Here is a 57,671-nt window from a genome sequence, read left to right as displayed (position 1 = left end):
CTTACCTCAATTTTTAGCTGAAGCACAGGGGATTTTTCCGAATACATTCCTAACAGCTGATCAAGCCGTTTATACATGGCAACACAATAAATTATTCTGATATAATTATTAAATAGAAAACATCTATTAGGGGAGATTCCTTTAATAGATGTTTTTAGTTTATAGTCCTAAAGATGTGTAGATAATTTTGTTTAAATATTACTGTTTAATCATGAGAATTATGCTTTTTTGCATGCTTCTACTAGTACAAAATAGTTAGTTTTATCCTCCATGCTTATCTATTTCGAAATTTTTACAAATTAATGACAATTTGAACTTCTTCAAAACTTATTATTTTATATTTAATAAATTGTTAATGAAATATATGGAAGTGATATTGTATGATGAAGTGGAAATAATCGTAATTTTTAGGGGGATCTCATCATGAGAAAGTCAATGAAATGGAAAATGCTTCTGGAGATTATGGGCATTGTGGTGTTCATTATAGCGGCATTTTCTATTTATGTTTATCAAGCTACATATAAAAGTGAAAAAAGCAATGGAGAAGCAATCGCCAACTCCATTGTCATGGGATTGGAAGGAGCGATTCAATCTAGAGAAAAAGCAGAAGAAATTATGGAAAAAGAAATGATTGCTGAATCTGTAATGGCTTCTTACATCATTGACAAAGGTGCTACATATGAGGATTTAAAGGCCATTGCTGAGCGTGGTGGCATCGATGAGATTTGGAGTACAGATGATAAAGGGAATACAACAGTGACATCAGTAGCTCCAACTGTTGATTTTAACTTTGGCGCTGATCCAAACGGACAAGCTGCCGAATATATGCAACTCTTAGATGGAAGAGCGAAAGAAATTGTCCAAAAAGCACAAATTCGCGATGTCGATGATCAATTTTTCAAATTTGTCGGGGTAGGTAGCTGGAATCCAGCAACTCCACAAATTGTACAGGTGGCTCGCCATGGACAGCAGCTACTAGATTTAGAAGCAAGTATCGGCAGTGAATCCTATATCGATCATCTGGACAACTATTTATCCTCAACCGTATTATTCGCCGCTATTGTAGATGAAAAAGGTCAAACCATTGCCGCTACAGCAAAACAAAATTTAGCGGATATTGGTTTTGAGCCAGCCCAATTTTCAGCACAAAAGTCAACTGAATTTTCAGGGCGCTACGATGGCACTCGTGTCACGCAATATGTAAAGCCATTATCAAACGGTACATACTTAGCTATTATTGTATCCAATGCTATTCTCTCGCAAATTTTGGTAGGCACAATTGTAGCTTCATTGATTGTTGTCTGTGTGATTTTCTTCACTACGGGCCTGTCTATTTCGAAGCAAGTTTCGCGTATTTTAAGTGTGCGCAATTCCTTAGAGGAAATTAGTAAAGGTGAAGCAGATTTAACCAAGCGTATTCCAATCCATGCAAAAGATGAGATTGGCCAATTAGTGACATCATTTAATGGGATGATGGATAATTTCCAACAAATTATGTGTGAAATCAAGCAAGGGGCCAATCAAATAAAAGAAGCTACCTATACCATTCAAGAAAATGCTCATGAAACACTTGAATCAGCCGCAATTATCCAAGGCGAATCTAGTCAGGTAGCGCAGGCCTCCTTTGCACAACAGAATAATACGGCAGACAGTGCGCATTCAATGGAGGAATTGGCACGCAGCATTCAATATATTTCGGAATCCATAGCAGAAATTTCTAGTATTTCGCGTAATACCGAGGAAAACGCAGATAATGGATTACAAATTATGCAGTCCTTACAAAAGCAACTGGTGACTATTCATGAGAAAACGAATTTTGCGGTGATTGGAACACAGGAGCTTGAAAAACTATCTACAATGATTGGGGAATTTACCAATGTGATTACAGGAATTTCTGATCAAACGAATTTACTGGCATTAAATGCATCTATTGAAGCGGCGCGTGCTGGTGAAGCGGGTAAAGGCTTTGCCGTTGTAGCTGAAGAAGTTCGTAAATTAGCTGAAGATTCTAAGAGTGCGGCGGATAGAATCACCCAGGTGGTAATGAATGTCCAAAAGGAAACAGCCAATATTGTAGCAACCATCCAAGCGACAGCAGATGTTTTACATGCAGGACGTGCAATCGTACAAGAAGCACAGCAATCGTTTGAAGGAATTCATAATGATGTACAGGTCTTAGCAACACAAGTGGATTTAGTATCAAGCTCCACTGAGGAAATTGCTGCTAGTACAGAGGAAGTAACAGCTACCATGGAAGATGTTTCGCTCTTGGCTAAGCAGACATCGCAAAGTGTTGATGCCGTTGCTCAAAAGGCTAAACATCAAGCGGAAAATATGGAGAACATGACCGCATTTATCGACCAATTGAATACAACAGCGGAAAACCTCCAACTATCAGCAGGCAAATATAAAGTATAAAAGGAAAAATATAGTACGATAAATCACTAAATTCCCTTATAATTGAAAAAAGGGGTGTGGTTTAAATGAATCAACAAAAGATGCCGCCAGCATTATTGCGATTAATCGTCATTTTTCCAAATGTGCTGAGCTATTTACTATTATTTGGTCTAATTATTTTTGTCATGACAAATTATGAAACATTAAAAGCAACAAATAATTTAACTGTGTGGATTATTTTTATTGTCGTGTTAGCACCCGCTGCTGCCTACACGACTTTCAGCATCGTAAAGAAAATCCGTGCAGGACATATGTAAGGATATTAACGACTTCCTATTCAACATAGTAGGAGGTCGTTTTACTTAAAAGAGAATAAAAAACATATAGAGAGAAAAACTATCGTAAACAGTGATGAAATGAAGAGGTGTGTATATCATATGGATCCAACAAATTGTGATTTTTCACCAATGAAAGAAACTTTAAAAGATGAGCTTCTCGAAGTGATCATGTCCTTACAACAGAGTGTGCAGGAAATGGATACAGATGCAAATTGTCTCCTCGGTAATTTTGAGAAAATTAAAGAGAAGTTTATGACAATTGAAATGAAAGCTGCAACGTTCTATTTAAATTGTTATCTTTCCCCGTTTACTGAAAAGTATCCAGAGCTATCACACAGTGTGCAAAATATGTCTTTGAGAAGGCATGGTGGTTTAATTGTTATTCAAAGACAGGATTCTTTAGAGAATCTAATTCAGCCTGGTATTCATATTGGTGCGGATTTAACCCATTCTTTATTAGAATCGATTTTCTTCCCTGGTAATCCACTTCATGATGGAGCGGTACTTGTCTATCAAAATCAAATTGAGTCAGCTGCCAATGTACTGCCATTGTCAGAGCGGTATACAGGGAAAAGAAATTAGGAACCAGACATCGTGCAGCGCTGGGATTGAGTGAGCTAAGTGATGCACTTGTAATGGTTGTATCAGAAGAAACGGGTAGAATTTCTTTTGCTCTTAAGGGCAATTTATATCCTGTTACAACACCTGGCATCATATAGGGAGTCCCCTATGTTAGAAAAATATCTCGAATTCAAGATATTTTTCTTGCGGAAGTATCACTTGCATGGTAAAGTGATAACTGAAGGGAGGGTGAAGTCATGAGAAATCATACACTAGGCACCTTAACATGGATTCGGATGATGCGCTTTACAGCGCAAAGTAATCAGTTATCGAATGAATTTTTAAAACGTTTCGACTTAACGACAGCACAATTTGATGTGTTAATCCAGATCAAAACATATGCCCCGATTACACAGTCTCAATTAGCAGAAAAAGTAACTGTAACACAAGGTGGCATGTCCCGCATGCTTGCCCGACTGGAAAAAGAGGGACTAATCGAGCGTAAACAAAATTGGAAGACGAAAACCATCTCATTGACATCAAAAGGGGAGCAAATGATTGATGCAGCAACACCTAGTCAACTTCACTTCCAGTCTTCATTTTTTGAAGAAGTATTAACAGCTGAGGAAATTAAATCTTTATATATTGCGATGACAAAGCTTGAAAAACATAGCCGAGAAAAAAAATTGCCGCCTGTGTAATTTTTTGTAAAATCACTTGCCTAGTCAAGTGAAAATAATAAGGAGGAACAATTAATGAACAAATTAAGCGGACACCATCATGTATCTATGTTAACGAAAAATGGTAAACAGAATAATCACTTCTACACTACCATTTTGGGGTTACGACGTGTGAAAAAAACGGTGAATCAAGACTCCCCTTCCATGTATCACTTATTTTATGGAGACTTAACAGGGGCAGCAGGTACAGAATTAACATTTTTTGAAATGCCTGTTGCAGGGCGTACAGTGCGAGGGACGAATGCTATTACTCGTATTGGCTTACTTGTACCTAGCTCCGAAAGCCTACTATATTGGAAAGAACGCTTTCAGCAGCTAGAAGTAGAACATAGCGATATCACTACTTATGCAGGCAAAGAGGCTTTGTTTTTTGAAGATCATGAAGGCTTACGGATGGTATTGTTAAACCATCAAGGACAAGGAACGCCTGCTCAATGGCAACCATGGGATGGAAATGATATACCGGAGGAACATCGTATTTTAGGCATGGGAACGATTGAAATCACTGTGCGATCTTTACAAAGAACGGTCAATTTATTACAAGATTTATTTCACTATACAGTTATGGCAGAAAAGGACAAAGAAACGGTCCTACAATCAATAGAAGGGGAAGTGCATGGCGAGATTGTTGTCAAAGAAGTAGAAGGACCAAGCGAAAAACCTGGTAAAGGCAGTATTCACCATCTTGCGTTACGTGTTGCAACCGTTGATGAATTACAGCAATGGGATACCAAGATTAAGGAGCTAGGATTGGAGAGTACTGGTGTGGTTGATCGTTATTATTTTCAAAGTCTTTATTTTAGAGATCGTAACGGTATTTTATTTGAAATGGCGACAGATGGGCCAGGGTTTACGGTAGATTCAGCAGTCGAAGAACTTGGCAAAGAATTAGACCTCCCACCATTTTTAGAAGAGAGACGTTCAGAAATTGAAGCTATTTTAGAACCGCTAGAATAAGGAGAGATAACACATGATGGAAAAATATCGTATTGATCAAGCACAAGGACTCGAATTCGGACTGTACTCTTTAGGTGATCATATCCCTAATCCACTAACGGGCGAGCGTATTTCTGCCCAACAACGCCTAAAAGAGCTTGTTGAAGCAAGTCAATTAGCAGAGCAAGCAGGAATTGATGTATTCGGCATAGGTGAAAGTCATCAGTCTTATTTTACAACACAGGCACATACGGTCGTGTTAGGTGCTATTGCACAAGCCACTTCGACTATTAAATTGTCTAGCTCCGCAACCGTATTAAGTGTTTCAGACCCTGTACGAGTATATGAGGATTTTGCCACAATTGATTTATTATCAGATGGTCGAGCAGAAATTGTAGCGGGACGTGGTTCACGTGTCGGTGCCTATCACTTACTAGGTGTAGATTTACAAGATTATGAAGAAATCTTTGAGGAAAAATTAGAGCTTCTTATGAAAATCAATGATGAGGAGCTAGTGACGTGGGAAGGGCAATTCAGAGCACCTCTCCATCATGCACAAATTTTACCGCAGCCAAAAAACGGCTCGTTGCCAATATGGCGTGCGGTGGGTGGACCACCTGCCAGCGCCATTAAAGCAGGATATATGGGCATTCCGATGATGCTTACAACATTAGGTGGACCTGCTATCAACTTTAAACCATCTGTGGATGCCTATCGCGAAGCGGCAGAGCGCAAAGGCTTTGATCCAAATGAATTACCTATTGCCACAACAAGCTTGTTTTATGTAGCAGACACAACAAAAGAGGCATTGCAGGGCATGTATCCACATTTAAACGGTGGTTTCCAAGCTATTCGTGGTGGGGGCTATCCAAAGCAACAATTTGCACAAGCGCCTGATACACGTGATGCTTTAATGGTGGGCAGTAAAGAGCAAATTATTGAAAAACTACTTTATCAATACGAACTATATGGCATGCAACGCTTTATGGCACAAATCGATTTTGGTGGCGTACCTTTCGAAAAATTGATGAAAAATATTGAAATCATCGGTAATGATATAATTCCAGCGATAAAAAAACACACAGCAAAATAAGGAGTGGCTCATTATGAAAATTGTCGCACTTGCGGGTTCTATTGTCGGCTCAAAAACAAGAACAGCTAAGCAAAAAATGGTCGAGATGTTACAAGAAAAATACCCACAGCATGAAGTAATATTACTAGATCTTGCTGACTATCAGCTAGTTTTTAGTGATGGACGTAATTACTTTGACTATGAAGGCGATACAAAATATGTGACGGAAACCATTATGGCTGCAGATGCGATCGTTATTGGGACGCCAACATTCCAAGCATCTATACCAGCTACATTAAAAAACATCTTTGACCTTTTACCTGTCAATGCCTTCCGCGATAAAGTCGTCAGTGTTATTGTTACAGCAGGTACATCCAAGCATTATTTAATGGTGGAACAGCAACTAAAGCCGATCCTTGCTTATATGAAAGCGCACATCGTACCGACCTATGTATTTATAGAAGAAAAGGATTTTTTACGTAAAGAAATTGTCAATGATGATGTCCTTTTTCGTTTAGAACGGTTAGCAGAGGATACCGTGATGGTTACAGAGGCTTTTGCAGAAATTCGAGCCAAAAAAGATGCTGAATATGATTTTTAAAGATTAATAGAAGAAACGCTGTGAAGTAGTCTGACACAGCGTTTCTTTTTGTGTCAAGGCTAGCTATTTGACCATTCAAACCATCGAGCATGCCCATCTGGACGCGCCATTGTACGAATGGATTTTATAGTGCCTTGATCTATAAAATCTTGATGAAGTTTTGTATCAAATAAATTGTTATAGCAATGATAGAGAGGTCGCTCTAGGCTAATTTCTTTTAATTGCTCTATTAATGTATGACGTAATTCAATTGGTATTTGATTTGCGACATGTGTATGATAAATAACTAACATCGCCTCTTGCTCTATTGTTCGACGGAGCTCTTTAATCAGTTGAATCGCATCCCCTTTTACCAACTGAATATCTAATTGATTGATGATGGGAAGAGCCTGATTGAATAACATTCTACGTTCATGATGTTCAGGCCAAATTAACGCTTGAAGCCATTGACTTTCTTTTTTATTTCCAAGGTCAATCGGGTTTAGATCGATCCCTATTCTTTGACAAACAACAGGAGGTTCAGAAAGTGAGGTAGGCAAAGTTTCACCACGATTTTCCGAGAATAACATACTATCGTTTTTCGTATTAGTAATAACTAATTGCTGATTGTAGCAATAATTGTAGTGATCCATGCCAAGCTGAAGCCCAGCACTTGCGCCAATTTCAATAAAAGCTAATGGTTGTTGATGTTTGGCATAGATTTCAGTCATCATTGGGTAAAGATACGCACAGCGTCGAATTTCATTTGTTTGTACCAGCTTTTCTTGAAACAATGTCGTTAATTCATTTGTATGTGACAGTACAAATGCTTTAAAAATAGGGAACACCTCCTGTATTGGATGTGGAAAAGGTGTGAAAGATGCATAATAATTTGTCAAAGGATCATTGGATGTAGTTAATAAATAATGAACTGCTGCCAACAATAAATTGGGCGCAGGCTGACCCTGTGGGATCAAGGAGGCAATGTCTAACAAATCTTCGTCATTGGCAATTTTATTTGCTAAATGTTCATACAGCGGGCTTGAGCCTTGACATTCCTGTTGAGCAAACATCTGAAATTGACGACTTAATCTAATGTGCTGCATATGATTTCTCTCCTTTTAAATACATAATCTAGTTCATCATCAGTCTATTCTTATTGTATAATTTAGTAAATTAAATATATTTAATGAATTTAATTAAGAATATTAATCAATGAGGTGAGATTTTGGAATATAAATGGTTACAATCTTTTATCGTCGCTGCCCAAACCAGTAATTTTCGTACAGCAGCGGAACAACTTCATTTATCTCAACCAAGTATTACGGTTCATATTCAGCAGTTAGAGGAATTTCTGCATGTACAATTATTTAAGCGCGAAAAAAATCGTGTGCAATTAACAGACACTGGAAGGCTCTTTCAAATAGAGGCACAGCAAATGGTTAGACAGTGGGAACAAAGCATTGAACGTATTCGATTAGCAAGTAAAGGTATTCAAGAAAAGGTCATTATTGCTATGACCCCGTTAATGGTTGAAACGATTCTGCCTCATGTTATCTATCAATTTATCAATGACAACCCTTCACTTGAGATATCGATTTTAGTAGAGGATTCAGCTAAAATAGAGGATTTAGTCAATCAGGATCAAGCTCATATTGGTATTTCATTATTACCAACACGTTATCGACATTGGCATCAAGAGCTGCTGATTGATAGTCCATTAGAGTTAGTAATTCCCTTAGATGCCTATGATGATGAAACAGGCACTTATATTGATTATGAGGAGTTATTTCAAGCGTATACTTTATTTACGAACCACCATCCAACGATTTGGGGAGAGCTAGTACGTAAATTAAGAGAAAAATATGTTTTAACGAAGCAAGTATCCATTTCTCAGTCCTATGTGGTGAAAAGGCTAATAAAGGATGGTTTAGGGATGTCGTTTTTACCTCGTATGATTGTAAGGAAAGAGCGCATGGAGGGGAGATTTAATATAGTTCCTTTTGAAGAGTTCCCATTACCAAGTGTACCAGTTTACTTCTTTTATAAGGAATCTACACAAGTCCCAGATGGGTTATTAGATTTATTGCAAACAAGAAATTATTTATAATTCAGATGATGGTCAAAAATGAAGGGGGAATCTAATATCAACTTTTTAAAAGTATACTTAGAACAAATGCAGATGATTTATTACAAAACCATACTGGTAATTGTACAATGTTAAATGAATGAAAAACATTGGTGTTTACTTGGATATTGAACAAATCATTATTGAACTTAATACACTATAGTAAAACAAGCGCTAATATTGTTCCTTCAAAACCTTAACGGAGGAGGAGTAGGGAAAATGGTTATTGAAAATACGGTTTTAAAGTTGCTTAAGTATAGTGCGCCAAAACCGAAATTAGAAATTACATGGGAAAATGGAAAGACTAGTATATGTGAAATTGATACATTTTACGATTCCGATAATGGATTGGAACTAGACGATGTAAATTATAAAGAGTATCATGTGGCACTAGTTATAGATGTGTCTAATAATTATTCGTATGTTGAAATTGGCACAGGAGAAAATAAACCTAAACTTATAAAGTTAGTGGATACAAGAGAAATAATTTTTAAAAGTGATTAATTTTCTTGCAACCAGAAGAGAATAAATATAATTACAAAGCCCAGATACTCAAATTGAAGTGCTCGAAGTAATAAAAATAGTATTAAGCGGCTTCAGACCTGAATTTTAGTGGACTCAAGTCGTTTAATCATTTCTGATAACGGTGATGATTATAAAAATGACATCAATTGCTTGTTTAAAGCTTCATAGTAATAATACTTATGTAAATAATACTTTTCAACTTCAACGTACCCCAAAATCCTTCAATCAGTCCGTTTTCAATACATCGACCAACACAAGACATTCTTTGTGTTATATTGGCTTTGTTTACGATTCGTTTAAATTCCTTCGAGGTATATTGAAAACCTCGATCACTATGTATTTTTGACAACTCGCCTGGCTGTAATGATTCATTTGCATTTTTTATTGTGTTGAAAACGAGGGAATTATTATTCGAATGACCCAATACATAACTTACAATTAAACCATCTTATAAATCGATAATTGTGCTTAAATAAGCTTTCTTTCATCCGCTCAGTTGCATTAAACGATAGATACGTTTCTTGTTAACTATCCCTGGATTACTTTCTTTTCGCAGACGTTTGATTGCCAACGTTGTACGTCGATGGCCGTAAATATCCTCTACTTGTGGTAAAGAAGATGAATATCCTTTAAAATGGCTTCATTTTCAACTTCTCTTGTAGAATGCTTGCGACTCAACCTCTTCTAGAAATTCTAATAAACCTCCAAAACCATCTAGAGTATGTTTAACACTAAAGCTCTTACGATAGAGCTGACTTTTATCCAAAAGGCTTGAACCTTTAGAAACATCTAGACCAACGACTGGATTCTTATCGAAATCTCCTCCTCTAAGAAAATACTAAATTAGTCGGTAACCCCTAAATCTGCCGCGGGCCAGACGTTTTACCCCGACTACCGTAATAATAAAACCTATAAGAAAATAGCCAGCCAGAAAAATCTAGCTAACCTTATATTACGATAGGGCCATTTAATTGAGGAAGGATATGGTAAAATGATATTAGCCCAACATACAAGGTGAAATGATATCGACAAGTAGGGGATGTTATTCATAATACCTTAAATATAAGGAGATCTAGATGGATAAGAGAATAAAAGAATTAATTGATTATACAAAAGAAAAATACTGCTTACACGCTTATTATTTACACACATTTGATATCAACCGAAGTACAACAATTTTCAAAGATACCGTTTATAGTCTAAGCATGGAATGGTTTCCAAATCATATTAAAAATTGGGATGATGGAACCTATAATCCAGAAGGTACAGCTTGTATTGAGATAGACATCCATTCAAGAAAGACTAAACATGTGATTTTTAGTGAGGGTATATCAATTGTTGATGGTATGACATTTGATTTGAATAACAGGCATGAAATCATCATGTGGATTGAAAAGGAAACTGGGTTGAATTACGGAAGACAGTTTGAGTTATGGAAGGAAGAAGAAAGAGAGCTTCATTTCAAGGAATTTATAGATGGGGTTGCAGTTTCTCCGTCTGGTCATATTACATTAAAACTGGATAAAGAAGGTAGGCTCACCTTATTTTCCGTATATGGACAGTTTCAATCAGATAAATTTGTAAAACAAGAAAAATATTTACTTTCCCTTGAACAAGTAGAAAAGTTAGCTAAGGAACAATTGAAGTTAGTTGAGTTTCCAGTCATTGAACAAAAAAAGCTCGTTCCTGCATTTGCAATCGAGGAGATTTATATTAAGAATAATTGTTTTTCTACCTTACCTTTTGAAATCTTTGTAGATGATAAATTTTCTTTGCAAATGGATAAAGTGATAGAATGGGATGATAATATTCAAAAAACTTTCCAAGGTAAAATACTATCACTCATTGAAAATGTCACACCTGATCAAGCGTTTCAGTGGGAACCACATCCAGATTTGCGACCAATCACAGAGGAAGAAATTAAAAAGTGTGTCAGTAACATTAAAAAATTTTTAAGTCAAGAATACACGAATGATTCGGGGAAATGGGCATTAAAGTCGCTATATCGAGATAAGGGATACATCCATGCAATATTAAAAGCAAAGGAACAGAAAGAGCGTGTATTTAAAAGAAAAGTGAAGCTGTTCATCGACTCAGAGACTTATCAAGTATTAAATTACATGGATAATAAGCCGTTTTTAAAAATGTATATGGAACTAGATGAAGCAGAGGAAATAAAGATTTCAAAAGAGGATGCATTTGAGAAATTAAAAGACTTCATTGAATTGACACCATATTATGTATATGATTTTGAGCAGGGTTACTATATATTATGCGGAAAGTTAGATTGTCAATATGCAGTAAAGGCGAATAATGGAGAAGTTGTTAAACTAAATGAAATGTAATGTAAATAATATTGCTTCATTTAAAATATTGAGACTGCACACTATTCTTTTCTAATTCAACAATCGGGTGCATATCTTTTCTTTGAACTGAACCCCGAATAGTGGACACTTAAAAAAGTGGACCGATTCGAGGTTCAGTTCATTGTGAGTACCTGGTCATTTTTTGTTTCTACAAAATTCACTTACCAAACACAAATTTCATCCAATTCCTCTATTGAATATGGACGCTTGGTTTTATTTTTAATTATGTATAATGAGTTGGTTTTTTCTTGTTATCTAAATAACGCTCTCTAGAATGTTGTGTGAAGTCATTAAACAATTTTGAAAGTGAAGTAGAGTCAAGACTAGATTGTATAACCTCAAATAATTGTGGGTCATATGAAATAATTTTATCTTTATATGAACCTAAAATAATGATTTTCAGTAATCCGATATCACCCAGACGTTTATAATGCTCACTTGTAATAATGATTTCTTGTTCTGGGTGCAATTTTAACCATCTTCTTACGCGGAATTTATTCATATTTACCTCTCCTATACTTTAAAAGTTAAACATTATTTGATAGAAATTTGGTGTTTCTCATTAAGTAGTGTTGTACCGTTTACTTTAACAACAATATTTAGACATAGTAATCCGCCAATTTTTACTTTTACTTTAGATATGGTTCCATTAGCTTCTGTAATTTCACCTTTCAATTTTACAAAGGGGTAGACTTGTTTGAACATATTGTCCCTACTTTTTTTATCTATTACCTCATTATTAATATAAAGAACTTCTTCTGTCATTGCATTTACAATTCGAATGATATGCCCTTTATACTCTAACTGCCATACTTTAAATACTTCTTTTTCTAAATCCTCGGTTGTGTTTTTCCATTCTTCTTTTAGTTCTTCACGAAAATTTTTAAACAAGTTATTTCCTTCAAAAAAATTAATGATTAATTAATAGGGTAGCGTCCATCTATTTAATATTATGAATTAATGTAATTTTATAGGAAATAATTATAATTGTATATACAAAAAATAGACAGCTGTGTTAGTTTTCTGTTTATCTATCTAAATCCATGTACAACAAAATAGCTTCAAGGAACAAAAATACTTAAATTGTCACCAAATAAGACATATGCGCGTTACCTTAATCGATAATGAGTTTTTTTAATATAATATAACTATTGCTTTGTCAACAAATGTTTAAGTACAAATTGTTAATTTAAGATTTTTGAATCATTAGTAATGAGTTTTTTTCTTTTGGTTTAAAAGTACAAATAATACTGTCAGAGAAACTATCATTAATTGTTACATCACAACTGGAAATGGGATCGAGTAGTTTTTGTAAGCTTACGATAAATTGTTGATCAGTAGTGTTAGAATACATATCTTTTTGTATGAAATTAATTATTTCTGCTTTAGTATCTTCGTCAGTTGCAATACGACCAACTGTTTCGTGATTATTTTGGATTAATATTCTTTCAATTTCTTCTTGAGTATGATCCCTTTCTGCTGCTTCTTTAGTCATTTCATCACTCCTTAAGAATGTGTATACCTAATAACACCTAATATTGTATTGGTAAATAATTGAAGTGTAGGGAGGTATCCGATTTTGAGGTACGCTAGTCAAGGGCTAAAAACCAAGTTAGAGGAATTACTTATTTGCCATATGAACAAATGACCAGATGTTCATTAATTTGAGCCTGAGAATTTTTAATATATATAATGAGTTGGCTTTTTTTATTACTTAAATACTGTTCTCTCATTTTTTGAGTGTAATCCTCTACTACTTTTGAGTCACTGCGTATGAAGCAATATTGATAGAATGAATGTCAATCGTTTTCCAAATGAAAATAAGAGGTGGAGTAGGTTCTATTGCTATCTAACTAGCTAAATGGGCTGGGTTAACGGTTATAGGTAAAGCTTCGAGAATAGAGTCATGTATTTTGGCAACGGGAGCTAGGTGCAGACTATATTATAATTCATTATGAGAAATTTGCTTCAAAGCTTAATAGAATAGGTTTTGAAGCAGTCGATTATATTATGTGTTTGAAATCGACAAAAGAAAATTGGACTAATATGGCAGAGGCTATCGCTCTACAAGGAACAATTTGTTCTAGTGTGTAAACTAATGAACCACTTGATTTGACAATATTAAATAATAAAGCTAACAATAGAGCCACATCAAATCTCTTTGAAAGTTTTTAATGCAGATGGTTAAGGGTAAATAGAGGATAGAACTGGTTCTTCTGTAGCTAACGAAGCCGTATACTTCCACAAGGAGAAATGTATATAGGAACTTCTATTGGTTCCCAACGTTTTAAAATGAAAGAGAACGTGTAGGAAACTTGAGATATAAGTGTGTGAAAAAAGTATGGAGACGGGTGTTAGTTAAAGAAACTGATATTGTTAAGGGCGATATAGAATCCCTACTAAAGTAATTATAGTGTAGTTTTCTTCAATGTAAATGATGGGAGAGATGGGAATGGAAAATGAATGGGACAAAGCTATAGATTCTCTTTCAAAAATAAACGTTTTTTCAAATCCAAATAACGAGCCGGTAACCATAAGTGGTGAAGCTGATGATTTGAAGTGTATAGGTGTTGGGACAGATGCGGCTGTTTTTCAAGCTCTTTCTGCTCCAGCGTATGCATTTAAAGTATTTGCCAAAGACAAAGTACACAAAGTAAAAATTGAAGCAAATGTTTATGAAATATTAGGAGATTCACCTTTCTTTTCAACATGCTTTGCTTCATATGACGAATACCTTGTTTTAAGTTACGAAGAAGGAAAAACGCTCTTTGATTGCATTCTCCAAGGTATTCACATTCCAAAACAGGTTATAAATGAAGTGGAGGATGCAAGAGAATATGTTCGGAAGAAGGGCCTTAACCCTCGTGATATTCATTTAAAAAATATTTTGCTCCAAAATGGAAGGGCGAAAATAATTGATGTCTCTGAGTACACACTTCAGGGTAATGATTATCGATGGGAGCATTTAAAAAAAGGATACGAGCAATATTATCATGTAATAGATGGGAACTCTGTGCCGTTTTGGTTAGTAGAAACAATTCGAAAATGGTATAACCAGCGTGGAAAGAATACTTCATATGAAGAGTTTACAAAAAATATTTTAAAATTTTTGTTAAAAAATAATTGAACTTACAGGAGCTACCTTTTACGAGATGATTTCATATTGGTCAGTAACGCTACTCACATCGAGTAGCGTATTTTTAATAGTAAGAGGGTGAGAGTATATCAATTTACTGCAGCTATGTTTTGTCTCTTCAAAGAGCAACTGCCCTCTTTTTTAAAGAAATCTATCTTGTAAAATACAAACCCATGGTATAAAAAGCTGCTGCAGGAGCAACATAGCAATGTCATTACTTCATTTAAGATTGTAAAATTGATTTTTTATAGAAGGTTCTTTTCTTTTGATGTTACCCAGTACCCTTCTAGTAAAGCTTCTTTAACTTCTTTGATAGTATTTCCTTATGAGGATTATTACGAAAATGTTGTTCTAGTTTATTCATTAAAGTGTCCTTCTTTAGCTTAGTGAAAAATTGAAGAGGCATCTGTTATATACAAAACATAGAATCCAGTACTCAAATAACTTTGAGACTGGTTTTTTTAAAATATTTGACCAGACAAGAAGCTCTTTTTCTCTAGAATTCTAAATTCAGTTTAGATAGTAAAAATAGCTGCAAGCTTAGATGTTTTTGCGGCTTTTTGCTTTTTTTGAGGAAACTTCAATCTGATAATATATATATTCTTGCAAAAAGATGCATCATTCGTCTTTTATGCTCAATCCTACCAAATTATACATATTTACAAACAACTTAGGTTGATTATGGAATATTAATGTATTGTAAATTTTATAAATTGATGTAAAGATATTTCAGAATGGATTGAAAAACTGCAAAAAGATGATTAATATTGCAAATATAAGCAAGGATTTGCAAAGGAATAAATAAGTTAAGTGCAAAAAGCAGTAGATTAAGAGGGAAGAAGAGTGATTTAATGGGAATTTTTTTTAATCCAGTAAAAATTAATATTGGGGAATTAAAGGTTTTAAAGCGAGTAATTGAAGAAATGCCCCAAAAGGTAACAAAAGTGCTTTTACTTACTCGTGGGGGTAATTTTAATAAATCGCCAGAAAGCGCTGAAATGAGGAAATGTTTACAGCAGTATGAAATGCAGCAAGTAGATATTGAAATTTCAAATCCTACTGTAGATGATTTATTCGCATTGTTCAATGAGACAAAAGATTTTGATTTTGATTGTATCGTAGGTATCGGAGGGGGAGTGTACTAGATTTATCTAAATCATTAGTAGCGATTAAAGGAATGCAAATTGAAAACTCTAAGCAGCTGTTGACAATTATTGAACAAAAAAACTACAAGAATAACGAGCAGACAATACCTTGGATTGGAATTCCTACTACTTCCGGTACTGGCTCGGAGCTAACATGCTGGGCAACAATTTGGTATGACAAGCAAGGAATCAAACTATCTATTGATAACCCATCATTATATGCCTATGCAGCAATTATTGACCATACACTAACAACTTCATTACCAATTAGTATTACTGTTTCGACAACATTGGATGCATTATGTCATGCAACAGAGGCCTATTGGTCAAATAAGTCGAATGAAATTTCTAGAGTTTATGCAAAAGAGGCCATTCAGCGAATTATGCAATATTTAGAACCGCTAATTGAAGTACCAAGTAATATAGAATATCGACGTGAGATTGCTTTAGCAAGTATGTATGCAGGCTTGGCCTTTAGTAATACGCGTACAACAGCTTGCCATTCCATTTCTTACCCACTAACAATGGAGCTCGGGATTTCACATGGTGTGGCAGCAAGCCTAACATTAGCAAAAGTGTTAGCTATTAATTTTGAGAGTATCCCTGAAAAACAACAACTTCTTGAAGCATTTGGTCATCGTTCGTTTAAAGAAATACAACAATGGATAGAAAGCGTACAGGAAAGAGCGGGTTTTGCTACAAGACTTGTGCAATACAAAGGAACACATGAAAGTATTAATCGTATTGCAGAAAATGCGTTTACAAAAGGTCGTATGGATAACAATCCAGTCCCCTTAACAGAAGCAGATGTAAAAAATATTTTAATCTCAATCTATGAATAGGAAGGTATAGAACAATGAAGAAAACAATTTTAATGTCATCAGTTTTAGCACTATCAATCGCTTTAGCAGCATGCTCTGGACAAACAACAGAAAGTAAAGTAGACGACAAAATCGACATTGTTTGGTACCCAAATGAATCAGGCTCTGATTTAAAGGCATCACGTGATGAGATAGGAGAATTAATCGAGGAAGCCACAGGTAAGGAAGTGAAGCATCACTTAACGACAGACTATGCTATCGCGATTGAAACAATTGCAAATGGCAATGCAGATATGGGTTTTATGGGTTCAAACAGCTATATTGAAGCGAAGAAAAAAAATGATGCAGTTATTCCGTTAGCAGTACAATCTGGCGCATCTGGAACATTAGATGATGCAATTTATTATAGTTGGTTAGCTGTAGATGTAAATGAACAGGATGCATTCAAAAAGGATGATGAATTTTCATTAGATACAATTGAAGGGAAATCAATTTCATTTGTATCAAATAGCTCAACCTCTGGCTTTAAAGTACCATCCTCAACAATCATTAAGCATTTCTCAGAAACGGATAAATACGCAGACTTATCTGAGGAAAGCATCATGACAGGTGCTGAATTATTTGAGCAAGTATTATTTGGTAACTCTCACCAAGGATCGGCGGTGAACTTGTTAAATGGTGATGTAGATGTAGCCGCATTCTGTGATACATGTGTAGAAGAGTATGTAGAGCTCAAAGACGGAGAAGCAAATAGACAAGGTGCTATTTATACAGTAAAAGAAAATGCAGCAGAGCCATTTAACAAAGTAGCAGGTAAGGATTTTACATTAATGAACGTAACGCCTGTATTAAATGAACCATTCGTTGCAAATTTAGAAACTATGGGTCAAGAAGATTTTGATACAATTCAAGCTCTATTTACTTCGGATGAGTTTGCAAATAACGAAATGATTTTTGGTTTAGAGGGTAGTGAGACTGCAACATTATTCACAAAGGAAGAGAATGAGCGTTTCCTTAAAGTTGAGGATGCATGGTTTAACCCGATTCGAGAATTAACAAAATAATTAGCGACATTAAAAAGCGAGGATATTCGAGATGATACCATTATTGCAGGTTAATAAAGTAGAGAAGTTTTATAACGAAGAAACAAAAGTATTAAAGGATATTAGCTTTGAAGTTTATCCAGGAGAGTTTATTTCCATTATTGGTCCTTCTGGTGCAGGAAAATCCACGTTACTACGCTGTATTAATCGAATGGTGAATTTTAATCAAGGAACAATCCTATTTGATGAACAAAATATCGGTCAACTAAATAAGAAGGAGCTACGAAAAGTACGTACGAAAATCGGCATGATTTTTCAGCATTATAATTTAGTTCCACGTCTTTCGGTTTTAGAAAATGTACTGCATGGTCGTTTTGGTTATAAAACGACTTTGCAGGGAATTTTTAATCGCTATACGCAAAAGGAAAAGAAGCGTGCCTTTTTCCTCTTAGAAAAGCTTGGTATTGAGGAACATGCATATAAACGTTGTGACCAATTAAGTGGGGGACAGCAACAGCGAGTTGGGATTTGTCGAGCGCTTATTCAGGAGCCTTCACTAATATTATGTGATGAACCAATTGCCTCGTTGGATCCGAACTCCTCAAAAATTATTATGGATTATTTGAAGATGATTTCCTCTGAGCTAGGAATTGCGGTAGTCGTTAATCTACATCAGGTGGAGGTTGCGCAGCATTATTCGGATCGTATCGTTGGCTTAAACAAAGGCAATATTGTCTTCAATAATCGCAGTGCTGCACTGACGAATGTGGAAATCCAAAATATTTATAGTTCGAACATGCAAGATTTAATCATGATATAAGGAGATCTAACATGATTGACAACAAACTGAAACGTAGTAACTGGCATATATGGTTTTTTCTAATCGCCATTGTACTATTTACCTATGGCTCTGCTGCCATCACTCAATTTAATGTTGTAGAAGGTATGATTACCTTGCCAGATGCTCTATTGTGGATGTTATCAAATTTATTTGTAACAGGTGAGTCATTAGAAAAATTACCGATTATACTTGCAGCATTATTTGAAACGATTTTTACGTCTATTGCTGCTACTGTATTTGGCGCAATCATAGCACTATTTTTAGGGTTATTTGGCTCTTCTAAAACGATGATCAATAAACCGTTAATGCTAGTTTCTCGCTTTGTAGCATCGCTTTCACGAAATATTCCAGTTGTTGTCTGGGCGCTTGTATTATTGTTATCGTTTGGACAGAATTCGGTGACAGGTTTTATAGCTTTATTTGTAGGCTCAACAGGTTTCCTAACACGCGCATTTATCGAATCGATCGATGAAGCAGGTGATAAGTCTATTGAAGGCTTACAAGCAACTGGAGCAACATATTTTCAAATCGTCTTTAAGGGCGTATTGCCACAGTGTTTACCGCAGGTTATTAGCTGGATCTTATTCATGGTTGAAACAAATATTCGTAATGCAACATTGATAGGCATTTTAACTGGTACTGGCATCGGCTATGTGTTTGATATTTATTATAAAATGCTGAACTATAATGTAATTTCACTCATTACACTCTGTATCGTAGTAGCCGTTATTGTTATTGATGTGTGTTCAAATCATGTGCGAAAGGTGATTTTATAAATGGTACAGGCTATGGAAAATAATCCGCCTCGCAAAAGGCATATTCCATTAAAGAAATATTCACGAGCAGATATTTATATCCGTGTGATGCTCCTAATTTTCACACTATCAACAATTTTTGCGTTCTTTATATTTAACTATAAAGGGTTTGAGCTAAAAACAGCGATTGTTGATACGTTAAGCAATATTAAAATAATGATTTTAGAACCAGGGCTATCGCATTTTAGCTGGGGAGAAGCATTTTACCAAATTGGCATCACAGTTGGTCTTGCTTTTTTATCAACAATTATTGGGGCAGTGATTGCATTAGGGTTAGCTTTAATGGCAGCTACAAATTTATCAAATGAATGGTTGTCCAAGATTGTACGAATGGGGATGGCATTTATTCGTGCGGTACCCACAGTTTTATGGGTATTGATCTTTGCAATTTCTGCTGGTTTAGGGAGTGAAGCCGCGGTATTAGGGATGCTACTGCATTCGGTAGCATATTTAGTAAAGGCATTTTCTGAGGCTTTTGAGGAAATGGATTCAGGCATTATTGAGGCGTTACGAGCTAGTGGGGCAAATTGGTGGCATATCATTATTCATGCAGTCCTTCCTACGACATTTACCTATTTACTATCATGGGTATTTTTACGCTTTGAGATTAATTTTGGTGTAGCTGTTGCAATGGGTGCAGCGGCAGGTGCAGGTGGCATTGGCTTTGAATTATTTATGGCATCAAGCTTCTATTTTGACTTGCGTGAAGCAGGGATGATTACATACTTTATTTTAATCATCGCGATTCTATTAGAAATTACATCAACACAATTAAAAAACGTTTCTTCCCAGCGAAGGCTTAGTAGGGAAGAATATTTGGAGGACATACTATGAAAGCGATTGAAGGAATTATTTTGGATTGGGCAGGGACAACAGTAGACTTTGGCTGTATGGCCCCAGTCAATGTTTTTGTAGAAATTTTTCACGATGCAGGTGTTGAAGTCACGATTGAAGAAGCAAGAAAACCGATGGGTATGCTTAAAATCGATCATATCCGTACGATGCTTCAAATGCCAAGAATTGAACAGCTCTGGCAGGAGGTACACGGAAGCCCCTTTACTGAACAGGATGTAGAGGCACTTTATGTAAAATTTGAAAAAGTTTAATGAAAACATTGGCTACCTTTACGGATCCGATTGACCACGTAGTAGAAGCGGTTACACAATTGCGGAGTAAAGGGCTAAAAATTGGTTCGACAACAGGTTATACACAAATGATGATGGATGTCGTTGTGCCGAATGCTAAGGCAAAAGGCTATAGTCCAGATTTTTATATTACACCTGATGCAACTAACTCATTAGGAAGACCATATCCATACATGATTTATCGTAATATGGAGCAGCTTCAATTACAGTCTGTACAACAGGTTGTTAAGATTGGTGATACAGTTTCAGATATTAACGAAGCATTAAATGCAGGGGTTTGGGCTGTCGGTGTAGTGATTGGAAGCTCTGAAATGGGTTTAAGCAAAGAAGAGTATGAAGCATTGACTTCTGAGGAAAAGGAACAAATCATTGAAAGAACCGTCCAAAAATTTAAAGATCTTGGCGCGCATTATACAATTCGTACAATGAATGAGTTACCTGGGTTAATTGATAAAATAAATGAGCGCATAAATAGGTAACGAAATTCACCAAGATAGCAATGCTTAAATATATTTTTCTTCATTCAGCGACATAAAAATAAAGCACTCCAAATGTTAGAGTATGTCTAACATTCGGAGTGCTGTTAACATTTGTATAGGGAGCTTTTCAATAACACATTAAATGTTTTTTGTTTATGTGTATGGATCTGAAGTGTCATGCTTTACTATTTTCTGGTTACGCTAGAGCCTTAATTTGGAGAAATAATTCTTATATCATGACTACTATAGTCCTCTATTGTTTTAGCTGAAATTGAACTATCAGATACGATGAGATCAATTTCATTTAAAGGACAGATGTTTATATAAGATGAAGTCTCAAATTTTGTAGAATCCGCCACTACAATTTTATGATTTGATCGAGAAAGGATAGCTTTAATCACGTCTACTTCGTGGATTCTAAAATCTGTTAAGCCGTTTTTTAGTGATAAGCCATTCACTGTTATAAATGCAGTATCAATATTAAAATTTGAGAGAACTTCCTCGCATTGCTTTCCATATAAAGTATACTCATCAGGATTGTAAAAACCACCAGAAAGAATGACCTTAAAATTTTTATTCGCCCCTAAAATACTTAGAATCCGAATATCATTTGTAATGATGGTTAAACGGTGGAACTTTTCTACTAAAACCTTGGCGATTTCAATGGTAGTTGTTCCACCATTTAATGCTATTGCCTGTCCCTCTTCTATTAGTTCAGCTGCTACAGACGCTACCTCTTGTTTCTTTTCTAAATTTTCTACTTCCCTTTCAACAAATAATTTATTAAGTACATTTTTATTATTTTGCTTCAAAATGGCTCCTCCATGTACTCGTTTAATGGTGCCTTTTTTTTCAAGAGTTTCTAAATCTCGTCGAATGGTGTCTATGGATACATTTAATAATGACGCAAGTTCAGTAGCTTTCACAGCTTTCTGTTGTTTTAAATATATTTCTATTTTTTGATGTCTATGTTCTTGTAACAATTGTATAACCTCCATTTATTCTTGCAATTAATAATTGCTCTAATCTAAATATTATCAATCATTTAATTAAAAAATGCAAAATACAGCAAATGTGAAAGTGTGTACAAAGTAATTATTCCATGTTTTCTATGTGAATAAAGTTAATGTTATGTAAAGAAAGTGCTAGTTAGATTGTAAAACAGCAGAAAACAGATTATTCTTGCATTATACAGCAGAAATAACAATAAAGGAGGTGGGAATTAAGGTGTAATTAAAATTAAGTTATATATTTTTTTCAAACCAATTATGGAATTAATTTTTGGACTACACAAACTCTTTTAAAAGGAAGGAAGTTTTTCGTGAAAAAGTCAAAAGCGGTATTATCGTCTACTTTAGCATTATTAATGTTAGGTCAAAGCTCAGTATTAGCAGAATCTCAAATGGCTGAAAGGGAAACACTTACTCAGCTACTTGTTGAAACAAGTAAATTAGAAGGGCTATTCTTTGACTCTGAAAAGAAAAACTCAGTGCAGCTAAATAAAGAATTGGAAAATGTTCCATCAACTTATGAAATGATTGTGAAATTTGAACCAAATCTAAATCAGCGTCAAATATTGTTTGGGAATTTTAAATCAGGAAACAAAACTGCATATAATATTGAAATAACAGCTGATAATCAACTTAGATATTATGAAATAAATCAATTTGGCACTATTGATAAAAAAACAGTAGAAGCAGATATTACAACAGGTGAATGGACACATTTTGCTATAATAAGAGATGTTGCGAATAAAAAAATAGTCTTTATTCAAGACGGAAAAGAAATAGCTTCATTTGATAACGTAGATTTAGTGGAAGATCTTGCTTTTGAAAATTATCATAGTATCGGTAAAGATACTAGGGATCAGTTTCACCCGAATGCTGAAATAACAGAAGTTCGTTTATGGGACGATGTTCGTACGTTGGATGAGATTAAAGATAACGTTGATGTAGACATTAAAGGTAATGAAGAAGGGTTAATGCATACTTGGATGTTAGATGATTCCGTATATGATAGTCCTAATGTCTATGATAAAGCGGGAAAAATTGATGGAGTGGCATTTGGTTTCCAAAAAGAGTCTGTGATAGAAATACCAGAAGAGAGTGCTTATAAAGGAACAGGTATTGATTTTTCAAAGGGTGACTTGGAGATTGCAGCAGACGAACCTATTACTGAAGCTCCTCGTACAGTTGAAGCATGGGTGAAAATTCCAGCAGATACACCAAAAGAAAAACGTGTAGGGAATATCATCGGAAATTATTATCACGAATACTATAAAGACAAATCCAGATTCAATTTTGAAATTACTAGCAACGGTAATCCAAGAATTTATTGGCAAGCTCATACCGCTCATACACTTGATTATTCAACAAATGTGAATGTCAATTTAGGTGATTGGGTACATGTTGCCATGGTATTGGATGACAAGCAAGGTATTGGATCGACATATATAAACGGGGAAAAAATTAACGAACAATCTATTAATACACCTATTCCGAGTATCCCTCCTAGAGAAGAACTTAAAATCGGCTCGGATTATAGAGGTTACACAGCTGATGGTAAGCCTGAATATAATTTTAATGGTGAAATAGCGGATGTTCGGTTATGGTCTACTGCTAGAACTTCAGAAGAAATTAAAGCAAATTATAATAAAGCATTGGAAGGAAACGAAGAAGGATTAATCGGTAATTGGAAATTGGATGATGGAAAAGATGGAGTGTATCCAGATCATTCAAAGAAGAAGAACCATGCTCATGAGTATGATAATGAGAATAGCAACTGGATTGATCCTGACTTTGCAAAAGGGGACTACTCAATTGCTGTAATTCCTGACACGCAGTATTTTGTTGAACATTTCCCAAATGAATTTAAGGAATATATGACTTGGTTTAAAGACACTAAAGATGATTTAAACATAGAACTTGTAATGCAAGTAGGAGATTTAGTTAATAATCCAGGAAGTATAAAGGAATGGCAAACAGTTCAAGAAGGTATGTCCTATTTAGATGGTATAGTGCCGTATGTTTTTGTGCCTGGAAATCATGATTATAACGATCAAATTAAACGTACTACAACTAATTTTAATCAATACTTCTCTTATGAAAAATTTTCAAAAAGTTCTACATTTGGTGGTGCTTTTGAAATAGGACAGATGGAAAATACGTATTCTTTCTTCGATATACATGGACTAGAATATATGGTGATTAATTTAGAATATGGCCCACGAGATGAAGTGCTAGAATGGGCTAACCAAATAGCAAAAAATAATGAAGATAAAAAAATTATTGTCAACACCCACTCTTACTTATATCACAATGGAGAACATCAATCGCTAGACCATATGGATAACCCAGGAAGATACATTTCTGATGCCAATAATGGAGATCAAGTATGGGACAAGTTTGTAAGGAAGCATAAAAATATTATTCTAGTAACAGCTGGACATATTGGTAGCGAGGATTTAGTTGTGAGAGAAGATATTGGTGATCAAGGTAATTCCATTAAACAAATATTAGTTGATGCACAGTTTATGAAGCCTTATGATTTAGGGATGGTAATGCTCATGACCTTCAAAGAGGGAAGCAACGATGTAGACGTGAACTGGTATTCAGTTAAGAAGGATAAGCTATTCCGTGCTGACAACCAATTTACTATAAATTTAAACGTTTATGATGATGAAAAGTCAAACCAATTTATTGGTGATGTAAATGGTGACAATGTCATAGATGTTCAAGATGCTTTTTTCTTGAAAAATCATATCAATAAGCCTGGTAAGGGCCCAGAAAAAGCAGATATTAATCAAGATGGAGCCATCGATGCTAAAGATATGAAAATTATAGTAGACAATTACTTAAGGGTAAATGAAAAAGTAGAAAATGCACCAAGGCCAAAAGAGAAACATGGAGGCCAAACGCTTGAAGATATTCTTGAGGATTTGGATATGAAGGATTTAATAAAATAAAATATATTTATTAAGCCGGGACATTACTGGTCAAAACGTTACAAAGCGTGAGAAATCAATTTTAGAAACGTTGATTTCTCGCGCTTATCTGATGTGATATTTTTTAATTTCGCTTTGATAATATACTTATGTCCCAGCGTTTTGATAAGAGTTTTCAGTCGCAGATTGGTGTACGGTTAATGATTTAGTACGATAGTTGACTCCAAAATGTTCCATATTGCGTAAGCTAGTTTATTTTAGAAGTCTAACTTAAATTGTTTAGTTAGAATTACTTCATGTTATGCCTTATCCATAGAATCATTCATCTCAACGTTTTTGATCTTTAATCTTCTGAACCTAGCTACAAGTAGCAAAATTAATGGTAGTAAAGTAGCGAAAACACCTATAGCTAATGGCCAAGTTTGCTGGTTGTATATATCCGAATGAATGATGTTCGCATGAACAACTTGTGAAAGACCTATGGAAACCATTCCAAGTGGTAGAATGAGAGGTCTATGATCTTTTAGTTTAAGCATTTGGCCTATTCCTATTAAAGAAGCATAAAAATATATAAAAGATCTTACAAATATTGTAACCATCCACATGAAAGCCATAATAATTTCTATGCGTTGCAAAAAATCCCCAATAGAAATTTTTTGAGCTAACGTATAACTCGGAAATGTTCTTAAGGATGTATTGGTTACGCCCAATACTAAAATTGTTAATGCTATAAAAGCAGTTATAATAAATCCACCCACTAATGTGCCAATATAAAAGCCCTTCTTGCCAGTTTGAAGGTTATTAATAGCAGAAGGAAAAATCATTAAAAGGACAATTAATGGAAAAGAAAATAAACCCATGAAATGCAACACACTATATATTAGCGGAGGAACTGATACTTCAAAAATAGGTTGTATATTTCTAATGTCAATTTGCGGTGAAACAAAGAACAAAAAAGTAATAAAGATGAACAAAAAAATTGGAAAAAGTATCTCTAAAGTGCGGGCAAACACTTCTATACCTTGATACACAGCGAATAGAATAATAAAGTTGAAAAGTATGGTAAATACTACTGGCGGTGTTTCAGGCATCACCTCTGTTTGTAGAAAATTACCAATGAAGTATAATAATTCTCCTGATGAAAGTAGTGTTAACAGGACAAAACAGAGAGAAATAAATTTACCGACAATGTTTCCTAAGAACTTTTCAGTTACTTCTACAATAGAAAGGTTCTCCATTTTATTTGATAAAATGATATAAAGCTTTATTAAAAATAAACTTAATAAGGTACCTATAGTGGCTACAATCCAAGCGTCTTGTTTTACTTCTGAAGCTATGCTTGCTGGTATTATTAATATTCCTGTACCTACCGTATAGAGAGTAACAATTATAGTGAATTGGCGGGAGCTTATCAATTGTTTTTTCATAATAGATGCCTCTTATTAATTATTTTTTATTTAACAAATTCTCCATTAAAAAGTCACTGATTGGTTGAAAAATATAAATGATGGGGTCCAGTGGGCTAATCATTGAAACATTTAAACTGATAGCAATGTTTAAGACTGCTCCTATGACTAACAAAAACAAGAATATCCATGTTAATTTTGCATCGCCTTTTTTCAATTTAGGCAGTTCAATTAAAACAATAACAATTGAAATGATTAATATGCCTAAGGTGATAAACATAGTCAAGTTTACTCCTTTAATTTTGAGTTTTGCATAGTCCCTAATCCTTGCGTATTGACGTTTACTTTAACAGTAACTTCTAAATCAGGATAAATTGCGTGCCAATCGTTTTTTATCTTTTTCCATTCTTTAGGGTCTGCACGATGAATCGCTTCTCCAAAACCAAGTACATCAGCTTGATAATTTTCTTGAAGGGTATTCAGCACTTTCTCAACATTTTTCTGAATGTGTTCTTCAGTTTGATTATTAATCCAATCTATCGTTTTTAATGTTGTTAAATCAATATCACAATTGACCTCGGCAACATTTTGAACAACATTCATGTTAATCTGAATAGTAGGCTTACCATCAATAATTACTCCTTTTGTTTTTGTTTTAGATTGAGTAATCTCAGTTGATAATTCTCCTTTCGAAGGACAACTAATAATTTCAATCGTTGATTTGATTTGATTGTTTAAGTAATTTAAACTTTTACTATCATACTCATCAAGATAACCTAGTAATTTATCTTCTTTAAAAATAGCTAGCCCTGTAAACTTCAGCTTTACTGGCGTTTCAATTCTTTCTACATTAGTTTGGTCAATTCCTAAGCTTTTTTCTCCTAGTACTTCAATTGCTGATAGAACAAAAAATTGGTCGTTTACGCCTAATTTTGTTACTAAATCTTCAATATCCACTTCTAAAGTAGAGCCCCATGCATCTTGCATTACTTTTAAAGAATTTAACATTTTATTTGCAGGTATTTTTTCTATAGGAGTTAAGACGTTTAAAACATCTTTCGCAGTTGCTTGCTGTGATACTATAACTGTAAAGTCATTTCGTATCTCTTGATCTCTTCCTAAAAAATCTACGGTATCTCGTAAACCGTTTTTAGCTAATTCTTCACCCATAACAACCAGTTGTAAATGCGCAAAATATAATTTTCTTGGAGATAATGCCAATATCTTTCTTATAGCTTCAAACACTGTTTTTCCTTTAGCATGATAGGTAACAACTGGTGCATGGCCACTTGTAGATTGCTTTGACGAAACTTGACTAGGATCAATGACTTGTGCCGAAATAACGTATTCGTCATCAACAAGATCTATACCTAATGCTGCTACAAGCGCTAATTCATTTAACTCACGTTTACTCCAACACCCGCTTAGAATCAAAATTAGAAAGATTAATGAAAAAATAATAAAGTTCATTTTCATAAGGTAACCCCATTTAACAGTTAGTTATGACCGATTTTTACGCCCTCTTACATTATTAATCTGGTTGATCAATCGTGGACGTGTAAGTAAGGACCCACGTGGAAAAATAATTAAGGCATCTTTTTGATCTTGTGGTATTAAAGGTGCAAATGGGCTCATATAAGGAACACCAAATGAACGCAAACTACATAAATGGATAATCAAAAGCATAAGCCCTACAAAAACGCCAAACAGTCCAAACATCGCTGCTAACACCATTAACGGGAAACGTAAAATTCGGATAGAATTGGATAGACCATAAGCTGGAAAAAGAAAACTACAAATGGCTGTTAAGGCTACAATAATGACCATTGCTGCAGAAACAATTCCTGCCTCAACGGCTGCTTGACCAATGATAAGTGTTCCGACTATAGAGATTGCGGATCCAATCATTCTAGGCATCCTTAAACCTGCTTCCCTTAAAATTTCAAATGCAATTTCCATAATTAAAGCTTCTATAAATGCTGGGAAAGGAACGCCTTCTCGTTGTGCATATATACTGATAAGTAGCGGTGTGGGTATCATTTCGTGATGAAAAGTTGTTAGAGAAATATAGAGAGAAGGAGCAACTAATGCAAGACTAATACCTAAAAAACGAATAAGTCGAATAAACGAACTAACAATTGCATTCTGATAATAATCTTCTGCGGATTGCAAAAAAGAAATGAATAATGCAGGTACGATTAATACAAAAGGCGTACCATCAACTATAATCGCAATCTTGCCTTCTAATAACTCTCCGGCTATAACATCTGGGCGTTCGGAATTATAAACGGTAGGAAATAAATTAAACTTTGAGTCTTGAATTAATTGTTCAATATAACCACTCTCTAAAATACCATCAATATCTATTTGATCTAATCTATGAAGTACTTCGTTAACAATCTTCTCATTCGCTATACCGTTTATATACATAACAGCTATTTCTGTTTGAGTAACTTCACCAATCACTCTTGACTTTATCCAAAGATTTGGACTTTTGATTTTGCGTCGAATTAAAGCTGTATTGGTTCTTAATGTCTCTGTAAATGACTCTCTTGGCCCCCTAATAACAGCTTCCGTGGCTGGCTCTGTTATTGCTCTATCTTTGGAATTTCTAGTACTAGTAGAAATACCTAATGCAAGTCCATTTATTAATAGAATGGTTTCTCCACTCAAAATAGCGTTAAACAGAGAAGGGAAATCTGCGACATCTTTTATACTTCCAACAGCTAAGCAATATGTTTTTAATCGTAGCGCAATATCTTGTAATGTAGTTTCAGACGTCACCTCAAAATCAGAAATAATAGACTCTAATAAAAAGTCCGTAATTGAGGTGTTATCAGCTAGACCATCCGTATAAATAATAGCTATTGAGACCTCGATCGGTTTACCAATCAAAAATTCTCGAGTAATAATATCATTGCTGTTGCCTAGTGAATTTTTAATAGTTTTGATATTTTTCAGGAGAGATGTAGAAAGAGAATTAACTATTTTACTTTTTATGAGATTATCTATTTCTGAATTGCTCACTACAAGGTCCTCCTTTAGTTTTCTAATTAATAGAATATGCAAAAGATAGAGAGATTATACTTTGTCTATTTAAGAGAAGAAGAACTTAATAGAATTGTTCATTTGTTTTGATAGAAATAAAAAACAGACAACAATTTTTGTTGACTGTTTTAAAAACTTTAGTTGTTTAAAATAGTAGGTTTATCAAATGAAACAATATCAATAATATGGTCTAAACAAACAATCTGATAATGGAATAGCTCCTTGTAGGAATAGATATCGAGAGCTATAGTTCCTTTACTTATGAAATCTAAATAAGTTGATTTTGTAAAAAGACGTACTGAGTTACCCAAGAAATCATCTTCTTGATTTACAAAATGAAATGATTCGTCAAAAACAGTATAGGCTACATATGAATCGAATTCTATATGTATGACCGGTAATGTCTTATCAATTTCAATAGGATGGACATCATTTATAGTATATTCCTCAAAACTTATATCATTACTTTCGGAGCTAACGGAAGCTCTAGAAATAGAAACTCGCAAAGAGTTTGTCCCTGGCTCTACTATATTAGCTAAAAACAAATAACCTTTCCATTGCATTAAATCTTCATAGTTCATACAAATCACCCTTCCAAATTATCACTAGAGATTATGGTCATTTTATAGTTAGAATTTCAAAATGTCAATTTGGGATTGGTTGAATTAGAATAAAAATTTATTGTTTTTCAATAAAAAATAATTGACTTAGAATATATTTTGGATTTATGATTGTTACGGTAAGTTGTAGTAAGATGCAGTGGAGGAATTAAACCTTTTTACATTGAATGGAGGAAATAGGTTATGAAAAAATATATTTTTGCATCAATGCCAATCATATTAGGCGTACTTAGTTTTTTAATCGTTATGGTGAAAGGGAGTAATGTAGCACCTGATGGTACATTAGAAGAACCATTCTTTCTTATTCCAATAGGATTTTTATTGTTATTTATTGGATTTATATGTGTAGTAGGGGTAGCCTTAATTTCGTTTAATAAAAAGACACAATACGTTAAGTAATAGATAAAACAACCAGGTCAACATAAGAGACCTGGTTGTTTTAATATTTATTTTACTCAAAGAAAATATTATTTTTTTAAATTATACTGCTCTCCCCAATCTCTCATAAGTTTTATGATTGGTTCAAGTGTTCGACCGAATTCAGTTAGTGAATATTCTACTTTGGGCGGTACTTCTTTAAAGATTTCCCTATGGATTATTCCATCCTTCTCTAATTCACGGAGTTGTAACGTTAACATTCTTTGAGTAATATCGGGCATTAAACGTCTAAATTCATTGAAACGCTTCGTTCCTGACATAAGATGATATAAAATAACGCCTTTCCATTTACCACCAATTACTGCAAGTGTTGCTTCAACGGGACACCCATAGGCATCAGGACAAGCTGAATAAGGGTTAATTTGATTGCTATCTGTCATTAAAATTCCTCCAGATTATTTATTTAGTATAAAAATTGATACTATACAACAAAAATGTGCGTACTTACATAAAATATATCATCATATTATTATAGCTGACATAAGGAAATAAAATATAAAGGCAAAAGGAGCAATTTTAATTATGGAAAAAATGAAAGCTGTAGGTTTACATCACTACTTACCTGTTGATCATCCAGAGAGTTTAGTAGATTTACAAATTGTAAAGCCAAGTGTCAAAGATAGGGATTTATTAATTAAGGTAAAGGCCGTTTCAGTAAATCCTGTAGATTATAAAGTAAGATCACCCAAAGAAAAGTTTGAGGACATTCCTAAGATTTTAGGATGGGATGTGGCAGGCATTGTTGAAGAGGTTGGTCCATTATGTACATTGTTTAAACCAGGTGATGAGGTATATTATGCAGGCGATATAACACGCCAAGGTTGTAATAGTGAATTTCACCTTGTTGATGAAAGAATTGTTGGTCATAAGCCGAAATCTTTAAACTTTGCAGAAGCTGCTGCATTGCCATTGACTTCACTCACTGCATATGAGTCCATATTTGACAGAATGAAAGTTAGTAGTTTTTCAAACGAAAATAACAATAAAACAATATTAATTATTGGTGCAGCGGGGGGAGTAGGTTCTGTCGCAATCCAACTAGCTAAATGGGCTGGGCTAACGGTTATCGCTACAGCTTCTAGGCAAGAATCACGCGATTGGGCAACTGACCTAGGGGCAGACTATATAATAAATCACTATGAGGAATTTATTCCACAGCTTAAAAAAATCGGTTTTGAAGCAGTAGATTATATTTTATGTTTGAATTCGACACAAGCATATTGGACTAAAATGGCAGAGGCTATCGCTTCACAAGGAACAATTTGTTCTATAGTAGAAACAGACGAGCCTATTAATTTGACATTACTTAAAAATAAAAGCGCTACATTTGTGTGGGAGTTTATGTTTACACGATCTATGTATCAGACTGAAGATTTGATTGAACAACATAAATTATTAAATAGAATAGCTATTTTAGTTGATAGCAATATTATAAAAACTACAATTTCTAAAATCTTATATCCAATTAATGCAGAAAATCTGAGAAAGGCACACTCAATTCTTGAAAGCGGAAAGACCATTGGGAAAATAGTACTTGAAGGTTTTGAATGATAAGTTTGTGACTGCCTTTTTTTCAGGGCAGTCATTTTCGTTTAATGGCTGTACATTAATTTTATAAGAAAAACTTATGTTAAAGATTAATAATATTTTATGAAAGTTATTTTGCTTAACGCTACAGTTTTCATGAAGTTTATGGAATTGTGGTATGATTATTTTTAGAGAGTAGGGGGGCAATAAACATGGTATTTTCTCTTTTTAAAAAAAAGAAGGAGCCACAGCAGCTAAAAAATAGAGTGGAGTTTTGTATCACTAATTTATCACTTGGTGCGGCAGATGCGTACGATGTATTAGTAGAGCGGGATGATATTGAGATAGAGGAATCTGGTTGTACATCCCATTGTGAAATCTGTGAGCAGGGTATTTTTGCAATAGTAAATGGAGAAGTCGTGACAGCAGATGACGTGGAGACATTGGTACAGGCTATTGATGAAGAATTAAAACAAAATCCATTATTCTAATGAAAAAAACAGCTTGCTGGATCACAAGCTGTTTTTTGATGGAAATGAATTTACCAACCACGAACGTATTGTACAGGAGGTTGCACGTCTTCTCTTAGCTCTTTAGCTGCATGTAGTGCCCAGTAAGGGTCTCGTAATAAAACACGCGCTAAGAATATTAAATCTGCACGATTATTTTGGAGTATCTCTTCGGCTTGAATGGCTGTTGTAATAAGACCAACTGCACCAGTAGGAATATCTGCCCCATGCTTAATCGCTTCTGCATGTGGTACCTGATAGCCTGGAAAGACATTGATGGCTGCTGGTACAACGCCCCCTGTTGATACATCAACTAAATCAACACCTTGAGATTTCATCCAGCGGCTAAAAACAATAAAGTCATCCATTGTTGTACCATCTTCCGCATAATCTTCCGCAGAGACACGTACCAATAAAGGTCCGTTCCATACACTGCGAACAGCATCGATGACTTGACGTAGGATGCGATATCGATTTTCCTGTGAGCCCCCATATTGATCTTGACGTTTATTCGTAGCGGGTGATAAAAACTCGCTAATTAAATAGCCATGTGCCCCATGAATTTCTAGTACATCAAAGCCAGCCTTTGCGGCACGAACAGCTGCTTGTTTAAATGCCTCGATGACATAGAGAATGTCCTCTTCCGTCATTTCTGTTGGCGTTTTATAGTCTGAGCTAAAGGCAATAGCTGATGGAGCAAAAATTTCGCCATCTACTGTTGCTTTGCGACCAGCATGTGCAAGCTGGATGCCTGTTTTAGCGCCGTACGCTTTCATCCCTTCAACTAATTGACTTAATCCTTCAATATGTGCATCATCCCAAATCCCTAAATCCTTATTTGAGATACGACCTTCTGGCACAACACCAGTAGCTTCTAAAATGATTAAGCCTACTTGACCAGCTGCACGTGTTGCATAATGGACGAAATGAAAGGGTGTTACCATGCCATCGTCTTGTGCTGAGTACATGCACATAGGGGCCATCACAACACGGTTTTTTAAGGTGATGGATTGCAATGTATAGGGTTCGAATAATTTACTCAAAATAAAGCCTCCTAATTCCTAGTGATACACTCTATTTTGCACATAATGCTACCCATTTGCAAGTGAACGAGATCGTGCCTCGGCTTCTTTAATGCAGGCTTCGATGGCTTCATTAAATTGATATTGCTCTAATGCCTGTATACCTGCCTCCGTCGTGCCCCCTGGACTCGTCACCTTTTTGCGTAAGACATCGGGTTCATCTAATGACTGCTTGAGCATCTCAGCTGTCCCCGCAAGTGTTTGAGTCATCAGTAAGCGCACTGTATCTTTCGATAAGCCTACCTTCGTCCCTACTCGTTCAAAAGCTTCCATTAAATAATAGATATAAGCAGGGCCACTACCTGAAAGGGCTGTGACAGCATGTAACTGATCCTCATCGACTTCAATAACGGAGCCAACAGCCTCTAATAACTGGAGGAAAAGGAGACGCTGGTCTGCAGACACCTCGTTATTGAATGCAATGCCACTTGCTGACATACCGATTGTAGCGGAAGTATTCGGCATCACCCTTGCTACTGGGCGACTTCCTAAAAATTCTGTAATCGTATTAATCGCAATGCCTGCTAAAATAGATAGTACAGCAGTGCTCGCTGTAAGTTTAGGCTTTAAATCACACATAGCAGCAATAGCATCTTTCGGCTTCATCGCTAAGATAATCAGATCTGCCTGTTGAAAAATCGCATGATCAAATACACAATGGACACCATATGTTTCATGTAAGAAATGTAATCGTTCTTTGTCAGAGCGATTGGTGACATAAATTTCCTGTGGTGTGAACACCTTTTGTTTAATCCAGCCTTGCATCAATGCTTCCGCCATTGAGCCTGCACCGATAAATAAAATTTTTTTCATGAACAAAACCTCCAGTTCAAAATAAAAAAGCGCTCTCGTCCTTATCTAGAAGGACGAAAACGCTCTCGTTTCCGCGGTACCACCTTTGTTTGCCAATTGTTGGCACAACTCTTAGCCCTCTTATCGCAAGGGAAACGGTTATGTTTGCATAACTGCTCAGAAGTAGGTTCGGTAATGGGAGTGGGTGATGTTACTCTCAGCAAATGTAACACTCTCTAACACCTTCACCAGTTACGTACTCGTCTTCTTCAACGCACATAAATAATTAGATTATTCAAAATTATAGTGAGGAATAGGCAACCTGTCAACAGGAGGATGACGAAAACAGAAAAAACTTGTAAAATAGAATGAATCAGTATTCACAAGTGCGTGAAAAGGGGGAGACAACTTTGTCTATATACAAAATAGAAATACCAACACCCTATGCAGTAGGAGATGTCAATGCATTTATTGTAAAAGGCGATGCACTTAGCATTTTTGATGTTGGCCCAAAAACAATGGAAGCCTATGATGCTTTAAAATGGGGGATTCGAGCAGCAGGCTTTGACATGCAAGATATTGAACAGGTTGTGTTAACCCATCATCATCCAGATCATGCGGGATGGGTCGATGCTTTTCCACATGCAGAAATTTTAGGGCATGCCTATAATGACAAATGGCTTCGTCATGATGAAGACTTTTTACGCTATCATGAACAATTTTACAGTGAACGTTTATTGGAGCATGGGGTACCACAAGAATATATTGCAAAAAGTGTCCATGTTCGTCGTGAATTGGAGCTTGTAGGGGAACGGCCATTAACGCAAATTTTGGCAGATGGAGATGAAGTGCCTGGGCATCCAGGATTAAAGGCAATCGAAACATTAGGTCACGCACAAAGTCATTTCATTTTTTGGGATGAAAAAAGTCATCATGTGATTGGTGGAGATTTATTGCTTGAAAAAATAACGCCCAATCCATTAATAGAGCCACCATTGGATCGTACCGTAGGACGTACAAAATCTTTATTACAATATAATGCATCCCTTGAAATTCTGCGTCAATTACCTGTCAAAATGATGCATACAGGGCATGGAGCAGAGCTAGAGGATATTCCTTCGTTGATTGATAAACGATTAGAGCGACAGCACCAACAATCACTGAAGGTTTTTGAATTATTAGGCGATGATCAATTAACAGTTGTCCAAGTAACAAAGCGCTTGTATCCGGCTATCTTCCAGCATCAGCTTGGTTTAACTTTATCTAAAACACTTGGTCATTTAGATTATCTAGAGTCCAATGAGTATATTACGTCAACGAAGACAGGAGCAGGTATCTATTTATTTCAAAGGAAGTAGGTTTATACATGAAACATTCTAACAAAACGATCTTTGTGACAGGAGCTACAAGTGGGGTTGGCTTAAAGATAACTGAATTACTTGTAGCTCAAGGGCATACCGTTTATGCCACAGGTCGCAATGCTGTTGCACTAAAGGTGCTTGAGCGTTTAGGTGCTCAAGTGATCCAAGCGGATTTAACCAATCTACATACACTTGATGATGTTTGTGCGCAGCTACCACCGATTGATGTAGCGATTCTTTCAGCAGGTGTAGGGAAGTTTGCTGTAGCCCCTGCTTTACAGGATGAGGATATTGCGCAAATGATCGAATTAAATGTTAGTGTACCGATTTATCTTGCCAAACGATTAGCCTCTAAGATGATAGAGTGCAAACAGGGCCATTTAATATTCATTGGTTCTCAGGCTGGGAAGGTGGCCACACCAAAAGCGAGTGTCTATGCTGCGACGAAACATGCTATTGTCGGTTTTACTAATGGGTTGCGTATGGAATTGGCTCCGTACAATGTAAAAGTGACAGCCATCCATCCTGGTCCCATTGATACACCATTTTTAGATAAAGCCAATGATACAAGTGGCTACCGAGAATCCTTAGGGCGCTTTTTATTGTCAGCGGAGGAAGTAGCTCAAGAGACAGTGAAAACGATTGATCGTCCTGTTCGTGAAATTAATCTACCTAGAATTATGGGATTATCAAGTAAATTGTATGCATTAGCCCCTGCAACCATTGAATGGTTAGGCAAATCATTTTTCCATAAGAAATAACAATATTTGAAACTGTAAACATGCTTCACGTGCATGTCTACGGTTTTTTCATATTTACATATATTTATAGCTATAGTAGTAAAGAGGAAGAGTTGAAAAGGAGACTTAGATGTATACAATTGGTCAAGTTGCAAAATTTTTAGGAGTTTCTAGAGATACCTTAAAATTTTATGAAGAAAAAGGATTAGTAAAGCCCCAGCAAAATAGTGAGAATGGGTATAGAACATACAATCATTTTGATATATATGATATCACAACAATCAATTTTTATAGAGAAATTGATTTTGAAATCAAAAAGATTCAGGAATTGAGAAAAGGCAAGAGTATAGAGGGCATTCAATCATTGTTAGGAGAAAAGGAACAAGAAGTATTAGAGGAGATAGCTTATAAAAAGCTCCAGCTTGTAAAAGAGGGTGGGAAAAACATCAAAAGGCCACGAATGTTGTGAAATTAACGTTTCGTGGCTGAATATTAGCTATATAGCTTTATATGTAGGAAACGCAAACACTTGATACATCTATATTTACGCGAATATGGCTTACCATTCAGTGTACATGAAATCGTGTATATTTCGTGACATTGTAACTCCGTATTTTTCTAGCACTACCCCAATTAGATTATGTACTTGTCCCACCAGATGAAGTGCCACGACCTCAAGATCCTCTACATCGTCTATCATTGCTCCTGCGCTCGATCTACTTGAGGGAGCTGGTTGAATTACACATAGAATTATTTTTACACCAAAACGTTCAGGCTGTCCTAATGTCCCATAATAAGATCTCCTTTTTAACTCCAGAGACATTGCATAAATATTTGATCCTCTATGTGTTTCTTTACAATCAAAAGGATATAGATTTTAATAAAGTGCTAAGTATGCCACTATATTAATAAACTTCGAAGTCCCAGCATATTACCCACATGTTCGATTTTTTGCTATTTCGACGTAAATGTAGTTTGAAATAAAGAATGTTTATACATACTGCAGTCAGTAACACAGCTAAAACACTGTGAACTCATTTCATGAACTATTTTATTCCTTATTCATATACAAATTATTTATTACTTCATTAATATCTTTAACTAAATTTTCATTAATACTATAGGTTGTATGTGTATCACTGGCATCCATTATTACACCAGAATCATTATTAATCCAAAGATAAAATGTTTTCTTACCTAGTTTAACTTTATAGTTAGGACTAGCCATATCTTTGATACCTTGGTTTTTACTTGCACTATTAAAAGCAGTTGAAAAAAGTTCTATATCTTCTAATTCTGTAATTTTCTTCATGGAATCCTTTTTAATTTCAGAAAAATCTACAGATTCATAAATTTTAATAGTTTCATTTTTATTGCTTGAACATCCACTAATTAACGATATTGATAGTATAGTAATAAAATATAAGATTAAATATTTCTTCATTTTACGCCTCCTATGGATGAAAACAAATAAACAACAAAATTTATTCGAAATATGATTTTATTAAGTGAAAACAAGGTCATCATTATACTGATGACCTTGTTTTTAAATTTTAAAGAAGAAATTAATTAATTTATCAATTAGTAATACAAAATTAATTAATTAATTAATTAATTTTGTATTACTAATTGATAAATTAAGTCCATCGATATCTATATAATATAAGTTACTCTTTTCATCAAAATAATAATTTATAGGTATGTCGATATAATTATTTGTTAATTTATTTACCTTTGGTATTGCCTGGATTTTAGCTTCTGGAATATCAAATTTAACTTCAGCTTTTTCTGTTATTTCAAAACCTTCAATTGTTAGAATGCTTTTAACAGCAACATCAAGGAATTCATTTTCGGAAAAATTATCTAAATTTATCTTTCCGTTATTTCTACTAATTATACTTAATTCATTTAAGCCATTATTTTTTGATAAATATACGATATATTTTTCTCCTTTTTGTAAAGCAGTATATTCCTCTACATGAAGATATTCATTTTGTGCAGTAATAGCTGCTGACTCATTAAATTTAATATTTGAACCTAAATCTAAATCATTTTTATAGTACTCAAGTACTTCAACTTCTCTTGTTGCATAATGATACATAATTGAAGGAGAGTTTTCTTCATAAACTACTGTACTATTACTCTCAGATAATTCATCTTTCACTTGAACTAATGCAATTACATCAGCAATATCAACTATTTCATCGTATTCAAAAACCTCATGGCTACCTTGTAATGGAATATCTATTGGTTTATTACTAGAATTTATATAATTAAATCCCACTATAAAGAACACAGAAAAGAATAAAATTATACTTAGAGTTTTTAATTTTTTCATTCTTATTTACCCCATTTCTGCTGTAAACTAAGTCTATCATATAGTTGTATAGAATAATCCGTTTTAACACCTTGTACCATAATAGAAAGTGTTGATTCTCCCGGCGGGTGAGCCATACTCAAAGCATGTCCCATTTCATGTGTAGCTGTAGCAGTTCGCTTAGTATCTGTATCTAAAAGAGTAGTTTTATATTGATAAACCATTGCTTTTACCCAAGTATCAGATAAAGTTGCAGAAGTTGCAGATGTACCAGTCCATGTCTTGTAGGGATACATAACCCCTAAATCCCCAGATAACGGTGCGTTAATAGAATTAAAATGTGTTACTACTTGTGCAGTAGAGCCATATTGATTTGACCCGCTAGAATATGTATAAGAAGCTTTCGAGGAAGCTCCGTTCCACTGGCTAGCTGCAGTAGTTGCTATTGAAGATGAGCCAGAGCCAACACCCCAAGTTAAGTGCCCCGATACAAATCCGCCACTCCATTCCGCTGCTTGCGTGTGGCTTGATAGATTTAATACACTAAAAGCCACTAAAAGAAAAAATAAAGTACTAATATTTTTTAATTTTGACATAAAATACCTCCCATTCCTTTTTTTAATATTAACACTATGATTTCTTTCTTTATGGCAACCATATATAAGTTATCTTTAATTTACTCACTACTTCGATTATTGTGTTTCTAGCGTACTGAAAGTATTGCATTGAAAATATTTCCTGTTTTATGAAAACTACTTTTGTGTTCTGATATGTATTGATTTTTATCTATCCCAAGATTAGGCTATCCGACTTGGCTATTTGATACCGTACGCTGTCTATCGGCTTGGTCATCCACTTTTGCCTTTGCGCTACTTTTTCCAAGAATCTATCCTGGGCAACGTTTTATACACTTTGTCAAACAAAAATTCAAAAACAAATTGTCACTTTCAGTAATTGTTTTAATCGTGATGATACAAACAGCTATCTTTATCATGATTTTGTTTCATATCATGAATAATTATGAAGAAACCTCCATTTTTACGCTGTCTTCATGGGGCATGCTCAGTTTTTATTTTGTTAAAACGCTTTTGTCAGGACCACTGGGTGAGGAGTTAGGATGGAGGGGCTTTGCACTGCTGGAGCTGCAAAAGAAGTATTCGCCATTAATAGCTTCAATTATCATAGGCTTTTGGTGGGGAATGTGGCATTTACCGATATGGCTTACAACAGGGTTTATGGGAATGGATTTGATCAAATATAGCTTCTTCTTTATGTTAACGATTATAGCTACGACCATCATCATGACAGTATTTTATACGATCAATCAGAATTTAATGATTCCTATTATTATTCATCAGTTCTTTAATTTTTTTATCGGTTCCATCAATGGAAACCTAATTGATTTAATCATGTATAATGCCATTTTATATTCGGCGGTGGCCGTTCTACTTATTTTGATTAATCCTAAAAAAGTATTGTATAGGATATAATCTGCCAAGAACTAGAAAGAATCCAGTTTTTATAATGGATTCTTTTTTTCGTCCGTTGCTAAATTTATATAGTATACATTTATATAGATAGTAAAAAAACGTTTTTTCGAGTGAATTGCCATGGATTTCTTGTCAACCTTATACAAGGAACGACTTACTTTTGACAATAAAAATAAAAGTCTATGAATTTATAAAAATACACTTGTATTTATTTTTATAACATGATACTATTCGTGTATAAACTTTTAAATGAATGTATAAACATACATATCGATAGAGCAATGGAGGCGCATTTTTAATGGCAAATAAAAAAGTAGTATTAGCTTATTCAGGTGGACTTGATACTTCGGTAGCAATTCCATGGTTAAAAGAACAAGGTTGGGACGTAATTGCAGTATGTCTTGACGTTGGCGAAGGAAAAGATCTTGAATTCGTAAAAAATAAAGCGCTTCAAGTAGGAGCGATTGAATCTTATATGGTGGATGCGAAAGACGAATTTGCTGAAGGGTATGCACTAATTTCTTTACAAGCACATACTTGGTATGAGCAAAAGTATCCATTAGTATCAGCGCTTTCCCGCCCACTTATCTCGAAAAAACTAGTAGAGATTGCGAATCAAGTAGGCGCAGATGCTGTTGCGCATGGTTGCACAGGTAAAGGGAATGACCAAGTTCGTTTTGAAGTATCGATAAAAGCATTAAATCCAGACTTAGAGGTATTAGCACCAGTACGTGAGTGGGGCTGGAGCCGTGATGAGGAAATCGAATATGCAATGAAGCATAATGTACCGATTCCTGCAACATTGGATTCACCATTCTCAATCGACCAAAATCTATGGGGCCGTGCGAATGAAGCTGGCATCATGGAAGACCCATGGGTGTCGCCACCAGAGGAAGCTTACGGCTTAACTGTTTCTGTTGAAAATGCACCGAATGAAGCAGAGTATGTGGAAATCGAGTTTGTAGCTGGTAAACCAGTAGCATTAAACGGAAAAGAAATGAAGCTTGCTGATTTAATTCAAGAATTAAATGCAGTAGCAGGTGCTCATGGAGTAGGACGTATCGATCACGTTGAAAATCGTTTAGTTGGTATAAAATCTCGTGAGGTTTATGAAATTCCAGGTGCAAAAGTGCTGTTAACAGCGCATAAAGAGCTTGAGGACTTAACGCTTGTAAAAGAATTAGCACACTTCAAGCCAGTTATTGAGAAAAAACTTTCTGAATTAATTTACGACGGTCTATGGTTCTCACCATTACGTGATGCTCTTGAAGCATTCCTTGCCCAAACACAACAATATGTGAATGGTACAGTACGTGTGAAACTATTTAAAGGGCATGCGATTGTAGAAGGACGTAAATCACCAAATTCATTATACAGTGAAAAGCTAGCAACATACTCGAAGGAAGATCAATTCAATCACGCTTCCGCTGTAGGCTTTATCGAGTTATGGGGTCTACCAACTGTAGTGAACTCATCTGTGAATAAAAAGTAATGTTGAACAAGCAAGGTGTGGTGAGGCATTTGTGCTTATACTACACCTTTTGATAAGTAATCGAGGAAAAGGTGAGCTGACATGACAAAACTTTGGGGTGGACGTTTCCAAAAATCAGCAGAAGCATGGGTAGACGAATTTGGCGCATCCATTGGCTTTGACCAGCAACTTGTGCTAGAGGACCTTGAAGGTAGTGTTGCACATGTCACAATGCTTGGTGCCACAGGAATTTTACCAGCAGCAGACGTAGAGGCCATACTAGGTGGTCTTGCCCAATTAAAAGATAAGGCAATCGCAGGTGAGCTTGAATTTAGCGTTGCCAATGAAGATATACACTTAAATTTAGAAAAAATGTTAATTGATTTAATAGGTCCTGTGGGAGGCAAACTACATACAGGACGTAGCCGAAATGACCAAGTAGCAACGGATATGCATCTCTTCTTGAAAAAGCGTGTGCAGGAAGCCATTGATTTAATTGTGACGTTCCAACAAACGCTTCTAGACAAAGCACAAGAGCATATTGAAACGATTGCACCAGGTTATACGCATCTACAACGTGCACAGCCAATATCCTTTGCACACCATTTAATGGCTTATTTTTGGATGCTAGAGCGTGATAAACAACGTTTTACAGAATCCATAAAACGTATTGATATTTTACCTTTAGGTGCTGGGGCAATGGCAGGGACAACTTTTCCAATTGACCGTTTAAAATCAGCAGAGCTATTAGGGTTTAGCGAGGTTTATGCAAACTCCATGGATGCGGTAAGTGATCGTGATTTTATCGTGGAATTTTTAAGTCATTCCTCCTTACTTATGGCGCATTTATCACGCTTTGCTGAGGAAATTATTATCTGGTCTACAGATGAATTTAAATTTATCGAACTGGATGATGCCTTCTCAACAGGTTCTTCGATTATGCCACAAAAGAAAAACCCAGATATGGCAGAGCTTATTCGTGGTAAAACAGGGCGTGTTTATGGGAATCTAATGGGCCTATTAACGGTGTTAAAGGGCACACCATTAACGTATAACAAAGATATGCAGGAGGACAAAGAGGGGATGTTCGACACTGTTCATACGATTCTTGGTTCACTTAAAATCTTTGAAGGTATGGTGCGTACAATGACTGTCAACACGGAACGCTTACATCAGGCTGTTCACGCTGATTTTTCAAATGCAACGGAGCTAGCAGATTACCTTGCTACAAAGGGGATGCCATTCCGTGAGGCACATGAGGTGACTGGTAAGCTTGTCTTTACATGTATTCAAAAGGGTATTTATTTATTAGACTTGCCATTGGAAGAAATGCAACAAGAAAGTACGTTAATTGAAGCGGATATTTATGATGTACTAGCGCCAGAAGCTGCTGTTCGCCGCCGCCATTCCTTAGGTGGTACTGGCTTTGAACAAGTAAAAATCCAAATTGAAAAAGCGAAAGCCTGTCTTGTAGCCATTTAATTTTTGCGTGCATGTCCTTGTGACTTTTTGCATAGATATTCATTAAAGCTGTCCTGTGAGGCACTATGAAAACCTTTATCCTTTTTCACTGAGCCAGAGGGTGACGTGAAGAAGAGAACCTTACATATGTGAAGGACAATCCCCAATTCTGGAGACGCGGAATTGGGGTTTTTGTATAAGTAAATGTAGGAGGGATGAAGAAATGAATGAACGTTTTACAAAGGGGCTCGAAACAATTAAACAATATGTGACAGAGGAAGAAGCAGCACGGATGATTAAATCTGATGCATTAGCCGATATCGCACCCGATTTACGCAAAATGATTATTGAATTTGCTTACGGTGATGTCTATGCACGGCCTGGGCTGGATGCAAAGAGTCGAGCACTCGTCGTGATAACAGCGGTAGTTACACAAGGTGCTGCACCACAAACCAAAACGCATATTCAGCGTGGATTACATGCAGGCTTGACACAGACAGAAGTGGTCGAGGCACTTTTACAATTAGCACCCTACATCGGTTTTCCAAGAGTGCAAAATGCTTTAACGATAGCCCAACAAGTCTTTGCAGAAAAAAGCTAAAGCATGTATAAAAAATAGAAGAAGGCTCATAATAAGAGAGGAACCACTTATTAATCTAATCTGATGGGGAGGATGCAGAATGAGTAGTAATAGTCAAACACCCAAAGACCAAGAATCTCAGGAAAGTCCGCCACAACTGTTGAAGGTTGAAGCTTCATAAATCTTAAGCCTAAAGGTGAAACAGACTATTCTGTTTTGCTATAGATTAAGAAGAAGTGTAAACCATATCAGTTAAAAATCAAATAGAAGCAATAAGTGTCCATGGATCCAGAATTATTCTGGGTCCTTTTTGTTTCTTATGGGGTCTAAAGTACTCAAGATATCCGCTCTAAATGAAGTTTAAAGCGCTCCTAAGGAAGGAGAACCCGCTCTAAATGGAGTTAAAGCGCTCCTAAGGAAGGGGGATCCGCTCTAAATGGAGTTCAAAGTGCTCCTAGGGGAGGAGAACCCACTCTAAATGAAGTTCAAAGCACTACTAAGGGAAGGCTCTCGCTCTTATTGTGAAAAAACCTCTACTCAACACCATAAAAAATTCCTTCATTTGACATCAGAGAAAATCTGTATTACTCTATACATAACAGATTTCTGTTTGGTTACAAGCGATACAGATTGGAGGGGTTTTATGCAAATACAATTAGATCCAAACAGTGAATTGCAGCTATATAAACAATTGGCCAATCAAATAATAGAATGCATTGCGCAAGGCGAGCTGAAAAATGGTGATACTTTACCGTCTGTACGTTCGATGGCTACAGATCTAGGCATTAACGTTAGCACGGTCAGTAAAAGTTATCATGAACTTGAAGAGAAGGGCTTAATTGAATTGAAGCCGAAAGCAAAAGCGGTCATTATTGGTGGTCAAAAGAGAGAGCTGGAAGAAACGGAGTTTGAAAAAGTCGAAAATGCCTTGAAGCCTATCATGGCGGAGGCTTTTGCGCGTGGCCTCGAAAAAGAGCAAATGACAAGTTTGTTCCAGCGAATTTTAAAACAATGGAAGTAGGGGTAGTATGCTTATAATTGTAGGCATCTTTATCATTGTCGGAATTATGGAAACGATGACCCCACATTTAACAAGAAAAACACTTGTTTTTGGTGTTTCCATACCCGAACCATATGTCAAACATCCACAATTAAAGCTGTGGAAGAAGCATTATAGCCAAATCATCGCAGGAATTACCGGCTTATTTTTAGTAGGTCAAATCGCTCTCTATCTTTCACCTATACAAGAGGAGAAGGTATCTTTAATTTCCTTTATCCTTTTGTATGTCATGCTCCTTTTGTCATCAGGTCTTTACATGAGTTATCATGTTAAAACGAAAAAATTAAAGGTGCAGGAGCAGTGGGAGACACAAATAAAAACAGTATATGTGACAGATTTGTCTATCCGTCAGAAAGAGGAAGCATTATCACCTATATTTTTTAGTGTACCCATCATCATCACACTTGCTTTAATTGCTTTTACGTACATGAACTATGAGACAATCCCAGAGGTTTTTGCTACACATTGGAATGGAGCAGGAGAGGTCGATGGTTGGACTCAAAAATCGCGGCTCTCAGTCATCAGTATGCCACTTATATTATTGGCAATACAAACTAGTTTTTTCATGATGAGTCAAGGCATGAAAAGTGCCAAAATCCAATTAAGTGCACAGGCCAAAGAAGCATCCATTCATCGGGAGTTAACTCAGCGTAAATACGGAAGCTGGTACCTGGCAGCCATGAATTTTAGTATGACAATTCTATTTGTTGTTTTACACTATACAACTGTTATTTTACAAGACCAAACGGCTCCCTACTTCTTCCCACTTTTTCTTGTCTTTAATGTCGTTACGTTGGGTGGTTTACTAGTGTTCATTTGGAAGCTCAGTAAAAGTAATGAACGTTTTGATGAGGTACATACAAATGAAACAGCTGCCACAGATGATCAATACTGGAAATGGGGTATTTTTTATTGCAATAAAAATGATCCATCCTTATTAGTGCCTAAAAAGTTTGGAATCGGTTGGACTGTTAATTTCGCGAACAAATGGTGTTACATCTTAATAGCTATTACTTTACTGCCAATTTTATTGGTGATTTTCATATAGAAAGGAAGATTAGATGAAAAAATGGTTATGGATTTGCTGTATAATTTTACTTTTAGCTGCCTGTGGGCAAAAAGAGGTCACTGCACAACATCAAGGAACAAAGGGGACAAATGCAATGAATGAACAGTTTATTGGAAAATGGGAAGGAACTATTGAAACGCCAAATGGACCATTACCGATTATTATCGATTTAAAGAAGGAAAGTGGTACATTATCCGTGCCAGCACAGGGCTTATCTAATTTTCCATTTCAAAGTGTGACGTATACAGGTGATAAAGTAAAAGTGTCCATAAATTTAAACGGCTCGGCTATTGCCATTAATGGCACAATCAAAAATGAACAAATAGAGGCTACATTTCAACAAAATGGTGCGAAATTTCCTTTAATACTAAAGGCTTATAAAGAGCAACCTGTTACCTATGACACATTAAAAATTCCCGTTCAAAACGGCAACTTAACGGTAGCTGTAGAAAAGGCTTCTACATCTCCATCACCAGTGGCACTGATAATAGCAGGATCGGGGCCAACTGATAAAGATGGTAATTCTGCTTTGGCTGGAAAAAATAATAGCTTGAAAATGTTGGCGGAAGGTTTAGCACAACAGGGCATTGCGACGGTGCGTTATGATAAGCGAGGACTAGGTGACAATCAAGCGCTCTTAACAAAGGAAGAGGATGGAACGTTTGACCAATACGTTGATGATGCTGTACAAATTATCCAAACATTGATGGCTGATAAAGCCTACACAAGTGTTCATGTAATTGGCCATAGCGAAGGCTCACTCATTGGTTTGCTCGCAGCTCAAAAGACAGGCGTAGCATCCTTTGTGTCCATTGCCGGTGCAGGGAGATCGTTAGATGAAGTGCTTTTAGAGCAATTAAAAGGTCAATTAGCACCAAAGCTTTTCAATGAATCCACGAATATTTTGACAGCTTTAAAGCAAGGGAAGCAAGTGAAAAATATTTCACCAGAGCTACAAGCCCTTTTCCGTCCATCTGTACAGCCTTTTCTGATTTCCTTGCTAAAATATCAACCTGCTAATGAGCTTGCAAAAGTAAAAAGCCGTGTATTGCTAGTACAAGGAACAACAGATTTACAAGTGAAGGAAGCCGATGCTGAGGCATTGAAGAAAGGCAAACAAGAGGCAAAATTACTTTATCTAGCGGGTATGAATCACGTATTGAAAAAGGCACCAGCCGATCGTGCCAAAAACTTAGCAACCTATGCAGACCCTTCACTGCCACTGCATGAAGAATTACTACCAGCAATTGAGCAATTTATTAAAAATGAAAAGTAGGATGATAAACCTTGGGAGTAATTGTCTATTTAATTATCATGCTGCCGTTTCTCATCTTCGCCATTGTTCTATCGCAAGGTAAAGGAGCTTTTCTACTTGCTGGCTTTCATACGATGGCACAGGAGGAAAAAGAACATTATGATGAAAAGGCACTGGCAAGATTTATGGGAAAAATGATGTATGGCTACTGTTTTTGTGTCCTTTTATGGATACTAAACGAATTATTCCATACACAATGGTTATTTCATGTAGGTCTTGTACTTTTTGTCGCCCTTACGATATTTTTATTGATCTATGTAAACACAGGTAATCGTTAAAAAAAATAGCATGTAAGACAAAGTAGAACCATTTTAGAATGGTTCTCTTTTTTTGTAAGCGCTTTACAAAAATTCTTTAAAATCTAAATATTTGGAAAACCGTAATTTTAGTGTCACGAATATGCTAGTTCATACGTTGTTTTTCTTCTTTTCTGTAAAAATAGAATTTTGAGAATAATTAGTATTATTATTGATGACATTAAAAAATTACTAAGTTAGGAGAATTCTTTGATATGTCGCAAATGTTAGCACTGACGATAGTACTTGCTATTCTTTACATCGGAGATATCGTAGCAACAAGAACGAAGGCGTGGATTCCATCTGTGTTCGTCTGTGCGGTATTATTTTTAATTGGCTATTGGACATTCTTCCCGAAAGATATTGTTAGTATTGCCGGGATTGGTCCAGTCGTTGCCACGATGTTAATGTATTTATTAATTACGAATATGGGTACACTTCTGTCCCTTAAGGAATTGAAAAACCAGTGGAAAGCCATCGTTATTTCTTTAGCTGGTATTGTAGGCATCATCGCCATATTATTTACAATTGGTGCCTTGCTATTTGATTTAAAAACGATGATTGTTGCAGTTCCACCATTAGTCGGTGGTGTTGTGGCAGCGCTAGTGATGTCAGAAGGCGCTTCTGCAGCTGGCTTAGAGGATTTAGCCGTCTTTGCCATTGTGATTTACGTCATTCAAGGTTTTGCAGGATATCCCATCACGTCCATTGTATTGAAGCGTGAAGCAAAACGTTTATTAAAAGAACACCATCAAGGGAATATACAATCGGTAACACTGGTAGAGGAAGATGTTGAACAGTCATCTGAGCAACCAAAATTATTTAGGAAAATTCCTACCAAGTACAATACAGAATACTTTAAATTTTTCCGTTTAGCGCTTGTTGGATTATTAGCGTATGGTACATCTACAGCATTAGCACCTGTTGTGACAGTCAATGCATTAGTGCTATGCCTAGTGTTTGGTGTCCTTGCATCGACATTTGGTTTTTTAGAAAGACAACCATTGCAAAAAGCAAATGGCTTCGGTTTTGCCATTATGGGGTTAATGCTCTTTATATTTGATGGCTTAAAACAGGCTTCCCCTGAAATGCTGATGCGTATTATAGTTCCATTAGTAGTGTCTATTGTCTTAGCAGTCATTGGTATGTATATTTTCTCTTTCATCGCAGGAAAAGTGTTAAAGGTCAGCCCGAATTTAGCGTTTGCTGTATCCTTAACAGCGCTCTATGGGTTCCCAGCAGATTATATTTTAACGAATGAAGTAGTGAAATCGTCCACAACCGACGAAAAAGAACGTGAAATACTGTTAAGCCATATGTTGCCACCGATGCTTGTAGGAGGCTTCATTAGTGTAACGATAACATCTGTTATTTTAGCAGGTATTTTCGTAAGTTGGTTATAAACAAGGAGAGAGTAATCATGAACAATATCAAACGCATTATCGTGGAATTAAATAGTGAGCTTGTGACGATTCGTCAAAAATTGCACAGTGAGCCAGAGCTTTCTTGGGAAGAATATGAAACAACGAATTATGTAGCAGCGTATTTAGAGAACCTTGGTATTCCGTATAGACGAACAGAGCCAACAGGCATTATTGCGGAGTTAAAAGGGGGCAGGGAAGGAAAAACCATTGCCTTACGTGCGGATATGGATGCATTGTCAGTTTATGAAATACGAGAAGATATTCCGTATCGCTCTAAAACAGATGGTAAGATGCATGCCTGTGGTCATGATGCGCATACAGCCATGTTGCTGATTGCAGCTAAGACATTACATACGGTACAAGAAGAAATTGAGGGAACAGTTCGTTTTATTTTCCAGCCAGCGGAAGAAGTTGCTACGGGTGCAAAAGCGATGGTAGAGCAAGGAGCAATGAAAGGTGTAGATAACGTCTTTGGTATTCATATTTGGTCGCAAATTGACACAGGAAAAATTCAGTGCAATAAAGGTCCTGCCTTTGCCTCTGCTGATATTTTCAAAGTGCGCTTTAAAGGGCAGGGCGGGCATGCCGCAGTACCACATGATGCCATTGATGCCGTGATGATTGCTTCAACGTTTGCTTTGAATGTCCAAACAGTTGTGGCACGTACAGTCAATCCACTTCAACCTGCCGTTCTTACAATTGGAAAAATGGAGGTTGGCACACGCTTTAATGTAATTGCTGAAGATGCCATTTTAGAAGGGACTGTGCGCTGTTTTGATAAAGAGGTCCGTTCACATATCGAAGCGCAAATTCGTCATTATGCTGAGCAGATTGCCTCACTTTATGGGGGCACAGCAGAGGTTGTTTATGAATATGGTACACAAGCCGTCAACAATGATGTGGCGAGTGCCAGCTTAGTCGAGCGCCTTGCAGCTGAACATTTTGGGGCGGAAGCTTATCATGTTGATGATCCGACAATGGGTGGAGAAGACTTTAGCTTTTACTTAGATGAAGTACCTGGCTGCTTTGCTCTAGTAGGCTCAGGCAATACAGTAAAGGATACACGCTGGGCACATCATAATGGCCATTTTAATATCGATGAAGATGGTTTGCGCGTTGGAGCCGAATTATATGTACAATATGCGTTAACTTGGTTAAGCGAAAACAAATAAAGAGAAGTGGACATGCTTCTTATGAAATTAGTATAAATTCACCTTAGCTGGTCATAATAAAGAAGATTTCACTTATGAAATCTATAATGATGAGGAGGATGAAAAATGAGTAGGTTCGAACAACTAGACCCCAAATCTCAAAAAATCCACCGCAACTGGTCAAGGATTAAGCGATCAAAATCGCAAGTAAATGGTGAAACGGAGATTACTCTCCATAACCGTCTCTTGCGAAGTGAAGCAAAGGCCCGTCAGTTTTAATCATGCTAGAAAAGTAAGTGTCATCAAGCCCAGAAAAAATTCTGGGTTTTTCTTTATGACTAAGAAAGATGTATTATATTGTAAGGAAGTAATTTCTAACAGAAAAGGAGAGGAAAGCTATGATTAATCCTATTCCCATTTATCTACAGCAATTTGCAGGAAACGTCCAATTTATAGATGAAGTTGAATCACAGTTTCAGCTTCATTCTAGTGCAGGCAATGAACAATTTGAAATTTGGTATTACGGTGATTTGCTAATCATTGAAGGGGAGGAAATGCCTTTTATTACAGGCTCCACCGCTAGAATCGTTGCTAAAGATCCTTTATCCGCAGAGGAAATTTTGCTCTTTGATGCGACTCTACATGGTTATAATGCGCTATTTTGTGAGGCGTATACAGAGGATCACCGTGACAAACGTCCACTAGAAAAATATAATTTACCCGAAACAGAAGTCGTATTATCATTTTTCTATAACATCGACTATGACGAAGAAATAGACGACTATGAGGTAGATGAACAAGAAAATGTTCGACTTATCAATGGAGAAACCACTAACTGGGAAACGATTAAAAGAAATGGCTATGATGCATTTACTTTTTATATCAAAAAAGAAGATGGAACTCTTTTAGCATTTGCTGAAGAAGAACTAGCCTAATAAGAAAGGATTTTCGCGAAATGCAACTGATACAATTTACACAAGATTTAGCAAACCCCATTCATCAATACCAATCCATCGATACATTCTATAGAAAAATTACGAAAACAGAAGTGCCTACGACGATCGGTTTCATCTATATTGAGTCAGGTGGAGTGGTTGGTATGCATGAAGCCCCTGTTCCACAGCTATTTATCGTTATTAATGGGGAAGGATGGATAAGAGGTGAAGATGGTGAAAAAATCACCATAAAAACAGGACAGGGAGTGCTATGGCATCAAGGACAGGCACATGAATCTGGTAGTATAACTGGCTTAACAGCACTTGTTATCCAAGCGGAGCAGATAAATCTTACATAAATAAAAGTGTAACGGTAGTTGCAAGAACCGTTACACTTTTTCATATTGTTTAACCAATTTAACTGTCTTAAGTAGATGACCATCAAATTGTTCATCAAATTCTTCTATTGCTACAAATCCCTTTGCTTGATAAAAATGCATTCCAAGTTTATTTTCTTTCTCTACACAAACAAATAAAGACGATAGATTTGGTAGCATGCGTAGTCCTTCCTGTAAAAGTGCGGTACCCACGCCCTTACCATGCATATCAGGATGTAAATAAATCGCATGTAGCTCTGCCTCACCTTGTGTTACATTTGAAAAATTAGCAAAGCCTACTAGCCATTCGTCAAAAATTGCAACAAGAAACGGACTGTTGATAAGACGTTCAATTAATCGTTCTCGACTATAAGCTAGTTGTAAAAAACGATCTTGAATGTCACGTGGAATGATTCCTTCGTATGTATGATGCCAGCTTATTCTAGCAATTTCTTGTACAAAAGTAATGTCATTTTCTTGCATCTGTCGTATAATAAGTGTTAACACTTTTCACCTGCTATTCCAATTTTTCTCTTTATTGTAACATTCAATCATTCAAAGGGGGTCACTTTCATGCAAGTAATTGAAAAAGCATTTGGCTATATCACGCGAACGCATGAGGATCAATTACAGGTACTCGTATTTGAACAGAATTCAGTTGGGGCAGGTATCCAGGTGCCCAAAGGTACGGTAGAGGAAGGGGAAACACCTTTAGACGCTGTGAAACGTGAAATGCTAGAAGAAACAGGTCTAACCACACTTGTCGTTCAAGCGTTAATAGCACAGGACTATTTTAATCATCCATCAGGTGTTTTACAAAAACGGTATTTTTATCATTTAACATCCGATGAAACACGGGATGCATGGCAGCATCATCCAACAGGCTTGAACGAAGGGGATTTACTCTTTTCATTCTATTGGATTTCAGCTGAGCAAGATGCCCTGCTAGCAAAGGGGCATGGGGATTATTTATACCGATTGTTAGCAAAGGTGAAAAATTGAACCTATCATAAATAAAACCGCGTCAACTGGACGCGGTTTTTATGTTGATTCGATTAAGCCCTGGCAGCAATCTCTAGGGCTTGTGCAAAATCAGCAATTAAGTCATCAACATGCTCAAGTCCTACAGAAAAACGTAGAAGGCCATCTGTGATGCCTCGTTTAGCACGCTCTTCAGGCTCCATAGCAGCATGACTCATTTTTGCAGGGTAAGAAAGAATAGATTCTACTCCTCCAAGAGAGACCGCAAATACTGGAATTGTCATCGCCTCAACCAATGCCTTTGCAGCTGCATAGCTTGGTAGTCGGAAGGATAAAACGGCCCCAGGACTTGTGCTTTGACGTTGATGAATAGCGTAGCCAGGATGTGAAGCAAGCCCTGGATAGTAGACCTGCTCAACTAGTGGATTACTAGCCAAATAAACAGCAATTTTTTGTGCAGATTCAGCAGAACGACTAAAACGTACATCTGTTGTTTTGATGTTTTGTAGAAGTGTGAATGAATCCTGTACACCTAAAATATTACCGAATGAATTTTGGATAAAGTAGAGATCCTGACCTAGCTTTTCATCGGCAGTAACCGTTAAGCCAGCAATAATATCAGAATGTCCAGATAAAAACTTTGTTGCACTATGAATAACGACATCTACACCAAGTTCTAGTGGGCGTTGGTGTAAAGGTGTCATAAAAGTATTATCCAAGAATGTAAGGCAGTGGTGTTGCTTGGCAAGCGCCACTATACCACGTATATCTGTAATGCCTAACGTTGGATTTGATGGTGTTTCCATATAAAGTAGTTTTGTAGCTGGCGTGATTGCTGCTTCTACAGCTGCTAGATCCGTAAAATCTACAAATGTATGGGAAATCCCAAAGCGTGGCAACACCTTTGTTACAAAACGATAGGTTCCACCATAAACATCCTCAGTCATGACGATATGATCTCCCTGCGATAACAGCATTAATGCTGCTGATACGGCAGCGATTCCAGATGAAAATGCATGGGCACGAACACCACCCTCAAGCTCTGCTACAGCTTTTTCTAATGCATCTCTTGTAGGGTTGCCTGAACGAGCATAATCATATTCTCCGAATTCATCTATACTTTCTTGATGGAAAGTAGAGGACAGATACATCGGGACATTAACAGCCCCTTTTTTATCACCATAGCCATCACGAACACCTGCGTGAATGAGGCTTGTTTCAATACGTTGCTTCATCCATTACGCCTCTTTTCTAAGGATATCAAATACTTGTCGTAAGTCTGCAATTAAATCTTCTGCTTCCTCAATGCCAACAGAGAAGCGTAATAAACGATCACAAACGCCACGCTCCACACGTTCTTCATAAGGCATATCTGCATGTGTTTGTGTAGCAGGATACGTAATAAAGCTTTCAACACCGCCAAGACTTTCAGCAAAAGTAATTAACTTTAAGTTACGAAGGAATGGATCAATCCACTCAGGCTTTTGCAAGCGGAATGACAGCATGCCACCTTTTCCAGTATAAAGGACATCTGTCACTAACTCTTCTTCCTCTAAGTAAGCAGCAATCGCCTTCGCATTGGCATCATGTTGCTTTAAACGTAGATGCATTGTTTTTAGACCACGAATAAGTAACCATGAATCCATAGCTCCTAGCACCATGCCACTACCATTATGAATAAAGCCAATACGTTCAGCTAATTCTGTGCCTTTAGCAACCACTAGCCCAGCTAAAACATCATTATGACCACCAATATACTTCGTTGCAGAATGAAGCACAATATCTGCGCCTAATTCAATAGGGCGTTGGAAGTATGGCGTATAAAATGTATTATCCACAATTAACCATGCCCCATGCTTATGTGCTAACTCCGCATACACTTGTAAATCAAATTCCTGCATAAGTGGATTTGTTGGTGTTTCAATAAATATTGCACGTGTATTTTCATTCATTAATGCTTCCACCTGTTCAACTGATTCAAATTTTGAATAAACAGGCTTGATATTATAAGTATCTTGGAAGAAGTTAAATAGTCTATATGTACCGCCATATAAATCATCTGGCACGACTAATTCATCGCCTGGTTTAAATAGGGATAATACCAATTGAATGGCAGCCATCCCGGAACTACAGGCAAAGCCCATATCGCCACCCTCTAAATCAGCAATTCCTGCTTCTAAAAGAGCACGTGTTGGATTTTTTGTACGTGTATAGTCAAAACCAGTAGATTCACCAATCCCAGTATGTTTATAAGCAGTCGATAAATGAATGGGCGGACTCACAGCTCCTGTTGCTGGGTCACTTAAATTACCAAGTTGTACAAGCTTTGTTTCAATACTTCTTTTTAATGTCATGACGTCACTCTTTTCTTCAATATTATTAAAAGCAACAACTTTCGCTTTCAATTTAATAGTATTCTCAATAATTGTTACCAATTTAACATGGATACTAAAGAAGAACAAGGTGATTTCTGAAAATTAGCTAGATTATTTATAGTTAAACACCTAGGAATAGTAGGAGATTCCGGAATAAAGATAGAGCTGAAGAAGTGGAGGATAATTTCAAGTTAGCGGATACAAGATAGAAAGTAGCGGATAGAACGTGAAAAGTGATGAATAGAGCGGACAAAGTGAGGGATAGGTTCTGAAGTAGCGGATAGAACGTGAAAAGTGATGGATAGAGCGGACAAAGTGAGGGATAGGTTCTGAAATAGCGGATAGAGCACAAAAAGTAAAGGATACAAAATAAAAACATCTGCCTCCTTTAAATGAGAGACAGATGCTTTAACAACATGTTAGGCTTGTTCTTTTTTCAGTAAGTCGCGAATTTCTTTGAGAAGCTCTTCTTTGGCGTCGAGTTCAGGTGCTGGTTCTTCCACGACTGCTTCTTCTTTTTTACGTGTAAGCTTAGTCATAATTCGTAAGGCCATAAAAATGGCAAATGCTATGATTAAAAAATCAATGATGGATTGTAGAAATACACCAAAATTGATTTGAGCTTCACCTGAGCCAAAAACAAAACTCTTTGTTAAATCAATACCACCCGTTAAAACACCGACCAATGGCATGATGATATTTTCAACTAAGGAGGTAACAATTTTACCGAAAGCACCACCAATGACTACTGCTACTGCTAGATCGACAATATTGCCTTTCATCGCAAATTCTTTAAAGTCTTTCCACAAAATAAATTCCTCCCTATTAATATCCAATAAACGAATCAATCTATATTTTACTATATTTTTACTAAACCTTTCAACTGCTTTCATAGTGGAAATTGGAAGACTTCGATCTTTCAAAATTAAAAGATATACTGCACATTACGGAAAATTTGGTAATATAGAAAAAGAATACTAGATTAGGTGTGACGTATGGCAAAGAAAAAGAATAACAAACCCATGTTATCACCCGCGACAAAATTGGGTATGATAGCATTATTGATTCCAATTGCAATTACTGTGTATGTCCTCACATTTTTTGCTTGGAAGGAGCTTCAAACATTACCGATATTCGAAAAGCTTGTCCAGCAAAAGGCAATTGAGGAGATTCAACAGCATTTCGATATGAAAATTCCTGAGCAATACATTCCCGTTTATGTAGCTGCAGAAGAAAAATATGGGGTACCATGGACATTACTTGCTGCGCATCATCGTATTGAAACGCGTTTTTCTACGGTAAAATCAATGGTATCATCTGCTGGGGCAGAGGGGCATATGCAATTCATGCCCTGTACATTCGTCGGCTGGCAACATCCCACATGCGCAGGTTTAGGAAAAGGAAACATCACGAAAAATGAATTGATGAATCCTGAGACAATTGCTAAATACGGAGGATATGGCGTAGACGCAAATGGGGATGGAATAGCAGATCCTTATGATATTGAGGATGCAGTATTTAGTGCTGCGAATTACTTATCTAAATACGGTGCTGCGACAGGGAATATTAAGAAAGCTGTTTATCAATACAACCATAGCGAGAAATATGTCGAGGATGTGTTATATTACTACCAGTTGTATGATGATTTTCACGATGAACTCCAAGCAGCTGTTCTTTTACATGAAGAAAAATAAAGAGCCATCACACTGGATGGCTCTTCATTACATATTTAAGTTGCTTTACGCATACCTTTTAAAATAAGGCTGACGATAAAGATCAACACGATGGCACCGATCAGTGCTGGGAACACGTAGAAATCACTTACTCTCCAGCCCCAGTTCCCTAAAACCATACTACCAATCCAAGAACCGACAATACCTGCAATAATATTCCCGATGATGCCGCCTGGTACATCTTTACCTAAAATGACGCCAGCTAACCAACCAAGAATTCCTCCAATAATTAAATACCAAATGAAACTAATCATTACTTTCATCTCCTTAAATTTAAGATATAATGGCGATTACTTAGTTATACCCTGAATGGAGTAGATTAAACACTGTGATTTGTTTAGTAATTATTACATGTTGTAAATAAGGCTGTAGACAAGTGAATGCAGCTCCTTTGCTGTGCTCACTTTATTGCTAATCCAACTGCATAAATTACCGTGAAAATGTCCACATTAACGACAATTACTTCTATATTGTACATACACCGATTATCGCTTACTTCTATAGTATGTTCATGCATTCAATTCGTACCAGAAAGGCCTACAACGCCCAATCGCCAGAAACAATAAAAAACAGCCATTTAACTAAATTATTTACTACAATAGCCTTTTCATTCGTGAAAAAATACATTATTTATTGAAACAGAATGTCAATTCCCTGTACAATTCCTTATTTCCTGGGAGAATTTTTTATGTAGAAAAAGAAAAATGGGTAAATTTCCACTTTTTAATAGTTTGAAAATTCTGTATAAAGGGATTATAATGTAGAAAAGGAGCGTGGTCGTATGAATATGGCTGTTATGAAACGTTTAAATCGTCAAGGCTTTTTAATTGCTGGTTTGCATTTATTAGTGATGCTAAATCTTGCAGCTGATTTCTTATACGCATCGTAACCAATTTAATAGAAAGGTGAATGAAATGTTTATCCTATATTAAAACAACCGTGTAGTCTTATTGTAAAACAGGCGCACGGTTGTTTTATTTTGTTTAATTAACTGATAAAAGGAATTAATCTGTTAAGTGTCAAATACATAGTACAGACAAGGGAGTGATGAAATGACGTTCAGATTCGATCAAGCATTTTGTGATTTGGAAAGGCCATTTGC

General features: G+C 36.1%; 58 protein-coding genes and 5 pseudogenes (2 of these 63 only partly in view). 41 read left to right on the top strand and 22 right to left on the bottom strand.

The window, feature by feature from the left end; all coding sequences use genetic code 11:
• From rnz to NP781_RS13005, 8 genes and pseudogenes are all read left to right on the top strand, one after another.
• A protein-coding gene (gene rnz / locus NP781_RS13040) for a ribonuclease Z (RefSeq protein WP_221680224.1) crosses the window boundary here: on the top strand, positions 1-100 show its final stretch. Its footprint begins 833 nt before the window's first position; only the last 100 of its 933 coding nucleotides appear in the window; the start codon falls outside the window, past its left edge; the stop codon is at positions 98-100.
• A gap of 323 nt (positions 101-423) precedes the next feature.
• Positions 424-2,418, top strand: coding sequence for a methyl-accepting chemotaxis protein (locus NP781_RS13035; RefSeq protein WP_257522476.1), 1,995 nt, complete (start codon positions 424-426; stop codon positions 2,416-2,418).
• Between the two features lie 65 nt (positions 2,419-2,483).
• A complete protein-coding gene (locus NP781_RS13030) occupies positions 2,484-2,714 on the top strand; it encodes a hypothetical protein (protein ID WP_009370265.1) in 231 nt (76 codons plus the stop codon).
• Positions 2,715-2,834: 120 nt separating this feature from the next.
• A pseudogene (gene cdaS, locus NP781_RS13025) lies at positions 2,835-3,454 on the top strand (sporulation-specific diadenylate cyclase CdaS).
• A 99-nt stretch (positions 3,455-3,553) separates the two neighbouring features.
• Complete coding sequence (locus NP781_RS13020; RefSeq protein WP_221680226.1) at positions 3,554-3,997, top strand: MarR family winged helix-turn-helix transcriptional regulator; 444 nt, start codon at positions 3,554-3,556, stop codon at positions 3,995-3,997.
• Positions 3,998-4,051: 54 nt separating this feature from the next.
• Positions 4,052-4,993, top strand: a complete 942-nt coding sequence (locus NP781_RS13015; RefSeq protein WP_257522475.1) for a ring-cleaving dioxygenase — start codon at positions 4,052-4,054, stop codon at positions 4,991-4,993.
• A 16-nt stretch (positions 4,994-5,009) separates the two neighbouring features.
• Positions 5,010-6,065, top strand: coding sequence for an LLM class flavin-dependent oxidoreductase (locus tag NP781_RS13010; protein ID WP_036218710.1), 1,056 nt, complete (start codon positions 5,010-5,012; stop codon positions 6,063-6,065).
• A 13-nt stretch (positions 6,066-6,078) separates the two neighbouring features.
• Positions 6,079-6,645 carry an NADPH-dependent FMN reductase gene (locus tag NP781_RS13005; protein WP_257522474.1) on the top strand — a complete coding sequence of 189 codons (567 nt, stop codon included), beginning with the start codon at positions 6,079-6,081 and terminating at the stop codon, positions 6,643-6,645.
• 59 nt (positions 6,646-6,704) lie between these two features.
• Here NP781_RS13005 and NP781_RS13000 read toward each other — a convergent pair whose 3' ends face one another.
• Positions 6,705-7,730: a DUF2332 domain-containing protein gene (locus tag NP781_RS13000; RefSeq protein WP_257522473.1), complete on the bottom strand. Its 1,026-nt coding sequence runs from the start codon at positions 7,728-7,730 to the stop codon at positions 6,705-6,707.
• A gap of 122 nt (positions 7,731-7,852) precedes the next feature.
• Here NP781_RS13000 and NP781_RS12995 point away from each other — a divergent pair, with 122 nt between their 5' ends.
• The gene (locus NP781_RS12995) at positions 7,853-8,734 is read left to right on the top strand and encodes a LysR family transcriptional regulator (protein WP_221680230.1); all 882 of its coding nucleotides are present in this window, start codon (positions 7,853-7,855) and stop codon (positions 8,732-8,734) included.
• Positions 8,735-8,971: 237 nt separating this feature from the next.
• Positions 8,972-9,256 (top strand): hypothetical protein, encoded by a 285-nt coding sequence (locus NP781_RS12990; RefSeq protein ID WP_257522472.1) that lies wholly within the window; start codon positions 8,972-8,974, stop codon positions 9,254-9,256.
• 175 nt (positions 9,257-9,431) lie between these two features.
• Here NP781_RS12990 and NP781_RS25645 read toward each other — a convergent pair whose 3' ends face one another.
• Entirely contained in the window at positions 9,432-9,716 is a 285-nt protein-coding gene (locus tag NP781_RS25645) for a DDE-type integrase/transposase/recombinase (RefSeq protein ID WP_369354206.1), read from the bottom strand.
• 637 nt (positions 9,717-10,353) lie between these two features.
• On the opposite strand from NP781_RS25645, the gene NP781_RS12985 reads away from it, so the two are divergent.
• Complete coding sequence (locus NP781_RS12985) at positions 10,354-11,622, top strand: hypothetical protein (protein WP_257522471.1); 1,269 nt, start codon at positions 10,354-10,356, stop codon at positions 11,620-11,622.
• 244 nt (positions 11,623-11,866) lie between these two features.
• Here NP781_RS12985 and NP781_RS12980 read toward each other — a convergent pair whose 3' ends face one another.
• The 3 genes from NP781_RS12980 to NP781_RS12970 form a co-directional block, all read right to left on the bottom strand.
• Positions 11,867-12,145: a hypothetical protein gene (locus NP781_RS12980; RefSeq protein ID WP_221680234.1), complete on the bottom strand. Its 279-nt coding sequence runs from the start codon at positions 12,143-12,145 to the stop codon at positions 11,867-11,869.
• Between the two features lie 32 nt (positions 12,146-12,177).
• Positions 12,178-12,534, bottom strand: a complete 357-nt coding sequence (locus NP781_RS12975) for a hypothetical protein (RefSeq protein ID WP_257522470.1) — start codon at positions 12,532-12,534, stop codon at positions 12,178-12,180.
• Between the two features lie 298 nt (positions 12,535-12,832).
• Positions 12,833-13,138: a hypothetical protein gene (locus NP781_RS12970; RefSeq protein ID WP_221680235.1), complete on the bottom strand. Its 306-nt coding sequence runs from the start codon at positions 13,136-13,138 to the stop codon at positions 12,833-12,835.
• A 957-nt stretch (positions 13,139-14,095) separates the two neighbouring features.
• Here NP781_RS12970 and NP781_RS12965 point away from each other — a divergent pair.
• The 7 genes and pseudogenes from NP781_RS12965 (at position 14,096) to phnX (ending at position 21,068) form a co-directional block, all read left to right on the top strand.
• The gene (locus NP781_RS12965; protein WP_221680236.1) at positions 14,096-14,770 is read left to right on the top strand and encodes a serine/threonine protein kinase; all 675 of its coding nucleotides are present in this window, start codon (positions 14,096-14,098) and stop codon (positions 14,768-14,770) included.
• Positions 14,771-15,630: 860 nt separating this feature from the next.
• Positions 15,631-16,766, top strand: a pseudogene (locus NP781_RS12955) (phosphonoacetaldehyde reductase).
• Between the two features lie 14 nt (positions 16,767-16,780).
• Positions 16,781-17,809, top strand: coding sequence for a PhnD/SsuA/transferrin family substrate-binding protein (locus NP781_RS12950; RefSeq protein ID WP_257522467.1), 1,029 nt, complete (start codon positions 16,781-16,783; stop codon positions 17,807-17,809).
• A 34-nt stretch (positions 17,810-17,843) separates the two neighbouring features.
• Positions 17,844-18,608 (top strand): phosphonate ABC transporter ATP-binding protein, encoded by a 765-nt coding sequence (gene phnC, locus NP781_RS12945; protein ID WP_257522538.1) that lies wholly within the window; start codon positions 17,844-17,846, stop codon positions 18,606-18,608.
• Positions 18,609-18,619: 11 nt separating this feature from the next.
• The gene (locus NP781_RS12940; protein WP_257522466.1) at positions 18,620-19,405 is read left to right on the top strand and encodes a PhnE/PtxC family ABC transporter permease; all 786 of its coding nucleotides are present in this window, start codon (positions 18,620-18,622) and stop codon (positions 19,403-19,405) included.
• A complete protein-coding gene (locus tag NP781_RS12935; protein ID WP_257522465.1) occupies positions 19,406-20,278 on the top strand; it encodes a PhnE/PtxC family ABC transporter permease in 873 nt (290 codons plus the stop codon).
• Positions 20,275-21,068 (top strand): annotated as a pseudogene (phnX, locus tag NP781_RS12930) (phosphonoacetaldehyde hydrolase). The gene NP781_RS12935 and the pseudogene phnX overlap by 4 nt, the downstream one beginning before the upstream one ends.
• Before the next feature lie 209 nt (positions 21,069-21,277).
• On the opposite strand, the gene NP781_RS12925 reads toward phnX, so the two are convergent.
• Positions 21,278-22,051, bottom strand: coding sequence for a DeoR/GlpR family DNA-binding transcription regulator (locus NP781_RS12925; RefSeq protein ID WP_202341139.1), 774 nt, complete (start codon positions 22,049-22,051; stop codon positions 21,278-21,280).
• A 338-nt stretch (positions 22,052-22,389) separates the two neighbouring features.
• Here NP781_RS12925 and NP781_RS12920 point away from each other — a divergent pair, with 338 nt between their 5' ends.
• Complete coding sequence (locus tag NP781_RS12920) at positions 22,390-25,032, top strand: LamG-like jellyroll fold domain-containing protein (protein WP_257522464.1); 2,643 nt, start codon at positions 22,390-22,392, stop codon at positions 25,030-25,032.
• A 278-nt stretch (positions 25,033-25,310) separates the two neighbouring features.
• Here the strand turns inward: NP781_RS12920 and NP781_RS12915 are convergent, their stop codons facing one another.
• From NP781_RS12915 to NP781_RS12895, 5 genes are all read right to left on the bottom strand, one after another.
• Positions 25,311-26,438, bottom strand: a complete 1,128-nt coding sequence (locus NP781_RS12915) for a GerAB/ArcD/ProY family transporter (RefSeq protein WP_257522463.1) — start codon at positions 26,436-26,438, stop codon at positions 25,311-25,313.
• Positions 26,439-26,457: 19 nt separating this feature from the next.
• Positions 26,458-26,697, bottom strand: coding sequence for a hypothetical protein (locus tag NP781_RS12910; protein WP_257522462.1), 240 nt, complete (start codon positions 26,695-26,697; stop codon positions 26,458-26,460).
• 8 nt (positions 26,698-26,705) lie between these two features.
• Positions 26,706-27,893 (bottom strand): Ger(x)C family spore germination protein, encoded by a 1,188-nt coding sequence (locus tag NP781_RS12905; RefSeq protein WP_257522461.1) that lies wholly within the window; start codon positions 27,891-27,893, stop codon positions 26,706-26,708.
• 24 nt (positions 27,894-27,917) lie between these two features.
• Positions 27,918-29,444, bottom strand: a complete 1,527-nt coding sequence (locus tag NP781_RS12900) for a spore germination protein (protein WP_257522460.1) — start codon at positions 29,442-29,444, stop codon at positions 27,918-27,920.
• Between the two features lie 158 nt (positions 29,445-29,602).
• Positions 29,603-30,046 (bottom strand): hypothetical protein, encoded by a 444-nt coding sequence (locus NP781_RS12895; RefSeq protein WP_257522459.1) that lies wholly within the window; start codon positions 30,044-30,046, stop codon positions 29,603-29,605.
• Positions 30,047-30,268: 222 nt separating this feature from the next.
• On the opposite strand from NP781_RS12895, the gene NP781_RS12890 reads away from it, so the two are divergent.
• Entirely contained in the window at positions 30,269-30,484 is a 216-nt protein-coding gene (locus NP781_RS12890) for a DUF3955 domain-containing protein (protein ID WP_257522458.1), read from the top strand.
• Between the two features lie 68 nt (positions 30,485-30,552).
• Here NP781_RS12890 and NP781_RS12885 read toward each other — a convergent pair whose 3' ends face one another.
• Positions 30,553-30,903 (bottom strand): winged helix-turn-helix transcriptional regulator, encoded by a 351-nt coding sequence (locus NP781_RS12885; protein WP_008174966.1) that lies wholly within the window; start codon positions 30,901-30,903, stop codon positions 30,553-30,555.
• Positions 30,904-31,045: 142 nt separating this feature from the next.
• Here NP781_RS12885 and NP781_RS12880 point away from each other — a divergent pair, with 142 nt between their 5' ends.
• Both NP781_RS12880 and NP781_RS12875 read left to right on the top strand, forming a co-directional pair.
• On the top strand, positions 31,046-32,074 hold the full coding sequence (locus tag NP781_RS12880) for a zinc-binding alcohol dehydrogenase family protein (protein ID WP_373880546.1): 1,029 nt from the start codon (positions 31,046-31,048) through the stop codon (positions 32,072-32,074).
• 188 nt (positions 32,075-32,262) lie between these two features.
• Positions 32,263-32,541, top strand: a complete 279-nt coding sequence (locus NP781_RS12875) for a YuzB family protein (protein WP_221680239.1) — start codon at positions 32,263-32,265, stop codon at positions 32,539-32,541.
• A gap of 50 nt (positions 32,542-32,591) precedes the next feature.
• Here the strand turns inward: NP781_RS12875 and namA are convergent, their stop codons facing one another.
• A complete protein-coding gene (gene namA, locus NP781_RS12870) occupies positions 32,592-33,602 on the bottom strand; it encodes an NADPH dehydrogenase NamA (protein ID WP_221680240.1) in 1,011 nt (336 codons plus the stop codon).
• Positions 33,603-33,650: 48 nt separating this feature from the next.
• On the bottom strand, positions 33,651-34,454 hold the full coding sequence (gene proC / locus NP781_RS12865) for a pyrroline-5-carboxylate reductase (protein WP_221680241.1): 804 nt from the start codon (positions 34,452-34,454) through the stop codon (positions 33,651-33,653).
• A gap of 347 nt (positions 34,455-34,801) precedes the next feature.
• Here proC and NP781_RS12860 point away from each other — a divergent pair, with 347 nt between their 5' ends.
• The 3 genes and pseudogenes from NP781_RS12860 to NP781_RS12850 form a co-directional block, all read left to right on the top strand.
• Positions 34,802-35,791, top strand: coding sequence for an MBL fold metallo-hydrolase (locus tag NP781_RS12860; RefSeq protein ID WP_257522457.1), 990 nt, complete (start codon positions 34,802-34,804; stop codon positions 35,789-35,791).
• A gap of 8 nt (positions 35,792-35,799) precedes the next feature.
• The gene (locus NP781_RS12855; protein WP_257522456.1) at positions 35,800-36,555 is read left to right on the top strand and encodes an SDR family NAD(P)-dependent oxidoreductase; all 756 of its coding nucleotides are present in this window, start codon (positions 35,800-35,802) and stop codon (positions 36,553-36,555) included.
• A 109-nt stretch (positions 36,556-36,664) separates the two neighbouring features.
• Positions 36,665-36,964: pseudogene (locus NP781_RS12850) on the top strand (MerR family transcriptional regulator); the annotation flags it as partial.
• Between the two features lie 621 nt (positions 36,965-37,585).
• Here NP781_RS12850 and NP781_RS12845 read toward each other — a convergent pair.
• The 3 genes from NP781_RS12845 to NP781_RS12835 form a co-directional block, all read right to left on the bottom strand.
• Complete coding sequence (locus NP781_RS12845; protein WP_257522455.1) at positions 37,586-37,978, bottom strand: YhfM domain-containing protein; 393 nt, start codon at positions 37,976-37,978, stop codon at positions 37,586-37,588.
• A gap of 159 nt (positions 37,979-38,137) precedes the next feature.
• Positions 38,138-38,872, bottom strand: a complete 735-nt coding sequence (locus NP781_RS12840) for a hypothetical protein (protein ID WP_257522454.1) — start codon at positions 38,870-38,872, stop codon at positions 38,138-38,140.
• A 2-nt stretch (positions 38,873-38,874) separates the two neighbouring features.
• Positions 38,875-39,447: a hypothetical protein gene (locus NP781_RS12835; RefSeq protein ID WP_257522453.1), complete on the bottom strand. Its 573-nt coding sequence runs from the start codon at positions 39,445-39,447 to the stop codon at positions 38,875-38,877.
• 189 nt (positions 39,448-39,636) lie between these two features.
• Between NP781_RS12835 and NP781_RS12830 the strand changes: the two are divergent.
• From NP781_RS12830 to NP781_RS12770, 13 genes and pseudogenes are all read left to right on the top strand, one after another.
• Positions 39,637-40,341: pseudogene (locus tag NP781_RS12830) on the top strand (CPBP family intramembrane glutamic endopeptidase); the annotation flags it as partial.
• Between the two features lie 298 nt (positions 40,342-40,639).
• Positions 40,640-41,833 (top strand): argininosuccinate synthase, encoded by a 1,194-nt coding sequence (locus NP781_RS12825; protein ID WP_004231366.1) that lies wholly within the window; start codon positions 40,640-40,642, stop codon positions 41,831-41,833.
• A gap of 81 nt (positions 41,834-41,914) precedes the next feature.
• Positions 41,915-43,294 (top strand): argininosuccinate lyase, encoded by a 1,380-nt coding sequence (gene argH, locus NP781_RS12820; RefSeq protein ID WP_009370279.1) that lies wholly within the window; start codon positions 41,915-41,917, stop codon positions 43,292-43,294.
• A gap of 202 nt (positions 43,295-43,496) precedes the next feature.
• Positions 43,497-43,874, top strand: coding sequence for a carboxymuconolactone decarboxylase family protein (locus NP781_RS12815; protein WP_221680248.1), 378 nt, complete (start codon positions 43,497-43,499; stop codon positions 43,872-43,874).
• A gap of 622 nt (positions 43,875-44,496) precedes the next feature.
• A complete protein-coding gene (locus NP781_RS12810) occupies positions 44,497-44,874 on the top strand; it encodes a GntR family transcriptional regulator (RefSeq protein ID WP_221680249.1) in 378 nt (125 codons plus the stop codon).
• A 7-nt stretch (positions 44,875-44,881) separates the two neighbouring features.
• On the top strand, positions 44,882-45,961 hold the full coding sequence (locus tag NP781_RS12805; protein ID WP_221680250.1) for a DUF1648 domain-containing protein: 1,080 nt from the start codon (positions 44,882-44,884) through the stop codon (positions 45,959-45,961).
• Between the two features lie 13 nt (positions 45,962-45,974).
• The gene (locus NP781_RS12800; protein WP_257522452.1) at positions 45,975-47,258 is read left to right on the top strand and encodes an alpha/beta hydrolase; all 1,284 of its coding nucleotides are present in this window, start codon (positions 45,975-45,977) and stop codon (positions 47,256-47,258) included.
• A gap of 11 nt (positions 47,259-47,269) precedes the next feature.
• Positions 47,270-47,575: a DUF3784 domain-containing protein gene (locus NP781_RS12795; protein WP_221680252.1), complete on the top strand. Its 306-nt coding sequence runs from the start codon at positions 47,270-47,272 to the stop codon at positions 47,573-47,575.
• Between the two features lie 233 nt (positions 47,576-47,808).
• Positions 47,809-48,996, top strand: coding sequence for a hypothetical protein (locus NP781_RS12790; protein ID WP_221680253.1), 1,188 nt, complete (start codon positions 47,809-47,811; stop codon positions 48,994-48,996).
• A 17-nt stretch (positions 48,997-49,013) separates the two neighbouring features.
• Positions 49,014-50,189 (top strand): amidohydrolase, encoded by a 1,176-nt coding sequence (locus tag NP781_RS12785; RefSeq protein WP_257522451.1) that lies wholly within the window; start codon positions 49,014-49,016, stop codon positions 50,187-50,189.
• Positions 50,190-50,294: 105 nt separating this feature from the next.
• Entirely contained in the window at positions 50,295-50,447 is a 153-nt protein-coding gene (locus tag NP781_RS12780) for a YpzG family protein (protein ID WP_004231380.1), read from the top strand.
• A 119-nt stretch (positions 50,448-50,566) separates the two neighbouring features.
• Positions 50,567-51,103, top strand: a complete 537-nt coding sequence (locus NP781_RS12775) for a hypothetical protein (RefSeq protein WP_257522450.1) — start codon at positions 50,567-50,569, stop codon at positions 51,101-51,103.
• Positions 51,104-51,123: 20 nt separating this feature from the next.
• The gene (locus NP781_RS12770; protein ID WP_004231385.1) at positions 51,124-51,462 is read left to right on the top strand and encodes a cupin domain-containing protein; all 339 of its coding nucleotides are present in this window, start codon (positions 51,124-51,126) and stop codon (positions 51,460-51,462) included.
• Positions 51,463-51,492: 30 nt separating this feature from the next.
• On the opposite strand, the gene NP781_RS12765 is transcribed toward NP781_RS12770, so the two are convergent.
• Entirely contained in the window at positions 51,493-51,963 is a 471-nt protein-coding gene (locus NP781_RS12765; protein ID WP_257522535.1) for a GNAT family N-acetyltransferase, read from the bottom strand.
• A gap of 90 nt (positions 51,964-52,053) precedes the next feature.
• Here NP781_RS12765 and NP781_RS12760 point away from each other — a divergent pair, with 90 nt between their 5' ends.
• Positions 52,054-52,482, top strand: coding sequence for an NUDIX hydrolase (locus NP781_RS12760; protein ID WP_221680256.1), 429 nt, complete (start codon positions 52,054-52,056; stop codon positions 52,480-52,482).
• Positions 52,483-52,535: 53 nt separating this feature from the next.
• Here NP781_RS12760 and NP781_RS12755 read toward each other — a convergent pair whose 3' ends face one another.
• The 3 genes from NP781_RS12755 to mscL all read right to left on the bottom strand — a co-directional run bounded on the left by NP781_RS12755 (position 52,536) and on the right by mscL (position 55,645).
• Positions 52,536-53,696, bottom strand: coding sequence for an aminotransferase class I/II-fold pyridoxal phosphate-dependent enzyme (locus NP781_RS12755; RefSeq protein ID WP_221680257.1), 1,161 nt, complete (start codon positions 53,694-53,696; stop codon positions 52,536-52,538).
• Positions 53,697-53,699: 3 nt separating this feature from the next.
• Positions 53,700-54,815: a methionine biosynthesis PLP-dependent protein gene (locus NP781_RS12750; protein WP_257522449.1), complete on the bottom strand. Its 1,116-nt coding sequence runs from the start codon at positions 54,813-54,815 to the stop codon at positions 53,700-53,702.
• A 440-nt stretch (positions 54,816-55,255) separates the two neighbouring features.
• Positions 55,256-55,645: a large conductance mechanosensitive channel protein MscL gene (gene mscL, locus NP781_RS12745; protein WP_009370295.1), complete on the bottom strand. Its 390-nt coding sequence runs from the start codon at positions 55,643-55,645 to the stop codon at positions 55,256-55,258.
• Positions 55,646-55,831: 186 nt separating this feature from the next.
• On the opposite strand from mscL, the gene NP781_RS12740 reads away from it, so the two are divergent.
• Positions 55,832-56,530 (top strand): lytic transglycosylase domain-containing protein, encoded by a 699-nt coding sequence (locus NP781_RS12740; RefSeq protein WP_004231399.1) that lies wholly within the window; start codon positions 55,832-55,834, stop codon positions 56,528-56,530.
• 35 nt (positions 56,531-56,565) lie between these two features.
• On the opposite strand, the gene NP781_RS12735 is transcribed toward NP781_RS12740, so the two are convergent.
• Complete coding sequence (locus NP781_RS12735) at positions 56,566-56,823, bottom strand: GlsB/YeaQ/YmgE family stress response membrane protein (protein ID WP_004231402.1); 258 nt, start codon at positions 56,821-56,823, stop codon at positions 56,566-56,568.
• Positions 56,824-57,621: 798 nt separating this feature from the next.
• Between NP781_RS12735 and NP781_RS12730 the strand changes: the two genes are divergently transcribed.
• Positions 57,622-57,671: the start of an amino acid deaminase/aldolase gene (locus NP781_RS12730; RefSeq protein ID WP_257522448.1), read on the top strand. 1,144 nt of this gene lie beyond the right edge of the window; the window shows 50 of its 1,194 coding nt (coding positions 1-50); it begins with the start codon at positions 57,622-57,624; its stop codon lies beyond the right edge, outside the window.

Source organism: Lysinibacillus sp. FN11 (genome assembly GCF_024628845.1).
Taxonomy (GTDB): Bacteria; Bacillota; Bacilli; order Bacillales_A; family Planococcaceae; genus Lysinibacillus; species Lysinibacillus capsici.
Note: the sequence above shows the minus strand (reverse complement) of the source record. Positions and strands in the feature narration are given on the sequence as shown.

What these genes read in the sequence shown, in the direction of transcription:
- NP781_RS13035 (WP_257522476.1), top strand. Translation starts at nt 424, where the DNA reads ATGAGAAAGTCAATGAAATGGAAAATGCTTCTGGAGATTATGGGCATT.
- NP781_RS13030 (WP_009370265.1), top strand. Translation starts at nt 2,484, where the DNA reads ATGAATCAACAAAAGATGCCGCCAGCATTATTGCGATTAATCGTCATT.
- NP781_RS13020 (WP_221680226.1), top strand. Translation starts at nt 3,554, where the DNA reads ATGAGAAATCATACACTAGGCACCTTAACATGGATTCGGATGATGCGC.
- NP781_RS13015 (WP_257522475.1), top strand. Translation starts at nt 4,052, where the DNA reads ATGAACAAATTAAGCGGACACCATCATGTATCTATGTTAACGAAAAAT.
- NP781_RS13010 (WP_036218710.1), top strand. Translation starts at nt 5,010, where the DNA reads ATGGAAAAATATCGTATTGATCAAGCACAAGGACTCGAATTCGGACTG.
- NP781_RS13005 (WP_257522474.1), top strand. Translation starts at nt 6,079, where the DNA reads ATGAAAATTGTCGCACTTGCGGGTTCTATTGTCGGCTCAAAAACAAGA.
- NP781_RS13000 (WP_257522473.1), bottom strand. Translation starts at nt 7,730, where the DNA reads ATGCAGCACATTAGATTAAGTCGTCAATTTCAGATGTTTGCTCAACAG.
- NP781_RS12990 (WP_257522472.1), top strand. Translation starts at nt 8,972, where the DNA reads ATGGTTATTGAAAATACGGTTTTAAAGTTGCTTAAGTATAGTGCGCCA.
- NP781_RS12985 (WP_257522471.1), top strand. Translation starts at nt 10,354, where the DNA reads ATGGATAAGAGAATAAAAGAATTAATTGATTATACAAAAGAAAAATAC.
- NP781_RS12980 (WP_221680234.1), bottom strand. Translation starts at nt 12,145, where the DNA reads ATGAATAAATTCCGCGTAAGAAGATGGTTAAAATTGCACCCAGAACAA.
- NP781_RS12970 (WP_221680235.1), bottom strand. Translation starts at nt 13,138, where the DNA reads ATGACTAAAGAAGCAGCAGAAAGGGATCATACTCAAGAAGAAATTGAA.
- NP781_RS12965 (WP_221680236.1), top strand. Translation starts at nt 14,096, where the DNA reads ATGGAAAATGAATGGGACAAAGCTATAGATTCTCTTTCAAAAATAAAC.
- NP781_RS12950 (WP_257522467.1), top strand. Translation starts at nt 16,781, where the DNA reads ATGAAGAAAACAATTTTAATGTCATCAGTTTTAGCACTATCAATCGCT.
- NP781_RS12940 (WP_257522466.1), top strand. Translation starts at nt 18,620, where the DNA reads ATGATTGACAACAAACTGAAACGTAGTAACTGGCATATATGGTTTTTT.
- NP781_RS12935 (WP_257522465.1), top strand. Translation starts at nt 19,406, where the DNA reads ATGGTACAGGCTATGGAAAATAATCCGCCTCGCAAAAGGCATATTCCA.
- NP781_RS12915 (WP_257522463.1), bottom strand. Translation starts at nt 26,438, where the DNA reads ATGAAAAAACAATTGATAAGCTCCCGCCAATTCACTATAATTGTTACT.
- NP781_RS12910 (WP_257522462.1), bottom strand. Translation starts at nt 26,697, where the DNA reads ATGTTTATCACCTTAGGCATATTAATCATTTCAATTGTTATTGTTTTA.
- NP781_RS12905 (WP_257522461.1), bottom strand. Translation starts at nt 27,893, where the DNA reads ATGAAAATGAACTTTATTATTTTTTCATTAATCTTTCTAATTTTGATT.
- NP781_RS12895 (WP_257522459.1), bottom strand. Translation starts at nt 30,046, where the DNA reads ATGAACTATGAAGATTTAATGCAATGGAAAGGTTATTTGTTTTTAGCT.
- NP781_RS12890 (WP_257522458.1), top strand. Translation starts at nt 30,269, where the DNA reads ATGAAAAAATATATTTTTGCATCAATGCCAATCATATTAGGCGTACTT.
- NP781_RS12885 (WP_008174966.1), bottom strand. Translation starts at nt 30,903, where the DNA reads ATGACAGATAGCAATCAAATTAACCCTTATTCAGCTTGTCCTGATGCC.
- NP781_RS12880 (WP_373880546.1), top strand. Translation starts at nt 31,046, where the DNA reads ATGGAAAAAATGAAAGCTGTAGGTTTACATCACTACTTACCTGTTGAT.
- NP781_RS12875 (WP_221680239.1), top strand. Translation starts at nt 32,263, where the DNA reads ATGGTATTTTCTCTTTTTAAAAAAAAGAAGGAGCCACAGCAGCTAAAA.
- proC (WP_221680241.1), bottom strand. Translation starts at nt 34,454, where the DNA reads ATGAAAAAAATTTTATTTATCGGTGCAGGCTCAATGGCGGAAGCATTG.
- NP781_RS12860 (WP_257522457.1), top strand. Translation starts at nt 34,802, where the DNA reads ATGAATCAGTATTCACAAGTGCGTGAAAAGGGGGAGACAACTTTGTCT.
- NP781_RS12855 (WP_257522456.1), top strand. Translation starts at nt 35,800, where the DNA reads ATGAAACATTCTAACAAAACGATCTTTGTGACAGGAGCTACAAGTGGG.
- NP781_RS12845 (WP_257522455.1), bottom strand. Translation starts at nt 37,978, where the DNA reads ATGAAGAAATATTTAATCTTATATTTTATTACTATACTATCAATATCG.
- NP781_RS12840 (WP_257522454.1), bottom strand. Translation starts at nt 38,872, where the DNA reads ATGAAAAAATTAAAAACTCTAAGTATAATTTTATTCTTTTCTGTGTTC.
- NP781_RS12835 (WP_257522453.1), bottom strand. Translation starts at nt 39,447, where the DNA reads ATGTCAAAATTAAAAAATATTAGTACTTTATTTTTTCTTTTAGTGGCT.
- NP781_RS12825 (WP_004231366.1), top strand. Translation starts at nt 40,640, where the DNA reads ATGGCAAATAAAAAAGTAGTATTAGCTTATTCAGGTGGACTTGATACT.
- argH (WP_009370279.1), top strand. Translation starts at nt 41,915, where the DNA reads ATGACAAAACTTTGGGGTGGACGTTTCCAAAAATCAGCAGAAGCATGG.
- NP781_RS12815 (WP_221680248.1), top strand. Translation starts at nt 43,497, where the DNA reads ATGAATGAACGTTTTACAAAGGGGCTCGAAACAATTAAACAATATGTG.
- NP781_RS12810 (WP_221680249.1), top strand. Translation starts at nt 44,497, where the DNA reads ATGCAAATACAATTAGATCCAAACAGTGAATTGCAGCTATATAAACAA.
- NP781_RS12805 (WP_221680250.1), top strand. Translation starts at nt 44,882, where the DNA reads ATGCTTATAATTGTAGGCATCTTTATCATTGTCGGAATTATGGAAACG.
- NP781_RS12800 (WP_257522452.1), top strand. Translation starts at nt 45,975, where the DNA reads ATGAAAAAATGGTTATGGATTTGCTGTATAATTTTACTTTTAGCTGCC.
- NP781_RS12790 (WP_221680253.1), top strand. Translation starts at nt 47,809, where the DNA reads ATGTCGCAAATGTTAGCACTGACGATAGTACTTGCTATTCTTTACATC.
- NP781_RS12785 (WP_257522451.1), top strand. Translation starts at nt 49,014, where the DNA reads ATGAACAATATCAAACGCATTATCGTGGAATTAAATAGTGAGCTTGTG.
- NP781_RS12780 (WP_004231380.1), top strand. Translation starts at nt 50,295, where the DNA reads ATGAGTAGGTTCGAACAACTAGACCCCAAATCTCAAAAAATCCACCGC.
- NP781_RS12775 (WP_257522450.1), top strand. Translation starts at nt 50,567, where the DNA reads ATGATTAATCCTATTCCCATTTATCTACAGCAATTTGCAGGAAACGTC.
- NP781_RS12770 (WP_004231385.1), top strand. Translation starts at nt 51,124, where the DNA reads ATGCAACTGATACAATTTACACAAGATTTAGCAAACCCCATTCATCAA.
- NP781_RS12765 (WP_257522535.1), bottom strand. Translation starts at nt 51,963, where the DNA reads ATGCAAGAAAATGACATTACTTTTGTACAAGAAATTGCTAGAATAAGC.
- NP781_RS12760 (WP_221680256.1), top strand. Translation starts at nt 52,054, where the DNA reads ATGCAAGTAATTGAAAAAGCATTTGGCTATATCACGCGAACGCATGAG.
- NP781_RS12755 (WP_221680257.1), bottom strand. Translation starts at nt 53,696, where the DNA reads ATGAAGCAACGTATTGAAACAAGCCTCATTCACGCAGGTGTTCGTGAT.
- NP781_RS12750 (WP_257522449.1), bottom strand. Translation starts at nt 54,815, where the DNA reads ATGACATTAAAAAGAAGTATTGAAACAAAGCTTGTACAACTTGGTAAT.
- NP781_RS12740 (WP_004231399.1), top strand. Translation starts at nt 55,832, where the DNA reads ATGGCAAAGAAAAAGAATAACAAACCCATGTTATCACCCGCGACAAAA.
- NP781_RS12735 (WP_004231402.1), bottom strand. Translation starts at nt 56,823, where the DNA reads ATGATTAGTTTCATTTGGTATTTAATTATTGGAGGAATTCTTGGTTGG.